Source organism: Vibrio sp. YT-15 (genome assembly GCF_033337445.1).
GTDB classification, from domain to species: Bacteria; Pseudomonadota; Gammaproteobacteria; order Enterobacterales; family Vibrionaceae; genus Vibrio; species Vibrio alginolyticus.
Map to the genome: position 1 here is coordinate 171,327 of NZ_JAWOQR010000002.1, position 57,671 is coordinate 228,997.

Sequence of the window (57,671 nt, forward strand, 5' to 3'; positions counted from 1 at the left end):
TCACGTCTACATGCTGGATGAGTTCCTGTACGGCGTGGATGCTCGCGGTAACTGGGGCTTTGGTTTCTGGCAGCAGGCGTTTGCCTCTAAAGCGGATTTAACGGATGCGAACTTCGATACCGCAATGGAAACCATGATGGGTTTTAAGTCAGACAAAGGCCGTCCACTGGGCATCATGCCGAACCTGTTGATTGTTGGTCCATCGAATCGCAGTGCGGCGAAGAAAGTCGTCGAAGCGGAAAATAAAGCACAAGGTGAAAGCAACACCAACTTCAAAGCGGTGGAAGTGCTTGTGGTGCCTTGGTTGCCGTAAGTCAGATTTAAGCTGGCTTAGTCACCTTTGCCAGCTTTCCTTTTGTCATTGAATTATGGAGAGCTTATGTCATGGCTGAAAAAACTCTTATCGCCTCTTCGATTATGGTCATTTGTCACGCGCATACAGGCTATCGCCGTGCAGGTATGGCGTTTTCTAAAGGGGAAAACACCCTCAAACCTGATTCCATTACCCAAACTCAGCTGGTTCAGCTTAAAGCCGATCCACGACTTAAAGTCACTTTGGCTGAAGATGCGCTTTCAAGTTCCCCGCTTAATGAGTCAACGGGTGGTAACCAATCCGACGGCGACCTGGGCGATAGCGCTCTTCCTGCCAATCTAGTCGAAGCCATCCAGCGACTCGACCCAAGCAATACCGAGCATTTCACCACAAGTGGTAAGCCGGCAACGGAAGCGCTTAGTGAACTGATGCAAACCAAAGTGTCTGCTGCAGAACGCGACGAAGCATGGGAAACCTTCCAGGCAAGTGAAGCAAACCTTGATGGTAAGTCTGACGACGAAGAGAAAGGTGAGTAACCGATGAAGTACTGTACTCGCGACGACATGATCACTCGCTTTAGTCTCGACGAGTTGATTGAACTAACGGACAAGGACGGTAGCACAGGTGCCATTGTCGATGCCGTTCTTGACCAAGCCATTACCGACGCGAGTGCCACTATTGATGGTTACATTGGAGGCCGCTATCAACTGCCATTGTCTAGCGTGCCTTCCATCTTGCTGCGCATGGCTTGCGATTTGGCTCGCTACTTCTTGTATGACGACCAGCTGGGCGATGAGCACCAAGTCACCAAACGCTATCGCGATGCGATTGAATACCTGAAACAAGTGGGTAATGGCAAGGTGCAATTGGGCATTAATTCCGATAGTGAACGCCCAGCGCCGACCAGTACCGCGCAGATGGTTTCATCAGGCAGTGTCTTCGCTCGCCAAAACAGCAAGGGCTTTATCTGATGGACAGCGATTTAATTCAACTCACCATTGAGCGGCTTAAAGACCAAAGTAACGGCAAGCCGCCTTGGATCGATGTGAAAGAAATTGATTCGCTCACTCAGCTTCATGAGAAGAAGTCTGCGCTGCTCAGAACGCCAGCCTTGTTTGTGTTTTTGGTCAGTGACAGCCCTAAGCCGGATGTACGTGGCAGTGGGTTGTACCTTCAAGACTGCGTAGCCACGGTTGGCGTGGTTATCGTCACCAAAAGCACCAACAGCAAACCGATTGACTGGCAGCCGCTGCGAAAAGAACTTCGCCAACGTCTGTTTGGTTGGACGCCGGATGATGAATATGAGCCTTTCTGGTTAGGACCCGGGCGACTCATGGGCATCTCGAATGGTCGAGCGGATTGGTTCGACCAATTTATTACTGAATACACAGAGGATCAGAATCGTTATGGCTCGTAAAGAACGAAAGAAAATTCTCGCCTTTGCTGTGGAATCCACTTATGGCGTTGATGCCATTGCAGCTGGTTCTCCTCAATATTTGCTTGGGCGTGAGTTCTCCATTACTCCGATGGCGGGTGAATCGCAGTCACTGGAATATGACAACGGCCAGCTCGGTAACTCACAACAGATTGTGACTGAGTTGTATGTCACGCTGGAATTCACTGTCGACTTATCGGCGAGCAGCGCTGTCGCTACCGCTGCGCCTTATGCGGATTTACTCTCAGCCTGTTTGCGTAAGACTGAGACCGATGCTGCGGAATGTCGCTATGTGATTGATGAAGACTCGACAGAATCCCTTACCTTTTATTTCTACCAGTCCGGTGCACTGCATAAAGTCACGGGTGCTCGTGGCTCGTTGTCCATCAGTGCCCAGGCGAAAAACTTCGGTGGTATCAAGTTTACCTTCAGCGGTTTGTTTAGCCCGGTTGAAAGTGCCGTATTACCAGCAGCGAACTTCGATGTGTGGCAGACCCCACTAAAGATTGGTGTGCAAAACTCCTCGTTCGCCATTGATGGTACGCCACTCAAGATGATTAGCCTCGAATATGACCAGGCTAACTCGGTGGTGTATCAGGAGTACGTTGGGCACGAAGAAATCATCATTACGGATTACGCACCAACGGGAACCATCGTCATTGAAGCGCCAGACCAGACAACGTGGGATGCGTTCGCCAAAGCAGAGTCAGGGGCAACGCACAGCATTACGTTTGCCAATGGTCCTATCGGTAATCAGGTCGAGTGGTCCAGTTCAAAAGTGCAGTTAGGCCGTCCAACGTATGGCGAGCAAGATGGCACTCAAACCTTATCGATTCCACTTATCCCAATCAGCAATGTGGATTTAATTACCACGCGTTAAACACCGTTTAAACGCATTTAACTGACTGTTTAAAGGAGCACTCCATGTTTAAAGTTCAAAAGGAACGCCTTGTTAAAAACTGGCCTGCCACGGTATCTGTAGCCGTCGATGATGGCAAAGTTGAGACTCACAACATTACTCTCGATTTACTCCTGCTCGATGTCGAACAAAGTGACAAAGTCCTGCGCTATTTCAAAGAGAACGTTAAGCAGGTCGTTAAAGGCTGGTCTGGTATTGGTGACGCAGACGGCGAGGTGATGACGTTCAGCGACGAGAATCTCGATATCTTGCTCGGCAATCCTGCTTTTATCAAAGCGGTTGTCGATGCTTACTTGCAGGCTAACTCAGGGCAGGCTGCAGAAAAAAACTCATAGAGGCGGTGCGCACGTTAATGCGCCGCCGTAATGCCACCAAACAAGATGAAGACAGCTGGGAAGAAGAGTTAACACTGTGGGGGGTTCAGGATATTCAGGACGCCCACGATGAAACCATTGAACTATGGGAAGAGCACTTAGAAGTGGTGCAGTGGTGGTTTTCTATTCCTGGTTTTCTCAAATTTAACGGTACCGCATGTCTGGGCATGGATGTGCTGGCCGTTAAAGCCGATATGGAGTTGTCTGACTCCACTTACTCGCCCGAGCAATATCAGAAGCTCAAAGTGATCGCCCGAACCTTGGCCGAGGAGCTGAACCAACGTGAACAATGATCTTAAATTCACTCTGCGTTTTGACGCTGAAAACAAGCAGTTTATCGGCCAGGTAAAACAAGCTGGTAATGCTGTTGATCAACTCGGTGGTGATGCGGGTAAAACACAAGGCAAACTCTCAGGGCTTAGCCGCGAATCCGACAAGCTCACTGGAGAGATGGGGAGCCTGAAAAATCAGGTGCTCGGTTTAGCCGGTGGATTCTCTGCTCTGTTTGCTGCTCAGCAAGCCAAAGACTCATTGGCGCAATACCAGGATATCCGCACTCAAATCACTGCTCTCGTTGGCGGCCAACAAGAATGGATTGAAACGGAGCAGTACCTAAACCAGGTTTCTGAAGACCACAATAAAACGCTCATCGCAATGGCGGGGAATTACGCCAGGTTAGCGAGCCTCCAAGAAGCTGGGTTGCTTACTCAGAATCAAGTCCGAGATATCTTTGAGGGCATGAGTAACGTACAAAGCCAGACTGGTGCTACAACAGACCAACTTGGCAACTCTATGTATGGCCTCTCGCAAGCCCTTGCATCACCGATTGTCCGAGCGGAAGAGTTAAACCAGGTGGTTGAAACCATGCCTGGCTTACTAAACAAACTGGATAAAGCTGCCGGATTGGCTGCGGGTGGATTCCGTCAGATGATCGTTGACGGGCAAGTGACTAGCCAGTTTTTTAAAGAGACTTTGATAACCGCGCTCCAGGACTACGACGGCGCAGCCGCCAGAACGGCAGATAACGTCAGTGCTAAGTCGGCAGAAATGGCCCGCGCTTACCAACAGGCCGTCGTCGCGTTTGAGCAACCTATCTCTGATTCCTTCACCGTATTCGCAGAAAGCAGCGCAGGCGCGTTAACGTTACTTGCCGAGAATGCTGACCTGGTAACCACGATTGTGGGTGTGTCCATGTCTGCTGCGATGGGCCGAGGTGCAGCTGCCGTCTATGTACTCACAACAGCAAAACTTCAAGCTATTGCGGCAACTCACAAACAAGAACAGGCCAACTATGCTGAGCTGAAATCGCTGGCAGCCAAACAGCAAATAGAAGTTCGTTACCTTGAAACGCTACGCCAATCGAATAACCAAAAATTTCGAGCTATTGGGGCAGAAGCACAATTAACCGCAGCTCGTCAGAGCCTGGTGACGACGACAGGTGCGCTTGCCGCTGCACAAAGTCGTCTGAATATCGCCAGTCGAGCTGGCTCTGCTTTATTAGGAATATTGGGTGGTCCTGCTGGTATTGCCATGATGGCGGCAGGGGCTATCGGTTATTTTGCGTTGTCCAATTCAGATGCTGCAGACGAAACAGTTCGTTTCTCCGAAAGTATTGAATCCTTGCTTGGTCAAATGGATAAGCTCGAAGCCAAGAGACTTAACCAAGGTATGGCCGAGCGCATGGCTAGGCTGACTGAAGTTCAACTGAAAATTGAGACGCTCAATAATCAGCGCGGTACGAACAAAATAGAACAACGCAACAAGCAGCTTGCGGTGTTAAGAAGCGAAGAAAGCCAGCTACGTAAAGAAATCATCAGCCTTGAAGAAGAACTCGACGAAATTCGAACTCGTCCACTCGATAAGCCTGACCCCGAAGATCTTCAAGACGAAAAGGTAACTGAATCCGCCAATAAGATGCTTGCCAACCTGCAAAAGCAAAATGCGCTTTATGGCCAAACGACCCACGCAGCAAAGCTTAAGTACGAGTTGGAACATGGCTCCCTAAAAGGCATCAACGAAGAGTTAGCTAAAAAGCTAATGCTTGAAGCGCAATCGCTTGACGCTAAAGAAGCGACTAAAAAGGACAAAAAAGACACTGCCGCAATTGATGCGTTTTACGCTCAAACCGACGAATTAGAGAATGCTTGGTTGCAAAGGCTAGCGATTGAAGCTGATTACGAAAATAGGGCGGTTATCCAGGAGCAATATGCCTATCAGGCTCGCTTGGAAGATATGGAAGCTCACTATCAAAAAGCGGTTACTCATGCACAAAACAACCAAGAAACACTATCTGAGCTGAAACAAGAGTATCGACTACAGCAGGAGATCGCGGAAGCCGACCACCAAACTCGTTTACGAGAAATAGAAAACGAGATTCAAGCGCAAAGAGAAGAAGATAACCAAGGCTTTTGGGATCGTTATCTTGAGTCAATGCAAAGCAATCTGATGAATGTCGACCAGTTGGCCGCAAACACGATAGATAGCTTTTCTTCCGGGATGGGAACAGCTTTCGAGCGAATGTTGTTTGACTCTGAGAATCTGGGTGATGCCATGACTAATTTAGCTGATGGCATGAGCCGAAGCTTTGTTAATGCCTTAGGCCGTATGGCATCTGAGTGGCTTGCTTATCAGTTAGTACAAAAGCTTGTCGGTATGGAAACGGCGACAGCGAGTGCTATGGCGGTGTCGACACAAGCGCAAGCTATGTCGCTGATGGCTGGCTTAAACGCCTACGCATCTACTGCTGCAATCCCCATTACTGGTCCACTAATGGCTCCTGGAGCTATGGGGTTAGCGCTAACCGCTACTGCTCCTATAGCTGCGTCGGTATCAGCACTAGCGTTTAGTGGAATTCTTGGCCAAGCCCACGATGGTATTAAAAGCGTACCAAGAGAAAACGAAGGTACGTGGTTACTGAAAGCAAACGAGATGGTACTCAACCCAACTCAGGCCGATAACTTCCGCTGGATGGTCGATATGATGCAGCAGATGAAAGCCATGATGGGAGCTGCCATGACTGCATCTGTAGGCGCACCTGCGGCGAACGACAATGCGGTATCAGTCAATGTCTCTGGTGTTGACCGTTCTGACAATAGCTCGACTAACAATGTTGGAAGTGATTTATACCTCACCCTCAATCTGGTTGAGGATGCTTCTCGTGCCGGTACTGTGGAGCAGTCCAGTGATGGTGACATGACCACCTTAGATATCAAGGTCGCGAAGCTACTGCAATCGTCATCCACGCAAACGTCGCAGGTCATGCAGACCCGATTCAGGATACAGCAATATGGCAGTTAAGTTCTCATACCCTGAAGGGTTACCGCGACCACTGCTCACTGATATGAGCTTGAACCAGTCCACGGGCGTATTGGTCACCGAGTTTAGCACGGGACGAAAACGCGCCAGAAAGCTACCGAACCGGCCATCAGAAATGAAAGCCACCTGGAAGTTGAAAACCAGCATGGCAAATTTATTTGAATCGGCTCTGGATAACTGGCTGCTCGGTCGCTGGTTTTTAATGGACATTAAAACGCCGTTTAGCGATGACCTCCAGCAATGCGAAGTGTTAATCACCCAAGACCCTAGAGATAAGCGTAAGCCAGTCAATGCCAAGTTCTGGGAGTACACAGCAACTGTGCAAATCAAGAAAGTGCCACAACTTGATGAAGGTACTCTGCTGGACACTATGCTGGCCCCGAACACTTTTGCTGAGCTGATTGCTCAACTAGAAACCACCATGATGGAGTTACCTTAATGTCCAGTTTTCCCGATTTATTAACCTCATTTGAAGAAGCGGTGGAAGCGCTAAAAGTTAAATTGAGTCAGGATCCAACGGCTCTTGCCAGTTATAACGGTGAAGTAATTCAGTCAATCGCTAAAGACATTGAAGATGAATGGGCTTTGATAAGCGCAATGGTGCAAGGGCGAGGTGCTTTTGCAACCAAAGCTGATCTTTTAGCTGCTGGAGCGCCTCCTGCCGACAAGCCATTAGCCGAAGTATGGAAAGATGGTGACAATAATGGTCTTTATGGATGGACAGGGTCAGCCTGGGAGCGTTCTGACTATGATTTATATCAGACTGTATCACGTTTGCGTGATAGCCAATCGAACATGTGGTACCAAGACCTTGGGCCTACGGATAACGAGTATGAAGCCAATCGTTCAGCAATTACTCGGGCGATCAAGGACGTAAAAGCAAATGATTTAATTAATCCTACCGAGGCTCATTATTTGTGGGTTATGGCGAGTAATGATGCTACCTATGAAGATCGTTTTTACATTCGAGACGAGTCAAACAATGTCTACCGTTTTGGTGCGGAAGTTCGCCCTCAAGGTTGGGAGGACGGGCCTGTTTGGATACGTCTAAATGCCTCGACCAGTTTTAACCAAATTATTGATGTTCTAATCGATTACCGAGAACTACCAGACGGCCTACTTTGGAATGGTGGTTCCCCCGCTTTTGGTTTTTCTAATGCGTGGTTGAACTACGGAATTGAAACGCAAGCTACTAACAATAAACTGGATCTGATGCGTGGTTGTCTTGAACCTAACCTCTCAGTTTATACGCCCACAGAAAGTTATGACAGAAAGTGGATGAAGCACTTTATTTGTCATGCTTTCTCATTGCCGCAAGTCAAGCACCGCTATCGTTTGGCTACGTTTGCCGTTGATGATGCTACGTATGGCAACAAGATGATCATTAAAAGTGGTAGTGATGAGTCGTATGAAACGATTTCTGGCCAAGACCCAATTCAGTTGGGGCAATACTATCAATATGAGTGCCATGGGCCTGGTGGTGTTATTCGTGTAGTGGTGGATACAGATGCCATTCGTGCAGTGTCCGGCCTTCCCACGATGTTAGTAAATACAAATGAGCATCGTCTTTATTTTTCAGCGAATGAAGGTTTAGCGGACCTTTCGCGTTCAGTGTGGTTGGCGAATAGCTTCCCTATGGTCAACACCGTCACATCTAACTTGAATAAGGCTGAGTATAGCGAAGTAGCCAAGAGCATTGTGTCAGTAAACATTGTGGCGGCTGAACCAGGCTTAACCGTGGATAAACTTCGAGTTCAGGTGTTTACCAAGAGCCCTTCAGATTTTGACGACAGCATTTGGATTTCTGATGATACCAATACCATTGGGACATGGCGTGGTGATGCTGAGACTAACGGTGGAACAGAAATAACCATCAAAGGCACTTGGAGTGGTGGCCCTGCTGTCATCAACATGACAGTAGATTGGACAAGCATTGGATCGAGCGGCACGTTGATTAATGGCTTGCCAGGTGGCGCTCCCCTTCACTTACGTACTAATAACGTCGGGGAATCGGCGGCAGAGCGAAAAGTCAAAGAACATGAAAAGGATTTTCACTTAGCTCAGTGGCTTGCAACGTCAGCAATAGACCATCCTAACTGGGACTCTTTTTCAGCGTTGCTCGCTAATTACATTAAGGGGTTTTATCTAACTGGGATAAAAGAAGGGGTGACTTACGGCATTGGTATCATCACGAAAAACACCACTACTTACGGCACTAAAGTGGACATATTCAATGATGAACGTCGAATTGTTGCCTCTGGTCGTGTTGATGCTCCCAACGAAAATGGTGAGACCGTTTTCGAGCTAAAGCCAGTGGGTAGCACTGTAAGCGGTAAGTTGTGGGTAGACATGAGTCAGATGGCCGATGGAACGGTTGAAAACACCAATACCCCACGACTGTTACTTAACCCTGCTTATGTGGAGATTAGGGCTGTCCCAGACATGATCCCAACCCTCGATGTTGAAACAAAGCCACTTATAGTCAGGAATGCCATTCGATTAGCTTGCATGGGCAGCTCAATTACTTGGGGTTCTGGTTATGTAGGACAAAGTTCGTATGTGGGAGTGGTTGAAGATTATCTGCGTAATGAGGTTGCCACCACCATCTTGGGCGAACAGTTGGGTTATGCGGTTCGTTTATCTGAGTCGATGCAGTACAAGGGCGCTATCGCATACCTTGAGGGCAAAGACACCGCGACCGAGTTTACTCTACTCGGTGATGAGGTAAGCCTTGCGCTATGTAAAGAACGAGGCAATGAACACGCTGCCATCGTTGAGCTTTGGGTTAATGACAAGCTATGTGAACGATTCTCTACCTATAACGAAGAACCTTTTTCGGAAGGCGTCGTTAAGTCGTGGAATGCTGATGGAACGACGCGCTCTTGGGATCTGGAAGTTCCCTTTACCTATAACCACCAAGTGAAGCGCAATGGCCAAGTGCTGAACGGAGGTATTTACAGTGGCGGTTATGGTGGAAGCTGGCCGGACGGTTGGGAATACATGATTGTACGCCGAACCAAAGAGTCTGGCGCAGAGCATGAAGTCACGCATTGGTTGACATTCAAAACCAACCAAACCACAGGCGCCGTGATTGAATGTACATTTGATCATGGCGAGACGATTAAGCCGATGTTCTCGACCGTGGGCAACCTTGGCAAGAACTTAGGCAGTGGCATCGAATCAACCTATGGTGATGGAAACATTGCTTATGACCCTGCGAACCCTGTCGGTCTTTCTTCAGGTCTTGATTTTCGTCATACGGATGATCGAGCCATTATCACGGCTAAGTTTCCTACCGTTCAGACGCTGAATGCTAAATTGGTGATCATAGGTTCAGACCCGAGAGTAATTAATCCGTCTTCTCCTCGTCTTTACTTGAACTTTGTGACCAACAAGATGCACCACATCATGAATGCGGGTATCGGTGGCTTTAAAGCAAGTAATTTCCTTTCATCTTACGAAAGCTTGAAAAGTCATTACAAAGTCAGTCAGTGGAAGCCGACTCATATTTCAATGGAGTCATGCACTAACGACGATTGGGGTACGAATGAGTATTTGTGCTGGACGGATGCCACGATGTCTCAGGCGCAACTTTTTGATGTCGATTCATTGATTTGGCTTCAGGATATTCAAAACAACCAAGACGGCACCTATTTGGTTTCCGATTCTCGAATTACTTACGAGGAAATAGGGCCATTTCATGTCGTGTTAAAGAGTGACACGACTCAAATTGGTGATATTCAGCCAGGTGATGTGGTGACGTTTGGCCAGTGGAAAGGGGACAATCGTTCTATGGCGGTTCGTCTGGTCAAAAGCTGGGATGCGGTTTCACGCCGTATTGAGTGGGGACCAGAACTAAGGGTGGATGATTTTGGCTGGGGTATGGATTCAATCTCTGAGATTGAGACTATCCAGGTCAGGTCACTTAAGCAATGGGGCGATAATGTTGAGTCGGTCATTACTAACCTAAGAGAAGCGAACCCGAACGCTCATTTGAGCATTGGAACGTGTGGCGTCCCGAATATGCGAACTCGCCGATTAGAAGGGTACACTGACTACGGCAAACATATTGCCAAGCAGCTCGGAGTGGATTTTATTGACTACTACTCGGTAACGCGTGAGTGGTCTGAAAATGCAGCTGCGGACCTACAGGTTTACATAACCGCCGGCGGTGGTGAAACAGGGGATGGATCATCCGAGTTCCCGTTGTATTTCGAAAATGGTAATGAAGTCAAAAACTACTGGACGATGCGTGGCTGGTCAGTTGTTGTCAATGGTGTTGAGCGTTACCTTGATGGTTGTTATGTCATTGGCGGCGCGCGTCGCGGCTGGACCGATCCTAACGGTGACTTGAGCATGAGTAACTACACATGGGTGTATGACCAGTATAAAGTCGTTTTTACCAAGCATGTGCCACCTGCAGGTGCGCAAATCCATGTAAAGAAAACTTCTGAAACGTGGTCTAGTGATGATTGCCACCCGTCTTCGATAGGTTATTCGTTGTTTAGTCAAGCCTTCACCGAGCACTTACGAAAGGTCATTTAATACCACCTAGCATTCGCCGCGCCATCGATGCCTGTTGGCGCGTAGCGAATTGCCAGTCAATTCTTAAAATGAGATTAATCCTATGTCTCAAGCCCTAAAACAATACCACGCCAGTGCTGGGCCGGATGACAAGCTGATCACCCTGCAGTTAACCTCAACCGCTTTTGTAACCCGTTATTTGGTTTCAGCGTTTGAGGATGTCACTGCCGCCCTCGAAGATGCCACCCCGGTGACTTTCGAGGCGTATGGGTTGTCAGTAAACTTGCCTAAGTCTGCCTCCGGCGCTGAAATGGAGCTGCAGTTTGGTCTCGATAACGTCACCGGTGAAGCGCGTCAGATGATAGAGGCGGCGCGCCAAGCTGGCGCGGATGTGTATATTACCTTGCGCGAGTACATGGCTTCAGATCTAATGTCGCCCGCTTCCAAACCGATAAAATTCAAAGTCACCAAAGCGGCGACCACGCGCACCAATTGCTCGGTTTCCGCTGGTATCGGCTATCTCAGCAACAGCGCTTGGCCACGTCCTCGATTTACCGTCGAGTACGCCCCTGGTCTAGCGACCATCTCGTAACGAATCAAAAGGTTTTCTATGAACGCAGAGGAAATTATTAGCGTGGCGAAGCGCGTCCCATATGTGCCTGGTGGCCGCGATCTTGATGGGTGGGATTGCTATGGCTCTGTGCGTTGGCTCTATCACCAATTCACGGGCGTGTTGATGCCTGAGTTTCCCGCACTCAGCCATAAAGATGAAGCGATCACTCAACGTGCGGCTTGGTGCGTGCATGACAGCGTGGAGGAATGCAAATTTCAACCTCTGGCGCTGGCGGCGCAATATAAAAACCGCCGGTGGGTCCATATTGGGTTGGTACTGCCAGACCGTCGCATAATTCACGCTTATGATAATAAAGCCACTATCCACCGCCGCAGCATGTTTGAAATGCTGGCGCCTGTTACCAAGTATTACCAATGGAAAGACCCAGATGGCCACACTGATTGTTTATCCTGACGCTGCCGATGTGACAGTTCGAGAAGAAAACCCTATTCATGAACCCACATTCAAAGCCTATCTCGACCGTCATGTCCCTGGCTGGGATGACGGGCCAACAGGGCATAAGTTAAAAACACCTCGCTTTGTGGCCACGATTAATGGCCAGGCATTTAACCCAAAAGAGTGGGCGAACCGAGTGTTACTTGATAGTGACACCATTGATGTTGTGATTCCACCTAAAGGACTTGATCCGGTCTCATGGGCGTATATCGCTGTCGCGGCGCTGACCGCGGCGTACTCTGTTTACACCATGAACAACATGAACCAGCTGGGCTCCAATTCCTCTACTGTACCAACCGGCAAAAACATCTATGACATTAACGTCCAGGTGAATAAGGCGGAATTAATGGGCGTCCGACCGGAGTGGTTTGGCCGTCATCAGTCCGTGCCGAGTTACCTTTGCAGCCCGTATAAGTATTACAACGAGAACAATGAGCAGGTTCTCGCTCTGATGCTGCACGTTGGTGAAGGTCACTACCAGATATCCTCAACCGGATTGACCATTGCTGGCACGCCCATCAGTCGCCTAAGTGACGACGCGAACTGGCAGCTATTTGGCCCTGGTGAGGATGTCACGACTCATGAGGCCCATAAGAACATTTACACCGCGGAAGAGGTCGGCGGGACGGACAGCTCCAGCGGTCTGGATTTTATCGGTCCTAGCGCCTCAGTAACCGTAAGCGTTGAAGATGATAAATCCATTATTCTGAGTGAAAAAACGGTGCTTGTTCAGGATCGCTTTTCAAGCACAAGCTATTATGGCGACGGCGACCGAGAGACCACCTACTACTGGAAGAACAAAAACTTAGAATGGGAAGCCGGTACCACGTTTACAATTACTGGCATTTCATCCACATCAGTCCTAATTGATGACATTGTCGAGATTGTTGACAGCGGTAACGATGGCACGACAGGGGAACCCCTGCCGGATAAGGTTATCGGAAAAGGCTTTAGCGTCCTTAGCGTCAATCAGGAGGTTCAGCTATCTGGCGCAGGCTCGAATGATTCAACTTATTTGGCCGTGCCTCTGTCAGACACGGAACTAACTTTCAAAGACCTGCAAGGTAATGACGTTACCGACTTAACGCCAGCGCCAAGTGTAACAATTAAGATCACGACAACCAGCACGGATGATGGTCTTTACGAAGTCGTTTCTACCGACGCTAACTATCAGATGACGGTGAAGCGCGTCGGGGATGAAGATTGGACCGGCTTTATTGGCGGAACGTATACGAGCGGTATCTCACTGGATGTAACCAGTGACACATTGCCCGATTATCAGCTTGGCCCTTATGTGGGGTGCCCTGAAGGATACACCACCGATTACATTGAAATTGACATGCTGCGTAGCTCTGGGTGGGGACGATACGACAAGAAAGGCAGGTTGCAAAACCACACCGTGGACTGGGAGGTCTGGGTGCGTGATGCCGATGTCGGTGAGCTCGATGACTGGCAGGTATTCCCGTTTACCTACACAGAAAAGAGTTTCGACCAGGTTGGCCAAACTCACCCGATCACGCTACCAAACGCGATACGCCCAGAGGTAATGCTGGTCAGAAAAACCAAATCGTATGATGACACCAAGTACCTGGATAAACTGCAGTGGATGCGTTTAAAGAGTAAACTTCCAACGGCGAGCAGCTACGAGACCAGCACCACGCTGGCCATCTCGATTCGTTCTGATTCCAATCTTTCCTCATCGGCCACCAACAAGTTCAAGGTATTGCAAACCCGAAAACTGCCGGTACCCGATGGGGCGGGCGGCTGGACCGAAGAGTTATACGCCACCCGAGACATTGCCCCTGCAGTGCGCTATATCGTGCATCAGTCTGGCGGGTCGGATGATGACATCGATATGGATGAGTTGCTGTGGATGCATGACAACGTGTGGTCACCAAACGAGGAATATTTCGACGGTGGCTTTGTTGATGACGGCACCATCTACTCGGCATTAAAAACGGTCCTGCAGTCTGGTATGGCTGAGTTTTGTTTCGACATTGGCAAGATCCTGCCTAAGCGCCTGTTTGAGAAAACTGGTGCTGGTCATGTCTACACGCCGGACGTCATGCAGGGTGACGGTTTAACTATCACCACCACACTGTATGATCCCGACCAGAACGAGGGCTTGATTGTGTATTACATGGACCCGACCGACTGGACAACAAGCAGCGTCAAGTGCTGGCTAGGCGATAAGAACGCGATCAGTAAATGGGGCGAATTGGAGCTGACCAAAGGCGTCACCTCAAGAACGCGCGCCTGGCGCATTGGCATGCGCATGCTGCGCCGCACTCAGGGTGAAAAAATCAATTACTCGTTCACTACGGAAATGGACGCGCTCAATAGTACCTACCTTGACTATGCGGAGTTGTGTGATGACCTGCCAAACTTTGGCCAGTTCGGTGAGGTAGTCGACTGGCAGGTGGTCCGCAACAGCAACGATGAACTAGTGGCTCAAATTACCGTAGAACGGGATTTAGAATGGACGGTGGGCGATACTCACTATATGACCGTTCGACGTCATGATGGCACTGGCAATGGGCCTTTTGTCGCGACGAAAGTTAGTAGCCGCGTGGTGATGCTCGATGGCCAGCTGGACTTTATCCCGAATCTGACTGGGCAAATTGAACCGCCGCTTTGGTTGTTTGGTGATGCAACTCGCTATTCAGAGCCTGCGGTGATTACCTCGATAACGCCCAACATAAACAACGAGAAAACTAAATGCAGCGTTAAGGCGACGAACTACGTGGCTGATATGTTTAAAGACGATAACAACCTCCCGCCAGCCCCTGGGGTGACATGGTGGGAGTAGTTATCTTCAAAAGAGGAAGCGCATTGACAACTAATCTTTAAACGGCGTTTAAAAGTGGGATAAACGTTTATCGGTAGAAGTATGGTTTAGGGAGAAACCGCTAGAAATGGAAATCTCAAAGCTTTTCATTTTGTGCGGTATCCTTTTTCAAACCGCGCGGCGGGCTACAACTCAAACTACTGTCAACAGTAAAAAAATACATTTTTAGAAAAAAATATTGAGTTAAGGGCTTTACTTTTCTGTATGGCTTGCCAGTAAAGGCTCGAGGTTAGTTATCCACTAAATTTGTGGATAAGTATGTTGATGAGATCTGGGTAAAGAAAATTGATATGCAACTAAGTTTTTATTTAATGAATCTTTAGTCAGAGTTATGCGTAAAATAAGCAAATAAAACAGAGATTTATCGATGTTAATCAAAAGGTATTCAAAGTGGATAAAAATCAATCTTTTGGGGATAAGAAAGTTTTAAGCTAATTTTTGGGGAAAAGTTGTGGAAACTATAATGTGAAGAATGTGTGTAGCTCTTCAACTAGGGCGAAGTACTATATCAGAGTCACTTTTGTATGGCTATAGCATTCTAGACAAACAAGAAAATTTATTAACAATGATGGTTAAATTCTCGATAGACGTAGATTTCATTAGCTAAGGTGTATATATATACAGCCAAAGCGCAGTAAAATTGAGGAAGGGTATGAGTAAAGTCTATGAATTGGTCTCCGATTATCAGCCGTCGGGCGATCAACCAGGAGCGATCAATCAGTTGCTTGAGGGGCTCGATGCTGGGCTAGCACATCAAACCTTGTTGGGGGTCACAGGCTCAGGTAAAACCTTCACACTAGCGAATGTGATTGCTCAAGCCCAACGACCTGCAATATTACTTGCGCCAAACAAAACGCTTGCTGCTCAGTTATATGGTGAGATGAAGTCATTCTTTCCTAATAATGCGGTTGAGTATTTTGTTTCTTACTATGATTACTACCAACCTGAAGCATATGTTCCCACAACAGATACTTTCATTGAAAAGGACGCTTCGGTTAACGCCCACATTGAGCAAATGCGACTGTCTGCCACTAAAGCTTTATTGGAACGGAAAGACGCTATTATCGTTGCTTCGGTTTCAGCTATCTATGGTTTGGGTGATCCGGAATCCTACTTACAAATGATGCTTCATTTGCGACGTGGAGATGTGATTGATCAGCGTGATATGCTTCGTCGCCTAGCGGAGCTCCAATACTCGCGCAATGACGTTGCATTTGAGCGTGGCCAATTCCGTGTTCGAGGTGAAGTGATTGACATCTTCCCAGCCGAATCAGACCAAGACGCTGTGCGCGTTGAGATGTTTGACGATGAGGTGGATTGCATCAGTGTGTTCGACCCATTGACAGGCGTGGTCAAACAACGAGACTTGCCGCGCTATACCATCTATCCCAAGACGCACTATGTCACGCCAAGAGATCGCATTCTTGAAGCGATTGAAAATATTAAAGTCGAACTAGAAGTGCGCAAAAAGCAGCTTCTAGATAACAACAAGCTACTGGAAGAGCAGCGAATTAGCCAGCGCACTCAATTCGATATCGAAATGATGAATGAGTTGGGCTTTTGCTCCGGTATCGAAAACTATTCTCGTTATCTCAGTGGACGCTCGGAAGGTGAGCCGCCACCAACCCTGTTTGACTACTTACCTCATGATGGCTTGTTGATCATCGATGAATCTCACGTGACAGTACCGCAGATAGGTGCCATGTATAAAGGTGACCGTTCGCGTAAAGAAACGCTGGTGGAGTTTGGTTTCCGGTTACCTTCAGCTTTGGATAATCGTCCACTGAAGTTTGAGGAGTTTGAAGCACTAGCGCCACAAACGATTTTCGTCTCTGCTACGCCCGGAAATTACGAACTAGAAAAATCGGCGGGTGATGTGGCGGATCAAGTCGTTCGTCCAACAGGCTTGCTTGACCCTGAGTTGGAAGTTCGCCCAGTAGCGACCCAAGTCGACGACCTATTGTCTGAGATCCGTATTCGCGCTGCTAAAGATGAACGAGTTCTGGTTACAACACTGACCAAACGAATGGCTGAAGATCTCACCGAATACCTTCACGAACATGATGTTAAGGTACGTTATTTACACTCAGACATTGATACTGTTGAGCGTGTGGAAATTATCCGTGACCTTCGTCTTGGGGAATTTGACGTGCTGGTGGGAATAAACTTATTGAGAGAGGGCCTGGATATGCCAGAGGTCTCGTTAGTTGCAATTTTGGATGCGGATAAAGAGGGCTTCTTGCGGTCTGAACGCTCACTCATTCAGACCATTGGTCGTGCTGCACGAAACATCGAAGGTAAGGCGATTTTATACGCTGACCGAATCACCAACTCAATGAAAAAGGCGATGGATGAAACTAACCGTCGTCGCGAGAAGCAGGAAGCGTACAACGAAGAAATGGGTATTTCGCCACAAGCGCTCAAACGAAATATCAAAGACATCATGGAACTTGGCGATATCACTAAGTCTAAACGCCAGCGTAACACTAAACAGGTACCATTATCGAAAGTGGCGGAGCCTTCGCAAACTTACGAGGCACTGTCCCCTCAGCAGCTAGAAAAAGAAATCAGTCGACTGGAGGCAGCGATGTATCAGCATGCGCAAGATTTAGAATTTGAGTTAGCGGCACAAAAGCGTGACGAGATTGAAAAACTACGAGCGCAGTTCATCGCAAATAGTTGAACAAACTTACCGATTTAACTATCCAAGCATTTTAGGTCGCTTGTAAAAAAAAGAAGCCAATAGGCAGTCGGGTCTATTGGCTTGTTTTGTGAACATATCGTTCACTAACAACGTCAGTTGGCTAGGTGACCCGAGGGGTCACTATCGTTACAGCATGGTTTGTGCCACTTTTTAAATAATTGATATTATTTTTGAATTTTTTCCTTTGCCCATAATTTAGCTAATGTTATTTGCAAAATGCAAAGCGTAATGCGATTATTGTTTAAAACACAACAAAATAATAGCTAGGTTATGCAACAAAAACCCGAAGGCCCAAAGTCTCGTTACCTTTTAATGGTCGAGGACACCGCATCTGTTGCGGCTCTGTACCGCTCATACCTGACACCGCTTGGCATAGATATCAATATTGTCGGCACAGGTAGGGATGCCATTGAGAGCCTAAATCATCGAATTCCAGATCTTATTTTACTCGATCTCCGTCTGCCAGATATGACGGGGATGGACGTTTTACATGCCGTTAAAAAGAGTCATCCCGACGTACCTATAATCTTTATGACGGCGCATGGTTCTATCGATACCGCTGTCGAGGCCATGCGTCATGGCTCACAAGACTTTTTAATCAAACCGTGTGAAGCAGACCGTTTACGTGTCACGGTTAACAATGCCATTCGTAAAGCGACCAAGCTAAAAAATGAAGCCGATAATCCAGGTAATCAGAGCTATCAGGGGTTTATCGGCAGTAGCCAAACCATGCAGCAGGTTTACCGTACGATAGATTCCGCGGCGAGCAGTAAAGCGAGTATTTTTATCACTGGTGAAAGTGGTACTGGTAAAGAGGTATGTGCCGAGGCAATCCACGCAGCAAGTAAACGTGGTGACAAGCCTTTTATTGCAATTAACTGTGCTGCAATTCCAAAAGATTTGATTGAGAGTGAACTGTTTGGTCACGTAAAAGGGGCCTTTACTGGTGCTGCGAATGATCGTCAAGGGGCGGCTGAGTTAGCGGATGGCGGCACACTTTTTCTAGATGAGCTTTGTGAGATGGACTTGGATTTACAAACCAAGTTGCTACGATTTATTCAAACGGGCACATTCCAAAAAGTGGGTTCCTCAAAAATGAAGAGCGTGGATGTGCGCTTTGTGTGTGCCACTAACCGTGATCCCTGGAAAGAGGTACAAGAAGGTCGATTCCGTGAAGATTTGTACTATCGTTTGTATGTCATTCCTTTGCATTTACCGCCTTTACGCGAACGAGGCGAAGATGTTATTGAAATTGCATACTCACTGTTAGGTTACATGTCACACGAAGAAGGAAAAAGCTTCATACGTTTTGCGCCTGATGTCATCGAGCGATTCAACAGCTATGAGTGGCCGGGTAACGTTCGTCAGTTACAAAACGTGCTACGCAATATCGTTGTTCTAAACAACGGTAAAGAGATTACGTTGGACATGTTACCGCCACCGTTGAATCAACCGCTTGACCGTCCGTCGTCTGTGGCTAAATTAATTGAGCCGAAAGCGATGACCGCATCTGAGATTATGCCATTATGGATGACGGAAAAAATGGCAATCGAGCAAGCGATTGAAGCATGTGATGGCAATATTCCTCGAGCGGCGGGATACCTTGATGTCAGTCCGTCGACGATTTACCGCAAGTTACAGGCATGGAACGGCAAGGAAGAGCGGCAAAAAGTATGAGTGTAAATGTATTAAATCAGCAAAAAATAGATGAACTGTCGATGGAAATTGGCAGTGACAACGTACCTGTACTGTTCGATATCTTCCTAGGAGAAATGGATACCTATATCGAGAACTTATCCCAACTGCAGGGGGCAGAGCGATTAGCTTACTCAAAAGAAATCAGCCACGCGTTGAAAAGTAGTGCTGCGAGCTTTGGGGCAGATCGCCTTTGTGAACTGGCGATGTCTATAGACAAAAAAGCGAAAGCCGGTGAGTTAACTGCGGAGTCTGAGGTGTTAGAGGTTATGTTCGATCTTTTGCACGAAACTCGAGATGCTTATCGCTCTTGGCGACAGTAACTATTTATTCCTATTAACCATTTTTTCTTAGTAAACATTTGTTCTTACTGGATGCCTGAACTAAAACCCTTCGATGACAGAAGGGTTTTTATTATCAATAAACACCTTGAAAGAGGGCGCTAGCCAGGTAACGTGCTCTTAAATAGAAAGTTGTAGCTGACTTTCAATCGCTAGTTTGAGCTTGTTTCTATCGTGACGCCAGTCTCGGTTAGAGGAGGCGAGTGACTCCGTCACTACATTCCATTGACTTAAGACGTCTTGCTCGGTTTTCTCTGCTAGGACCACGTCTATTTTTCTTCCTTGGCAGGCACGTTCACACCATTCTAATTTTTGAGCCATCGTCATTCGTCCTGCTGGGCCGTATTCTGGACTCAGGTTAGCAACAAAAATGACTTTTGCTTTTGTGTTTGCTGCAATCGCTTTGCCGAGTTCAGGCAGCAATAAAGGAGGCATGATACTGGTTAAAAAACTGCCAGGGCCAAGAATAATCGCGTCCGCTTCCGCCAAAGCTGTGATGGCTTCTTTGGTAGCAGGCACTTCTGGTGAAAGATCCAAACGTCGCAAGTCTGCTTTCATTTCGTCGACATTTGTTTCTCCCGTAACCCACTTCCCATCTACGGATAACGCGGAAAGATCCGAAGGGTGTTCGGACATAGGAAGGATGTTAACGTCGACTTTTAACATATTGCGAATCAGATTAATGGCATCTAAAGGTCTGACCGATAAGTTATCGAGTGCAGTAAGCATCAAATTACCAAGATTATGACCATCAAGTTCGCCAGTGCCTGTGAAGCGATATTCAAACATCATCGAACTGATTGAAGGCTCTGTAATGAGCTGATTAATACAGTTACGTGTGTCTCCCCAAGCGATTCCTCCTTGGCAGTGACGAATTCTTCCTGTTGAACCACCATTGTCAGTCGTGGCAACAATCCCAGTTGCATTGCTGCCAAAATCTCGTAATGCGGCCAGCATTCGACCTAAGCCATGACCACCGCCAACAGCGACCACTTTTTTATCTGTGTAGATATTCATTATGTTCTTCTAATAATCTAATAAAAAACGGCTACAATTTATCTTAAGGAGTGTCTTAAAGGTACTCACTTAGCGGTAAATTGTGTCTCTAGAGAGTTTTTTATCACTCAAGTCTGGATTCCATTACAAATATTAAGTATTTTACACCGCAAAGCTATCAGAGATTTCATATCTCTGGTTGCCATAACTCCGAGCTCACTATTGCTAAGTCCTTGGATAGGCGTTTTGAGCCAGTGGCATACTGTCACAAGGGCATGATTGGAAATGGCCATGCCTCCCGTGTTTGGAAAGGTGTTCCGTGGCGCAACAATTCGAAGACAAATTTCATCGTAAGTTTTATTACTTGCGTCTGTCTGTGACCGACGTATGTAATTTCAAATGTACCTATTGCCTTCCTGATGGCTATAAGCCTTCGGGCAATAAAAACTCGTCTTTTTTATCTCTCCCTGAAATCAAACGGGTCGTAAAAGCATTCGCTGATTGTGGCACGTCAAAAGTGCGCATCACTGGTGGTGAGCCTAGCTTACGCAAAGATTTTACCGACATTATCCATTCAGTAGCGGCGACGCCTGGCATTCAAAAAGTTGCAACGACAACCAATGGCTATCGCATGGCAAAACAAGTCGCAGATTGGCGTGAAGCGGGTTTAACCCACATTAATGTCAGTGTGGATAGCCTTGACCCGCGTATGTTTCATCAAATCACAGGTGAAAATAAGTTTACTGAAGTCATGAATGGTATCGAACGTGCGTTCGAGGTCGGTTATGAGCAAGTAAAAGTTAATGTGGTGTTGATGAAAGATCTGAACCATCACGAGCTGCCAGCGTTTCTTAACTGGATAAAAGATCGTCCAATCCAACTGCGTTTCATTGAGTTGATGCAAACGGGTGAGATGGATGAGCTATTTAATAAGCACCATGTATCCGGAGTGGCAATTCGTAACCAGCTAATTGCAAATGGTTGGTTGCTGAAAGTGCGCTCGCATAATGATGGTCCTGCGCAAGTATTTGTTCATCCTGATTACAAGGGTGAAATAGGTCTTATCATGCCTTATGAAAAAGACTTTTGTGAAAGCTGCAACCGACTGCGCGTTTCTGCGATGGGTAAGCTGCACCTATGTCTGTTTGGAGACCACGGTGTAGAATTGCGTGATCTTTTGGAACGTGATGAGCAAGATAGTGAGCTTATTGAACGTATCCAGGCGCAGTTACAAACCAAGTCGGTAAGCCATTTCTTGCATGATGGCAATACTGGTATGACGCCACACCTCGCGTCTATCGGCGGCTAACTTCATTCAATTTTTAGAGCGAGTTCACTGATAAGCTGGCTCTAACTTTTTCCGAATCGATACCAAGCGTATCAAAGCTAATTAAGAGAATAGGTGAACAAATGGGTCACGCTGAAAGCAAATTCCAACCTGCAAATATTGCCGTTCTAACGGTATCTGACACTCGTACTGAAGAAAACGATACCTCTGGTCGTTACCTAGCTGAGCATGCTCAAGAAGCGGGTCACAACGTAGTAGACAAGCAAATTGTTATTGATGACATGTACAAGATCCGCGCGATTGTTTCTCAATGGATTGCTGATGAAAGCGTACAAGCGATCATGATTACTGGCGGTACGGGATTCACCTCACGTGATAGCACGCCAGAAGCACTTAAGCCTCTATTTGATAAAGAAGTTGAAGGTTTTGGTGAGTTGTTCCGTATGGTGTCGTACGAAGAGATCGGTACGTCTACGATTCAGTCTCGTGCGATTGCTGGTTTTGCTAACCACACCGTGATCTTCGCAATGCCAGGTTCAACTGGTGCGTGTCGCACAGGCTGGACAAAAATTATTAAACAGCAGTTGGATGCAAGTCATCGCCCTTGTAACTTCATGCCACACCTATCTGTATAACCTTTCCTAAAAGCGAAGGAAAAACAATGACCCAATTTACACATATCAATGCTTCTGGCGAAGCAAACATGGTTGACGTGTCAGCAAAAACGGAGACGGTTCGTGAAGCTCGTGCTGAAGCATTTGTTCACATGGCCCCAGAAACACTTCAACTGATTGTCTCTGGCCAGCACCATAAAGGTGATGTATTTGCGACGGCTCGTATTGCTGGTATTCAAGCTGCGAAGAAAACCTGGGATTTGATTCCACTTTGTCATCCGCTACTACTCTCTAAAGTTGAAGTTCAACTGGAAGCTATCGAAGCAGAAAACAAAGTTCGCATCGAATCAGTATGTAAACTTGCGGGTAAAACTGGCGTGGAAATGGAAGCGCTCACGGCAGCTTCCGTTGCTGCTCTAACGATTTACGATATGTGTAAAGCAGTACAAAAAGACATGGTTATTGGTCAAGTTCGTCTATTAGAGAAAACGGGTGGTAAATCTGGTCACTTTAAGGTGGAATCATGATTAAAGTACTTTTCTTTGCTCAAACTCGCGAGCTGATTGGCATCGACAGTGTCGAGTTAGACGGGCCGTTTGAAACGGTTGAATCAATTCGTGCACATCTAGTGGAAGAAGGCACTGAGAAAGATGGCAAGTGGGATTTAGCGCTCGAGCCAGGAAAGCTACTTGCTGCAGTGAACCAATCCATCGTCCCTCTGGATACACAAGTAAAAGCAGGTGACGAAGTTGCGTTTTTCCCGCCGGTAACTGGGGGTTAAGATGGATTCTCGTGTTTCTGTACAAATTGAAGATTTTTCGGTTGAGCAAGAATATCAACGTCTATCTGAAGGGACGGCTGCCGGCGCTGTCGTTACATTCGTTGGTAAAGTTCGAGATATGAACCTTGGGGATAATGTCATTGGTTTACATCTAGAGCACTATCCGGGGATGACAGAGAAGAGCTTGAGCGATATTTGCGATCAAGCTGAGTCTCGCTGGCCACTATTAGGTGTACGCGTGATTCATCGTGTCGGAGACATGGATAGCGGTGATCAAATTGTATTTGTGGGCGTTTCCAGTGCGCACCGCGGCGCGGCATTTGATGCGTGCGAGTTCATCATGGATTATCTGAAAACCCAAGCACCATTTTGGAAAAAAGAGCGTACGACGAATGAAGATCGTTGGATTGAGTCGCGCGACACCGATCATCAAGCTGCACAGCGTTGGGAAAAATAGAACTAACCCGCATTCTAGTGAAAAAAGCTAAGTGCTAATGGCACTTAGCTTTTTTTGTATTTATCTTCATTGTATTGCTCACTTTGTTTCAATATTTCCTATCTTTTGTCTGGTGATATTCTTCACAATAAAAGTTTTTTGCCCAATATATAAACAATTATTTGTTAGACTTGATTTGTCATAAATGTTAAATGATGTGTAAATATCTAGCATAAGATGCTAGTAAATGGTTTAAACTCAGATTAATCGAAAGTTTCGCCTGTTAAATGTCGCTTCTGGTCTTTATTTGGCTGGTGAATGTTTTGGGGTTAGAGTTTACTGCTAGATATGTGTGGTTTAGTCAGCATTATTGGTTTTTTTGCTACATTTTTATGGCAAATTACTTCAATGATTGCTAATGTGTGCCGCAGTCTTTGTAAGGTTTTAGACTTTTGTGCTCAGAAAGTGCACTAAAAAAATCTAAAACTCTGACCGTTCCAGGCCCTTACAAAGAAGTCATGGATGCTAACGAAAAAATTTGGAGTTTTACGCATGTATAAGAATAAAATCACGCGCGCTTTATTTATTGGTGCTGGTCTTTCTCTCGCTCTAGCTGGTTGTGGTGAAAAGCCTGCGGAGAAACAAGCTGCTGAGCCTGCTCCGGCTCCAGCCCCTGAAGCTAAATCTGATTCTAAAGAGCCAAAACTTGCTGCTGTTCAAGAATTGGTGCGTGGTAACGGTACAGAAGTTGCGACAATAGACCCTCATAAATCTCAAGGTGTTCCAGAATCCCACGTGATTCGCGATCTTCTTGAAGGCCTTGTAAACCAAGATGCGGACGGTAACACTATCCCTGGTGTTGCAGAATCTTGGGAAACTGAAGACAACAAAACATACACTTTCCACTTACGTGAAGACGCAAAATGGTCAAACGGTGATCCTGTCACTGCAGGTGATTTCGTTTACAGCTTCCAACGTGCAGTCGATCCAGCAACCGCCTCTCCATATGCTTGGTACATGGAATACACCAAGATGAAGAACGCAAAAGACATTGTTGCGGGTAAAAAAGATAAGAGCGAGTTAGGTGTTAAAGCGGTTGACGACCACACGTTAGTGGTTGAGTTAGATACTGCAGTACCATACTTTGTAATGATGATGGGCCACACGACAGTGAAACCTGTTCATCAAGCAACTGTTGAAAAGTTCGGCGATCAATGGACGAAGCCAGAGAACTTTGTAGGTAACGGTGCTTATGTTGTTGACAACTGGGTTGTAAATGAGCGTTTGGTTCTAAAACGTAACGAACAGTACTGGGACAACGAAAACACGACGCTTGATCAAGTGACTTTCTTACCAATCGAGAACCAAGTAGCGGAAATGAACCGCTTCCTAGCGGGTGAAATCGACTTCACGAACGAGCTGCCTACAGAGCACTTCAAGCGTCTGAAGAAAGAGCACCCACAAGAAGTGTCTGTAACCGGTAACTTATGTACTTACTACTACATCTTCAATACGAAGAAAAAGCCGTTTGATGATGTTCGTGTGCGTAAAGCGATTTCTTATGCGATTGACCGTAACATTGTGACTGATGCGATTTTAGGTCAAGGTCAAAAGCCAGCTTACTTCCTAACACCTGAAATTACGGCAGGTTTCAACCCAGAAATCCCTGCATACGGCAAAATGACGCAAGAAGAGCGTAACGCAGAAGCTGCGCGTCTATTGGAAGAAGCAGGTTACGGCGCAGACAACCCTCTTGAATTTAACCTTCTATACAATACATCAGAGAACCACAAGAAACTTGCGGTTGCACTGGGTTCAATGTGGAAGAAGACGCTTGGTCTAGACGTTACGCTAGAAAACCAAGAGTGGAAAACTTATCTATCTACCAAAGATTCTGGCAACTTTGAGGTTGCTCGTGCAGGTTGGTGTGGCGACTACAACGAAGCTTCATCTTTCCTAACGCTGATGATGAGTAATAACACTACTGGTGGTATTCACTACGACAGCAAAGAGTACGATGCGATCATGAACAAAGCATTTGCTTCAACTTCTGACGAAGAGCGCCAAGCACTTTACCTAGAAGCAGAGAAGTTGATGGCAAAAGATATGCCAATCGCACCTATCTACCAGTACGTGAAATCACGTCTACTATCACCGAAAGTTGGTGGCTTCCCAGTAAATAACGCGGAAGACAAGATTTACTCTAAAGATCTCTACATCACAGAGTAATTCGTAACTCGATAGAACTATAAAAATGAGGCCCTACATGTGAGAAATTGCATGTAGCGCCTATCTTTAGTCCAAAAGAATTGGACGACTTCTTTAATTTAACTGTCACAGACTGAAAGAGTGAGTTTATGCTTAAATTCATCGCAAAAAGGATATTTGAGGCGATCCCAACAATGTTGGTTTTGATCACCGTATCTTTCTTTCTTATGCGCTTTGCACCGGGAAACCCTTTCTCGACAGAGCGTCCATTGCCACCCGAAGTAATGGCAAATATCGAAGCTAAATATGGCTTGGATAAACCTGTATTTGAACAATACACCACGTATTTGACCAATGTTATCCAAGGTGATTTCGGACCGTCATTTAAATACCTTGATTACTCAGTAAACGAGCTGATCGCGGTTGCCTTACCTGTTTCGGCTAAAGTGGGCTTCATCGCCTTTATCTTTACTTTGATAATGGGGGTTACCGTCGGTACCATTGCTGCGCTCAAGCAAAATACTTGGATTGATTACACCATTATGTCGACTGCGATGCTTGGTGTCGTAATGCCATCCTTTGTATTAGCGCCTGCGCTTATCTACATATTCTCGCTTCACTGGAATATCTTCCCTGCGGGCGGTTGGCAAGATGGTAGCTGGCAGTATTTAGTGCTTCCTGTTATTGGTATGTCGCTACTGTATGTTGCTACCTTTGCTCGTATCACGCGTGGTTCGATGATCGAAACCCTAAACAGTAACTTTATTCGTACGGCACGTGCTAAAGGTCTAAGTTACCGTTATATCATTATCAAACACGCTCTTAAGCCGGCACTTCTCCCTGTTGTTTCTTACATGGGTCCAGCTTTCGTAGGTATCATCACCGGTTCCGTTGTTATCGAAACCATTTTTGGTCTGCCTGGTATTGGTAAACTATTCGTTAACGCTGCGTTTAACCGTGACTACTCGCTAGTAATGGGGGTAACCATTCTGATTGGTTTCCTATTCATTCTATTCAACGCGATTGTAGATATTTTACTTGCAATGATTGACCCGAAAATTCGCTACTAACAGGGACGTTTGGTTATGTTAACGAAAAAAGAAAACCTAGAAGCGATTGAGAAATTCTCCGAAAACTTGGAGATTGAAGGTCGCAGTCTTTGGCAAGATGCTCGTATCCGTTTCATGCGCAACAAAGCGGCGATGGTGAGCTTATTCCTTCTTGTTCTAATGACGTTGGCGGTTATTATCCTGCCAATGATCGCACCGTACACATTTGATGATACTGACTGGTACGCGATGCACGTTGCACCGAATGCTGACCATTGGTTTGGTACTGACAGCTTAGGCCGTGATTTATACGTGCGTACGCTAATTGGAGGTCGTATTTCGTTGATGGTAGGTGTTATGGGTGCATTTGTAGCGGTACTGATTGGTACGCTCTACGGCGCAGCATCTGGTTTCATCGGCGGTAAAGTTGACCGCGTAATGATGCGTATTCTAGAAATTTTATACGCGGTACCGTTTATGTTCCTGGTGATTGTACTGGTAACATTCTTCGGTCGTAACATCATGCTGATCTTCGTTGCGATTGGTGCTATCGCATGGCTAGATATGGCGCGTATCGTACGTGGTCAGACTCTTAGTCTACGTAGCAAGGAGTTTATCGAAGCGGCACATGTGTGTGGTGTAAGCAACTGGAAAATCATTACTCGTCATATCGTACCGAACGTACTGGGTATTGTAGCGGTATACTCTACGCTGCTTATCCCAAGTATGATTCTAACGGAATCATTCCTATCATTCCTTGGTCTTGGTGTTCAGGAACCAATGACAAGTTGGGGCGCTCTTCTACAAGAAGGTGCACAGACAATGGAAGTAGCAATCTGGCAGCTGGCATTCCCAGCAGTGTTCATGGTTGTGACGCTATTCTGCTTCAACTACGTTGGTGACGGCCTGCGCGATGCGCTGGATCCAAAAGACAGATAATTAAAAGATAAGATTAAGGAAGCAATGATGAGCTTATTAGATGTCAAAGATCTGCGCGTCGAATTCACCACGCAAGATGGTATCGTAACCGCAGTAAACGATTTGAACTTCTCTCTCAACCAAGGCGAAACCTTAGGTATCGTTGGAGAGTCGGGATCAGGTAAATCTCAAACCGTATTCGCAATCATGGGCCTTTTGGCTAAGAACGGTATTATTTCTGGTAGCGCAAAGTTTGAAGGCAAAGAAATCCTAAACTTACCAGAAAAAGAACTGAATAAAGTGCGTGCGGAACAGATCGCAATGATCTTCCAAGACCCAATGACATCACTGAACCCTTACATGAAAGTGAGTGATCAGTTGATGGAAGTGCTTATGCTGCACAAAGGCATGGGCAAAGCGGAAGCATTTGAAGAATCAGTACGCATGCTGGAAGCGGTAAAAATCCCTGAAGCGCGTAAGCGTATCACGATGTACCCGCATGAGTTTTCAGGCGGTATGCGTCAGCGTGTAATGATCGCGATGGCGTTGTTATGTCGTCCTAAACTGCTTATTGCCGATGAGCCAACAACAGCACTTGATGTGACGGTACAAGCACAGATCATGGACTTGTTGAATGAGCTGAAATCTGAGTTCAACACAGCGATCATCATGATCACGCACGACCTTGGTGTGGTTGCAGGTTCGTGTGACAAGGTGCTGGTGATGTATGCAGGCCGTACCATGGAGTACGGCAACGTAAACGAAATTTTCTATAATCCAAGCCATCCTTATGCGGAGGGTCTGCTGAAGGCGATTCCTCGCCTCGATACTGAGGGTGAAATTCTGCCGACCATTCCTGGCAATCCACCAAACTTGCTTCGTCTACCGCCGGGCTGCCCTTATCAAGAGCGCTGTCACCGTGTGATGGATCGTTGTAAGCGCGAGGCGCCAATTCTGACACCATTTGGTGATGGTCGTCAGCGTGCATGTTTTTCTGAATGGGAGGCTTGGAACAAATGAACGCAGTAGACAAAAAACTAATTCTGGACATTTCTGAGCTGAAAGTTCACTTCAGCATTGCCTCAAAGTCGGCATGGCCGTGGTCAAAGCCTTCGAGCCTGAAAGCGGTAGATGGCGTGAACGTTCGACTATACGAAGGGGAAACGCTTGGTGTAGTAGGTGAATCAGGTTGTGGTAAATCGACGTTTGCTCGTGCCATCATTGGTCTGGTTGAAGCTACTGACGGCCAAGTAGTTTGGTTGGGTCAAGACCTTACTAAAATGAAAAGCGTTCAGCGCCGTGAGACGCGTAAAGAAATTCAGATGATTTTCCAAGACCCATTGGCATCGCTGAATCCGCGTATGACTGTTGGTGATATCATTGCTGAACCTCTTGAGACATTCTATCCAGAACTGTCTAAGCAGGAAGTGAAAGATCGCGTTAAAGAGATGATGGCGAAAGTTGGCCTATTACCTAACGTGATTAACCGTTACCCACACGAGTTCTCGGGTGGTCAGTGTCAGCGTATCGGGATAGCGCGTGCGCTTATCCTTAAGCCTAAGATGATCATTTGTGACGAGCCAGTATCGGCGCTTGATGTATCTATTCAAGCTCAGGTGGTTAACCTACTTAAAGAGATTCAAAAAGAGTTAGGGCTTTCTCTGGTATTCATTGCTCATGACTTGTCTGTCGTTAAACACATTTCAGATCGCGTTTTAGTTATGTATTTAGGTAATGCCGTGGAACTTGGCGAGGCCGAGGCTCTGTTTGCTGATCCTAAGCACCCATATACGCGTGCGCTGATGTCTGCGGTTCCGATCCCGGACCCGGATATTGAGCGCAATAAGAAAATCCAAATGCTAGAGGGTGATCTTCCTTCACCTATCAACCCACCGTCGGGTTGTGTATTCCGCACTCGTTGCCCACAAGCAACCGAAGAGTGTGCGAAGACAAAGCCAACCATTTTAGGTAATGACGTTCACGCGGTATCTTGTTTACACGTTAGTGTATAAATTCAGCCTGTGACGGGCTTAAGCGCGACACCTTCATCGGGTCGCGCTTTTTTTATGTGTCTGATTTATACATTCGAATTTCTTGAACATGATGTCCTAAGTTCGATGATTCTCTGTTTGATAGGAAACGCTAATATAGACACAAACAGAACGAGAGGAGAGCAATCATGGGTAAGTTGGTTGAAGGTGTTTGGCAAGATGTCTGGTATGACACAAAATCAAATGGTGGCAAATTTGTGCGCGAAGATGCCGGATTCCGTAACTGGGTTAAAAACGACCCTGATGCGGAGTTTACACCAGAGTCCGGTCGATACCATTTGTATGTCTCTCTTGCTTGTCCGTGGGCACATCGAACCCTCATTTTCCGCAAGCTGAAAGGTTTAGAACCACATATTGATGTCACGGTCGTTTGCCCTGATATGCTCAGCCAAGGTTGGCAAATGGGGCTTCCTGAGCCATTGTTTGGTCACACGCGCATGTATCAAATTTACACGCAGGCCAAACCCGATTACACGGGCCGCGTAACCGTGCCTGTACTTTGGGATAAAAAGACCAATACTATTGTGTCAAACGAGTCGTCAGAGATCATTCGCATGTTCAATTCGGAATTCAATGCGTTAACAGGGAATCACGACGACTACTATCCAGATCATCTAAAACACGTTATTGATGAGTGGAACGATTTTGTTTATCCAAATGTCAACAACGGAGTGTATCGTTGTGGCTTCGCGACTACACAAGAGGCGTATGAAGAAGCGTTTGATTCTTTGTTTAATGCCTTAGATAAAATCGATGCTCACTTAGCGACGCATCGTTACTTAGCAGGGAACACAATTACTGAGGCTGATTGGCGTTTGTTTACGACTCTTATTCGTTTTGATGCGGTGTATGTGGGGCATTTCAAGTGTAACAAGCAGCGCATCGCAGACTACGAAAATATACAAGGCTACTTAAAAGAGTTATATCAAGTCGAAGGCGTCGAAGAAACGACGGATTTCTATCACATTAAACGCCACTACTACTTCAGCCACACTGGGATTAATCCGACGCAAGTTGTACCAAAAGGGCCTGATTTAGACCTAAATACTCCTCATGGAAGAGAAAGGATTGGCTAGTTTGCTGCTTCCATTGCAAATGAAAAAGTACTTAACGGTTAGCAATGCCGTTAAGTACTTTTGTGTCATCTAAATACCGGGAGTAGGAAGTTTACTTTTTCATTCATCGCCACCTTACTTAGCGCGTACGATGTCCATCACTAGCTTTCCGTCCACTTTTACAGGACCGTCCTCTTTAGCGCCGAGCGTATACTCAAACACACCAGTCTTCATGCCACCTTTCTCTCCGTGGACCATTAACATCAGCATATCGCCTGATTCTACTGGTTCCATCAAAATTGCATTTACGTTTTCATTCTTTCCCATTTTTAACGGAGCGTAGCCGATAACAGGACCAGGCTTCATTGATTCGTCTGTTCGGTGGACAACCATCCACCCATTGTCATCAGCATGAGCCATTTCAGCGGTCACCGTTCCTCCGGACATATCTTGATCGACGCCTTTAATACTCGAGGCGGAAAAGCTGAATGAAGAAAAACTAATCAGAAACGCAGCTAAACCAAACTTTATCAGTGATGTATTGATGAAATCCTTCATATATATTCCTTAGCAGTCAATGAGTTTGTGCATTGCAGTAGCTTTTACGTATTTCCTAGCAAAAAAGTTTAGCTAAAACGTAAATAATGCCGATAAATTGAACAGGGGCCGTGCTGCCTTGGAGCCAATGTATTTTGGGGAATGGGTCAATCGGTGTAAGAACAAGCGCGAGCATTGTCGATTAGGTGTGGTGGGGCGATAGGGAGAAAAGCTTTGCGCACCAGTAATTATAGGTTGTGCAGTGATTGGTATAAAAAACAAATAAGTGTTCTGGCCAGCAATAGAAAAAGCCCTCGACGAATCGAGGGCTTTGTATCTATATCTAACTAGATGTCAGAAGCGATTATTTAGCTTCTTGGTCTGCTTGGATAGCTGTTAGAGCGATGGTGTACACGATGTCGTCTACTAGCGCGCCACGAGACAAGTCGTTTACAGGCTTACGCATACCTTGCAGCATTGGACCGATAGATACTAGGTCAGCTGAACGTTGTACCGCTTTGTAAGTCGTGTTACCCGTGTTTAGGTCTGGGAATACAAATACTGTCGCTTTACCTGCAACTGGAGAGTTTGGTGCTTTAGAAGCAGCAACGTTTTCCATAATAGCAGCGTCGTATTGTAGAGGACCATCAATGATAAGATCAGGACGTTTCTCTTGAGCCAGTTTTGTTGCTTCACGTACTTTATCAACGTCTGCACCCTTACCAGATTCACCAGTAGAGTAAGAGATCATTGCAACGCGTGGTTCGATACCGAATGCTGCTGCAGAGTCAGCAGATTGGATAGCGATTTCAGCAAGCTGTTCAGCAGTTGGATCTGGGTTGATTGCACAGTCACCGTAAACCAGTACTTGATCAGGCAGAAGCATGAAGAATACTGAAGATACGATAGACGCATTTGGTGCCGTCTTGATGATTTGGAACGGAGGAACGATAGTGTTCGCCGTAGTGTGAACAGCACCAGAAACTAGGCCGTCAACTTCGTCGTTCTCAAGCATCATTGTGCCAAGGAATACTGAATCTTGTAGCTTCTCACGAGCCACAACTTCAGTCATGCCTTTAGCACCGCGCAACTCAACTAGGCGAGCAACGTAGTTTTCACGAACAGCATCTGCATCAATGATGGTTACACCAGTACCTAGCTCAACGCCTTGTTGAGCCGCTACGCGACGGATTTCATCTGGGTTACCTAGAAGTACACAGTCTGCAATGCCGCGTTCAGCACAGATTGCCGCTGCTTTAACTGTGCGTGGTTCGTCACCTTCTGGAAGAACGATACGCTTACCTGCTTTACGAGCAAGTTCAGTTAGCTGGTAACGGAACGCTGGTGGGCTTAGACGACGAGACTTCTGAGTGCCTTCAGTCATAGACTCGATCCAGTTACCGTCGATGTGGCCAGCAACGTGTTCGTTGATGAACTCGATACGCTCTTTATCGTCTGCAGGTACTTCGATGCTGAAGCTCTGTAGGTTTAGAGACGTTTGCCAAGTGTTACCTTGTGCTTTGAAGATAGGTAGACCAGTGTCGAATGCTGGTTTACATAGGCCTTCGATTTCGCTAGGGATATCGTAACCGCCAGTTAGCAGTACTGCACCAATATCCACACCGTTCATTGCAGCAAGAGAAGCAGCAACGATAACATCAGGACGGTCTGCAGAAGTAACAAGTAGAGAGCCCGGTTTGAAGTGCTCAATCATGTTTGGCAGAGAACGTGCACAGAAAGTGATGCTCTTGATGCGACGAGTGTTGATGTCACCTTCGTTGATGATATCTGCTTTCAGGTGCTTAGCCATGTCGATTGCACGAGTCGCAATCAGATCAATGCTCCATGGCACACAACCTAGTACACGAATTGGAGAAGTGTTAAAAATTTCCATCACTTTCAATTCGTTTTGTTTCGCGCTGTCTGCATCGTCAAAGATTTCAGATAGGTCAGGGCGAGTACGGCCAGCTTCGTCAACAGGAGCGTTTAGCTTGTTGATGATAACACCAGAGATGTTTTTGTTTTTAGTGCCGCCGAAGTTAGAACATGCTACTTCGATACGCTCTTTCAGTTGCGCAGGGTTATCAGTACCTGGAGTCGCAACTAGCACGATTTCTGCACCAAGTGTTGCCGCGATTTCCGCGTTTACTTGGTTTGCAAATGGGTGCTTACGAGTAGGTACAAGACCTTCGATTAGCGTAACGTCTGCGTCTTTGTTGATTTGGTTGTAACGTTCAACAACGGTTTCTAGCAGCTCGTCCATGTTGTCGTTACCGATTAGGCTTTCAGCAACAGACATCGCCATTGGTTCACCGATCTTCATATCGCTGTTACGACCAACGATAGTTGAAGTCAGATCTGGCTGATCACCACCTGAACGTGGCTGACAGATTGGCTTATAGAAAGAAACTTTAACGCCTTTACGCTCCATAGCGCGAAGAACACCCATGCTAACGCTTGTTAGGCCAACGCCTGCGCTAGTAGGGATAAGCATAATAGTACGAGACATTCGTAGAGTACCTTTAGCTATTTGGGGGATAAAAGCTCAACTCTTATTCCATGAAGCTCGAAGAATAGGAGTTGAGCCCCTAAGAAATTCGTTTGAATGAAAATCTGGCTAGCCGAGTGGCTAGCCAGGAATTCAATTAAAGACCTGTCAGGCGAGCAGTGTCTTCAGCGATGACTAGCTCTTCGTTAGTAGAGATAACCATTGCAGGGATACGGCTGTTTTCAGTCGTGATAACGCCTTCGCCGCCGAAGCGAGCTTTAAGGTTAGCTTCGCTATCTACTTCGATACCGAAGATGCCAAGACGGTTTAGAACCATTTCACGGATAGGGCCAGAGTTCTCGCCGATACCGCCAGTGAAAGTGATTGCGTCTAGACGGCCTTCCATTGAAGCAGTGTAGCCAGCAACGTATTTAGCTAGACGGTGGCAGAACACGTCCATTGCGCGTGTTGCTTCTTCTTTTTGACCGTAGTTGTCTTCAACGAAACGACAGTCAGAAGTCACTTCAGTTAGACCTTGAAGACCAGACTCTTTAGTTAGCATCGTGTTGATTTGATCAACAGAGTAACCTAGAGCGTCGTGTAGGTGGAAGACGATAGCAGGGTCGATGTCGCCACAGCGAGTACCCATTACCAGACCTTCAAGTGGAGTAAGACCCATAGAAGTGTCTACAGATTGACCGTTCTTGATCGCACATACAGATGCGCCGTTACCTAGGTGACAGTTGATGATGTTTACTTCTTCAACTGGTTTGTTTAGTAGGCCTGCAACTTCACGAGTGATGAACAAGTGAGAAGTACCGTGCATGCCGTAACGACGGATACCGTGTTCTTTGTATAGGTTGTATGGAAGAGCGTATAGGTAAGACTCTTCAGGCATAGTTTGGTGGAACGCAGTGTCAAATACAGCAACGTTTTTCAGCTCTGGGAAGTTTTTCTTAGCCGCTTCGATACCGATGATGTGAGCAGGGTTATGAAGAGGTGCAAATGTTGCAGCGTCTTGAATACCTTTTAGAACTTCATCAGTAATTAGTGCAGATTGAGTGAACTGCTCGCCGCCGTGAACGATACGGTGACCGATTGCGCCTAGGTTAGCTTTAAGCTCTGGCTTAGAAGCAAGAATAGTTTCTACCATAAACGCTAGTGCTTCTTCGTGAGCTGCACCATTGCCTAGTTGAGCTTCGTGCTTGCCATCAAGTTTCCACTTGATGCGAGCTTCAGGAAGGTGAAGACACTCAGCAAGACCTGACAAGTGCTCGTCGCCGTTCTCGGCATCAACAACGGCAAATTTAAGAGAAGAACTACCGCAGTTTAAAACTAAAACTAGCTTAGACATGTATGACTACCTGTTATTCGTCTGATAAAAAATCAGTTAAAGAATGAAAAATTAATCACAAGAATAGCCGATACCCAGAAGGCTGCGTACTAATCCTGGTCAAAAATTGTTCTAATTCCATATAAAGAAATAGTGATGAACCCTTCCATCACTATGATGCGATCCGTGCAGATAGATATCTCGGAGTTGCTTAAATTGTAAATAACAGCAACAATGAGATTGAGGGTCTGCAAAGGATAGCGATAATAAGCAATGATAACAAAAAAAATTTGAAAGAATATTAACTTTCATCAATTTTTTGTACCTTCAGTTGAAATGTTCAACTATTTTTTAGTGAGAGAGCGGTATGAGTAATAAAGTCGGATTGATCCATAGCCTGAAAGATGGCCAGAATTACATGGAGATCTGGCCGGTTCGTAAAGAGCTAAGCGCCATATTTCCGGAACAGCGTATCATTAAGGCGACTCGCTTTGGCATTAAAGTCATGCCGGCCGTTGCTGCGATCAGCGTACTCACTCAAATGGCATTCAACAATTACCACGCGTTACCTCAATCCATTGTTGTCGCCTTGTTTGCGATTAGCTTGCCACTTCAAGGCATTTGGTGGCTTGGTGCTCGATCCAACACGAAATTGCCGCCTTCTTTGGCCTCTTGGTATCGGGAGTTGCATCAAAAAATTGTGGAAACAGGTTTTGCATTAGAGCCTGTCAAAGCTCGCCCTCGTTACAAAGAGCTTGCGATAATACTGAACCGAGCGTTTCGCCAGCTCGATAAATCGTCATTAGAGCGTTGGTTCTAATTTAAATTGTTTGAAATGGAGTGTGCACTGGCCGCTCCATTTTTGATCCTGCCTCTATTACCTACTTTGACGGTCGTTGATGAAGCGAGCGAAGCTTTGTTTACCAAAGATTCTTTCCGGATGAAGAAGTCCCCCCGATCACAAATGTTGCTTTAGTGTTAAATCTTTCTTTTCTTTACTAAGACTTAGTAGTAATAATAAAAACAAGATGCGCAAGAAGTGCACAGTTATACGAACACAACAATACCGCCTTCAAACATTTGAATTCACGAGTCGATACACATATTGAAAGCTCGTGAAACAAGGACGAAGTCACATCAAGGAGTTATGATGAAAACGAAACGTTTATTAGCCACCGCCGTTCTATCTGCTACTGCTATTTTCTCTTCTACCAATGTACTGGCCGCCACTGCAACTGTCGCAGTTTCACAGATTGTCGAACACCCGGCGTTAGACGCGACGCGCCAAGGATTACTTGATGGTTTGAAAGCGAAAGGCTACGAAGAAGGCAAAAATCTAGAATTTGATTATAAGACCGCACAGGGTAATCCAGCGATTGCGGTGCAAATTGCCCGTCAGTACGTCGGCGAAAATCCTGATGTGTTAGTTGGCATCGCGACACCTTCGGCACAAGCCTTGGTGTCGGCTACTCGCTCTATTCCTGTTGTCTTTACTGCGGTAACAGATCCGGTTGGTGCGAAATTGGTTAAGTCGATGGAACAACCAGGCAAAAACGTAACTGGCCTGTCTGATCTTTCACCCGTTGCTCAGCATGTCGATCTCATCCAAGAAATTCTTCCTCAGGTGAAAAGCATCGGGGTTGTATTTAATCCCGGTGAAGCTAATGCCGTGACTTTAGTTGAATTACTAAAAGAAAGCGCAAAAGCAAAAGGCATACAAGTGGTTGAAGCGACCGCACTAAAAAGTGCTGATGTTCAGTCTGCGACTCAAGCGATTGCAGCGAAATCAGACATTCTTTACGCCCCAACAGACAATACAGTTGCAAGTGCGATTGAAGGGATGATTGTGGCAGCGAATCAAGCGAAGAAACCTGTATTTGGTGGCGCGACGTCGTATGTGGAAAAGGGTGCAATTGCAGGCTTAGGTTTTGACTACTACCAGGTTGGTGTACAAACCGCGGATTACGTGGCGGCGATTCTTGATGGTCAAGAACCAGGCAAGCTGGATGTAAAAGTCGCGACGGGCTCTGACCTTGTAATTAATGAAAGCGCAGCATCTAAGCTCGGTATCAAGCTGCCAAGTTCTGTGGTTGAACGTGCGACAAGCATGCAATAAGTAACGCTTTTTGGGGTTAAGCCTGTCACGTTGGTTGGTAGACGCTTGCCCCAAAATTGATACTCGCCGGATTTCTCGTGTAGAGCATTCTGCTAGAGAAGAAGGGGAGTATACGTTAGAAGTCTTACGTTCAGGTTGGTATTAGCCAGCCTGAGCATGCAGAAAGGAGCAGTTATGTCTGCATTTGCTTTTTTTGGCGCACTCGAAATTGGCTTGATTTATGGCCTAGTCGCACTGGGTGTGTATCTTACGTTCCGTGTTCTCGATTTCCCCGATTTGAGTGTGGATGGCAGCTTTCCAATGGGAGCTGCGGTGGCTGCAACGGCGATTGTCGCAGGTATTAATCCTTGGCTTGCGACAATAATGGCGATGATAGCTGGTAGTATGACGGGGTGGGTAACCGCTTTTCTGGCTGTTCGGTGTGGTATTTTACACCTGTTAGCTTCCATTCTTACCATGATCGCGGCATTTTCAATCAATATTCGTATTATGGGTAAACCTAATATGGCGTTGCTTGGAGAGGATACGATTCTCACTCCGTTTGAAGCATTGGGCGATCCGATGTTCATTCGTCCTCTGGTTGTTGGGGTCTTAGTTCTTTTGTCCGCTTTCTTTGTCATTCGCCTGCTGAACAGCGACTTTGGTCTTGGTTTACGAGCCACGGGCGTTAATGCGCGTATGGTTTCTGCGCAAGGGGCGAGCACTGGTTTTTATACCTACTTTGGTTTGGCTTTATCTAACGGTTTTGTCGGATTCGCAGGCGCGTTGTTTGCACAAACGAACAGCTTTGCAGATGTGACCTCTGGCGTGGGCACCATTGTGGTTGGTTTGGCTGCTGTGATTTTGGGGCAGACCCTTATTCCCGGGCGCAAGATTTGGGTTGCGGTATTTGCGGTCATCATCGGTTCGGTACTTTATCGCCTTGCAGTGGCTTTCGCTTTGAGCTCTGGCATGTTTGGTTTACAAGCTTCAGACCTCAACCTGGTTACCGCAGTATTGGTGGCTGTGGCGCTTATTGCTCCAAAGCTAAAACAGAGCATGAGAGCGAAACAACGCGTTACTGATGCTAAACAAGCGGCATCAAAAAATGGTTCTGGGGAGGCATTATGATCGAACTAAATAATATTCAGGTCACGTTCAACCCTGGGACGATTTTGGAAAATCGTGCATTGAAAGGCGTCTCTTTAGAGGTTCCAGAGCATCAATTTCTTACCGTGATTGGTTCTAATGGCGCAGGAAAATCGACGTTGCTTGGTGCGGTGACAGGTGAGACGCCGATGATAGGTGGTCAGGTTATCATTGACGGCAAAGACGTCACCAAGCAGACGGTTGCCCAACGTGCGACGCAATGCGCCCGAGTGTTTCAAGATCCATTGGCCGGGACTTGTGGTGAACTGACGATAGAAGAGAACATGGCTCTAGCGCACATGCGTGGTAAAAAACGCAGCTGGGGGTTGGCGCTCTCTACTAAACGTCGCAAGCTGTTCCAAGAGCGAATTAGCATCCTCGGTCTTGGTTTAGAAGACCGCTTGGGCGATAGCATTGGGTTACTGTCTGGTGGACAACGACAAGCCGTTAGCCTTGTGATGGCGACGTTATCGGAGAGTAAGTTGTTATTGCTTGATGAACACACGGCTGCGCTTGATCCTCGTATGGCGGCGTTTGTTATCGACTTAACTAAACGTATTGTCGATGAGTTCGATTTAACAGTGATGATGGTGACGCATTCGATGAAAGACGCATTAGCATGTGGCGATAGGACCGTAATGCTTCACCAAGGTGAAATTGTGCTTGATGTGGCTGGAGAGCAGCGCACTAACATGCAAGTACCAGACTTGTTGGATATGTTCTCCAAAGTGCGTGGTGAAGAGCTGGCAGATGACAGTCTCTTGTTGAACTAAGCGGTATCCGACAAGTCACTACGCCTACTAAGTGTGATCCTCCTTGAGAAAATTGGCTGATATGTCAACTCGCAAGGAGGATTTCTTGTCTCTAATTCTTCAATAACATAGTGGCATATCCGATGACGAGGAGTGCCCATAATGAACCTGCCATTTATTTTTCATAGTCAAACTATTGATGGTTTAGCTTTTAATGACGAGCAAATTACAGTCAGACTGAAAACCGAGACATTGGATTTTGATTCCGTCTATGTGCGTATTGAGCCGGACAATGAAGAATATCTGGTCGACATGGCTCAAATTGGAACAGCTGGGGAATTGTTACTATGGGAGGCATCGTTTCGACCAAATCGAGATCGAGATGTCACACATTATGTGTTTAAGCTCCTCAAAGACGGACAACAATACTGGCTCGATGCACGAGGCGTACAAAAGCGTATTCCACCCAAAGAGTTCCACTTTAAGTTGAATGTAAACCATCAACCACCAAGCTGGGTCCAAGAGCAAGTTTTCTATCAAATCTTTCCTGACCGTTTTTCTGCTAGTAAAAGTGAGTCCGATATTCGCCACGCTTATGCTCAGTATGATTCTGCATCGATCGTCAAGGCGTGGGGAGACGCGGTAGGCTCTCACCAAAATACCGGGGCACGTGAATTCTTTGGCGGCGACCTCAAAGGTGTGGAGCAAAAGTTGAACTATCTTGAACAGCTCGGCGTTACTGCGCTTTATTTTAATCCGATCTTTTCTTCACCAAGTAATCATAAATACGACACCACTGATTACTTCACTGTTGACCCTATGTTCGGCACCAACGATCAGTTTGCTGAACTGTGTGAGAAAATCCGTGGTAAGAATATGAAGATTGTCTTAGACGCGGTGTTTAACCACACGTCAGTGCATCATCCTTGGTTTGATATCCATCAAAAAGGAGAAGGAGCGTATGGCAATCCGCAGTCAAAGTTCCGTGATTACTACTTTTTCGAAGGCGAAACCAATCACTACATCGGTTGGAAAGGCATTGGTAACTTACCGGTTCTGAACTTCGAAAATGAACAGGTGCGCGACTACATCTACCAAAGTGAAGATTCTGTCATCAAGTATTGGCTGAAGCCACCGTACTTGGTTGATGGCTGGCGGTTTGATGTAATTCATATGCTTGGCGAAGGGGACGGCGCGAAAAACAATGCTCATTATGTGGCAGCGTTTCGTAATGCGACTAAGTCAGTAAACCCGAATGCTTATGTGTTAGGTGAGCACTTTTTTGAAGCAACGCAGTGGTTGCAAGGTGATCAAGAGGATGGGGCGATGAACTACTACGGTTTTGCTCATCCAGTTCGAGCTTTTATCGCACGACAAGACATTATGTACGATCCAATCAACATTGATGGTTTGGAGTTTAAAGCATGGTTGGACGAAGCCAGAGCAAAAATCCCATTTTCTAATCAGCTATCGCAGCTAAATCAACTCGATAGTCACGATACTGCTCGGTTTATCACACTGGTTGATGGTGATAAGCGTAAAATGAACATCGCGCTAGCAATGCTTATGACTTACGTTGGCACGCCTTGTCTTTACTACGGGAGTGAAGTCGGTCTAGAAGGAGGTCTAGACCCGGATAATCGTCGCTGTTTTCCTTGGAATGAAATCGAAAGTTCACAATGGCTATCGCTTTACCAACAATGGATCAAGATACGTAAACAATGTAAGCCTTTACAGTCGGGCTGTATTCAATGGCTGCATTGCACTAACAACCAGTTGGCGTACGCACGTGTACTAGGTCGTGAAGCAGTCGTTGTTATGATTAATCTCAGTGGTAATGAATGTTCAATCGATTTACCTATGTGGCAACTGGGCTTGGAGGTTAGCCAAGTTGTATCGTTGTTAGATGACACAGAACAGGTTGATTATAAAGGTCATATCTCTGTCAATATGTCTGCACAGAGCTGCAAATTATGGCGACTAAAGTGACACCACACTCTATATTGATTAAACTCCTTTAATATATAAACGGTCTCAAACAGCGCGCACACATTTGTTTGGTCTCTTGTTATCTGGTGCTGCATTGCATGCGTCACCAGATAACGAGTATCAATTTAATAGCAGTCATAAGAGACTATTGACCTTTCATATGTATGGTACTCAATGGTAAACCAAAGGCGATTTAGCCTCTCATTTGTCATCTTTTTTCCTCTGGCGTTATTTGTAGTGGTTTTACTCGTGACAACGAAAAATTACTATGATGCGGTTAACCGCTATATCGATTCTGAGTATTCGCGTATCGAGCGTGCAATGTCTCGCGGTATTAAAGTACTCACGGCTTTAGATTACAGCTTCACCAACTATACCAATTACGCTAACCCACTGTTTGAAGAACATAATTCTTTAGTCAAAGAAGGGCTTTGTTATCTTTGGCCTATAGATGTGTTATTACTCGAAAGTGTTTATAGTGAGGGGTTACCTGCGGTTGACCTTGATTATATGATCGTAGGGGATGAAAGCTTATGTCAGCAAGGTTCAACGATTAACCAGTTAGCTGAACAAAAGGCGGGTTTTGCGCCGTCATTGTCATTTCTGCACGATATTGAATCGCACATTGTTGGAATCCATTACATTGACAAGCGCGGTTACGTTATCTCCTCACCCGATACCTACGCAAAAAATTTCACAAGAGAGCTTTTGTCAACGCTAAAAGCCCGACCTTTTTGGCAAAAAACCGCGCAAGATAAAGTGAACATTACCTTGGCTGGACCAGGGCCTGTGTTGGACTCGATGGAAGGTCAAGTCATTAGTATGACGGTACCCGTCTATGAGAAAGGAGAACATCAAGGTGTTTTGTCTATTGATTTTGACATCAATACGCTCATGGCTTCGTCGCTAGGTCTTGTTGGTCAGTTTCATTTGGTTTCCAATTTACAATCTATTCCTTCAAACAGTACACGAATCAAACCAGTCGAATTAGAGCGATTGAGTGCGAATCACAGCATGTACTACGAGTACAACCTTTGGGATGAAGCTAAGAACCTAGCGGTTTTTGAAAAATACAGCCTTATTGTCGCACTATTTATTTACGTGCTGAGTACCGTCGTCTTGTTCTATGTGAATATGCATAGCGAGCGACGCTACTTTAAAGAACTGGCAGCAAGAGACCCAATGACCAGCTTATTGAATCGTCGAGGTATGCAAACCGTGTGGCGTAATAAGATGACAAAAAAACAGGTTGCTTTAGCAGTGTTCGATATTGATAACTTCAAGAAGATCAACGACACCTATGGTCACGATGTCGGTGATTCTGCAATTCAGCTTGTTGCAAAATGTATACGTGAAAATATTCGCCATACCGATGTTGCCTCAAGGTTTGGTGGCGAAGAGTTCGTTTTAGCTATTTATGACGAAGATTCAGAGGGCATTAAACTCATTTTAGACAGAGTAAAAAAGGCCATAGATGAGCGCTCGACACGCGTAACGAAAGAAGGCTTTACGATCTCTGGCGGTGTGGTGTTTAGTAAAGAGAGCCGAGTGGAAAACTTTGATGAGTTGTTTAAAGCGGCGGATGAAAAGTTATATCAAGCCAAAAGTACCGGCAAAAATAAGATCTGTTACTAGGATTTAGGTACAAAAAAGGACGAGATATTCGTCCTTTTTTGTGTTCGGGAGTTATGCAACCTGAGAGTTTAAGTCATCGCGGTAGCGTTGAATATGCTCAACAATTGGTGCGGCTTTGTTGAACGTTCTGATTTCTCTAAATAGGTCTTTTGCTTCAGGATAAGCCTGACGTAAGTAAGAGAACCATTGTTTTACGCGGTTTGGGTAATACAAGCCTTTGTCGCCTTTCATCTCAAACTTGGAGTAGTAGATCAGTAGCTCAACCACCTCGGGCCATGACATTGGCTGGTGGTTGTGTTTTACCATGTTGCCCAAGTTAGGGATATTGAAAGCGCCGCGGCACACCATCAAAGAGTCAACGCCAGTCGTTTCAATGCAACGTTGACCGTCCTGGTAATTCCAAATTTCGCCATTCGCAATAAGCGGAATATCAAAACGTTCGCGAATTTGGTTGATGTAATCCCATTTTATCTCAGAAGCTTTGTAACCACCTTGTTTAGTACGTGCGTGTACTGTTAATTCATTTGCGCCAGCAGACTGAATGGCATCGACGATTTCAAAACAATCTTCAGGGTTCTCCCAGCCAAGACGAATTTTTGCGGTCACAGGAATGGTCTCAGGAACAGCTTCTCGACAAGCTTTAACCACACGGTGAATTAGCTCAGGATGCTGAAGTAGAGCAGCACCACCCTTACTTTTATTGACCATTTTGGCTGGGCAACCAAAGTTTATATCAATACCTCTGGCGCCAAGATTTGCCGCTTTAATTGCGTTCTCAGCCATCCAGTTTGGTTCTTGTCCCAACAATTGCACATGTACTGGCACACCAGATGCAGTCTGAGAACCTTGCAACAGCTCCGGGCATAAACGGTGAAATACATGATCGGGTAATAGCTGGTCGATTACGCGAACAAACTCCGTAACACACAGGTCATAGTCGTTTATCTCGGTCAGGATTTGGCGCATCAAATGATCTAAAACGCCTTCCATTGGGCCTAGTACAACTCGCATAGCTTGCCTAATACAGTTTGGTGGTAAAAAGGAGGGCGATTGTAGCGGTGTAAGTTAAGTTTGTCATTAAAAGAGTCGAAGCGCCCAATGCAGTCAAACACACAACGTTAGGTTACGTGCTTTTGAGCTCTGAGGTATAATGCCGCCAAATTTATGGGAAACCAGATGTCATGCAATACACATTGATTGAAAAAGGTGAAGTTCACGTCGATGAATCTTGCCTATTTATCGAAGGCGCAGTGTTAGCTGCGAATCTGACGACAAAACCACTCGCTCCTGAAAAGTGGTTAGAGCCGCTATTAGGTGAGGGATTCAAAGCGATTCAACCAGCTGTGGAAGAGCAAATTCACAAGCAGCATAACCGAATTCAACGAAACGAATATTCCGTGCTAGAGCTAACAGGCAAAGAACCTGAACAACTTGCTGATTTTGCCGAAGGCTTTATGTCTGTTTGGTCAATGATTGAAGAACAGTGGCAAGACGTTGAGCTCAATGATGGATTACAGCGTATGCTGCAAGCATTACTGACCACTTTGATGCTGGCTATCGATGAGCCAGCAACGCAGCAACAGATGCGCGACGCAGGTATTGAAACGCCACCGGCCCTGACAGATTTAGTCGACCAGCTTGATTTAATGGTCGGTGAAGTCGCGCTGGGCGCGGATGAGTTGATGGTAGGAAATAAAGCTCAAAGCCTAAACCCATTCAAAGGTATCGGGCGCAATGATCCCTGTCCTTGTGAGAGCGGAAAAAAATTCAAGCAGTGCTGTGGTCAATCACGCGGCTAAAGCGAATCGCCGCGCTATCCACTTAACAAAAAGCCGATCAGATGGTCGGCTTTTTGTTAATTTTTACGCGTCAGTAGGATTAACGAATTGGATTAACGCGTTTTGCAGGGAAGAATTGTGCAATTACAATTAATGCCAAAGCGATTAAATTGCCTGCAAAAATTACGACTAACCATTGTGGCATTGATAAATCAACGAGCTGCCACACAACCTTAGAGCAATCACCATATGCTTCAAACATCCAAGGAACCCACTGATTGAGCGGAGCCCAGCTAGGGAATGTGACGAATAAATCACAAGTCGCGAATGGTGATGGATTAAACTGGTAGTCAACGTGCTGCATTGCAAGTAACAAACCCTTGTAAGCACTTAATCCCCAGCCTATCAAACCTAGCCAGCGGAAAATTGGGTTCTTGGGTGCCAATATACCAACCATTGCAGCGACGCCCACTCCCATCATCGCGACTCTTTCATAAATACACATGACACATGGTGCAAGCATCATGACGTGCTGAAAATAGAGGGCACATGCTTCAAAGAAAACGACGAATAGCAGAAGCAGTAGCCACGATAAACGTCCCTTTGAAAACTGGTTAAGTGAATTTAAAATAGTCACGTTTTTGTTCCTGTCTGAAATAGAAAAAGCTCTGAATACTCAGAGCTTTTTATCGTGGATAAGTTTCCTAATCAACTCAAATTTTAGTGACCACCGGATACTACGGGAGTCAGATCACCACTATGAGGTAAAATCCAACCAGCTTCGTAGAAAGAAGCTGTTGCAGGCTCTAGGAAGAACATGATTCCCATCAGACCGACAATCGCAAGAACGACGGTGTAAGGCAGCGCCATGATAACCATTCGACCGTAAGACAGACGAATTAATGGAGCGAGAGCTGATGTGAGTAAGAATAGGAATGCCGCTTGACCGTTTGGCGTTGCAACAGAAGGCAGGTTAGTACCAGTATTGATTGCCACCGCCAGTAAGTCGAACTGATCACGAGTAATGAGACCCTCAATGAGTGCAGTTTTTACTTCATTGATGTAAACCGTACCAACGAACACGTTATCCGACACCATAGATAATAAGCCATTCGCCACATAGAACAGAGCTAGCTGAGTACCTTTATCTTCAACGGCAAGCACCGCATCGATGACTGGTTTAAACAGCTCTTGGTCAATGATTACAGCAACGATCGAGAAAAATACTGCAAGCAGTGCAGTGAAGGGCAGGGCTTCTTCAAACGCTTTCCCCATGGAGTGCTCTTCAATGACACCAGTAAATGCGGTCGCTAAAATGATCACAGAAAGGCCAATTAAGCCGACAGCCGCTAAGTGCAAAGCGAGTGCAACGATCAACCAAACCGCAATAAGACCTTGAACCCAGAGTTTTGCGACATCTTGATTTGTTCGCGTTTTACGCTCTTCACGGTCAAAATCGACGAGGATCTGACGAACGTTGTTAGGAAGCTTCGCGCCGTAGCCAAACACTTTAAGCTTTTCAACTAAAGCACAAGTGATGAGACCACAGAAAAATACAGGGAGTGTCACTGGAGACATACGGATTAGGAATTCACCAAACAACCAACCCGCTTGGTCTGCAATAATTAAGTTTTGAGGTTCACCAACCATCGTGGTTACGCCACCTAAGGCAGTACCTACACCAGCATGCATCAACAAAGAGCGCAAAAAGGCACGATAGTTTTCTAGGTCATCACGCGTTAGTTCAGTGATCGTGTCATCTTGTGTATGGTCATGGTCACCGATAGGGTTACCAGACGCCACTTTGTGATAGATAGAGTAAAAGCCGATCGCCACGCTGATAACAACGGCGATAACCGTCAAGGCATCCAAAAATGCAGACAAAAATGCAGCAGCAAAGCAGAACGCGAGTGATAGTAGGGTTTTAGAGCGAATGCCAAGTAAAATTTTGGTAAAAATGAACAGCAATAGCTGCTTCATGAAGTAGATGCCCGCAACCATAAATACCAGAAGTAGCAGTACTTCGATATTTGCTACTAATTCGTGCTTAACTTGCGCAGGGCTAGTCATGCCGATAGCAATGGCTTCAATAGCAAGTAAACCGCCAGGTTGTAATGGGTAGCATTTTAATGCCATTGCTAGCGTGAAAATAAATTCAGCGACCAACAACCATCCAGCTACAAATGGGTTTATTAGGAAGAATACAATCGGGTTAATTATTAAGAAGGCTATAATGGCAACTTTGTACCAATCAGGCGCTTTACCAAGGAAGTTCTTGATAAAAGCGTTTCCGAGCGATATCGGCATGATAATTCTCTTTATAACAAAATTATGAATAGACACTACAATAGTGCTTAAGTATCTGTTTGTTAGACTTATTAACTAGTCTTTAAAAACAATAACTTAGTAAAACAACAATCCTTTGTTTATTGTAGTCTTGCCAAGTTACTTCCCCTGAACTCAAGCACCGCTCACTTTCGACCGCAAACTCTACACTCAGGCATTTATTAGTCAATAACAAAACGTGATGCTACCGACTAAAATGACTTTTTAAATGTAATAACGCGATCAAAACGGCGTTACTATACCATGAAAGTCTTAAAAAAATCCTCTTGGATTTTAAATGACGGTCAGTGACGAGAAAAGGCAAATTAAGAAAGAATATTAACTGTGATATACAAAGTAATTTTTCATATTTTGAATATAAAAATGTGACACGGTTGTCTTTATTTCTCCGAGATTTGTGAGCTGTTTAATTAAATGAAAATTCATATTTTACTGCTTTCGCTCGCATGTTAGAGCCTCTTAAATTGACACAACATATAGAGTATTAACTCTATGTTATGGAGTCGTTTCCACTATTGATCGTAAATTTTCTCAAACCGCTAAGTAGTGGTATGATGAGTAGTATCGACCCTCAGAAATCAATATTGGATAAAAAGTAGAATGGTCATAAAGGCGAAAAGCCCTGCGGGATTCGCAGAAAAATATATTATCGAGAGCATTTGGAACGGCCGTTTTCCTCCAGGCTCAATTTTACCTGCTGAGCGCGAGCTGTCCGAACTGATTGGTGTTACTCGAACGACTTTAAGAGAGGTTCTTCAACGACTAGCCCGTGATGGATGGCTGACTATCCAGCACGGCAAACCTACGAAAGTTAACCAATTTATGGAGACCTCTGGTCTGCATATTTTGGATACTTTAATGACGCTAGACGTTGATAATGCGACAAACATTGTAGAAGATCTGCTTGCGGCACGTACCAACATCAGTCCTATCTTTATGCGCTATGCATTTAAAGCGAACAAAGAGAGCTCTGAGCGTACAATTAAGAACGTAATCGAATCTTGTGAAGCTTTAATGAATGCGGCTTCCTGGGACGAATTCATCGCTTCTTCGCCGTATGCTGAAAAAGTTCTGCAGAATGTGAAAGAAGATAACGAGAAAGATGAAGCGAAGCGTCAAGAAATCTTGATTGCTAAAACGTTCAACTTTTACGATTATATGCTTTTCCAGCGCCTAGCATTCCATTCAGGAAATCAAATTTACGGTTTGATCTTTAATGGTTTGAAGAAGCTCTACGATCGTGTCGGTAGCTACTACTTCTCAAATCCAGCTTCTCGTGAGCTAGCTCTGAAGTTTTACCATCAATTGCTCGAAACTTGTGAAAGTGGCCAGCGTGAGCAACTACCAGTAGTGATTCGTCATTATGGTATGGAAAGTGCGTTGATCTGGAACGAAATGAAAAAGCAATTACCAACGAACTTCACGGAAGACGACAGCTAAGCGCTGACAAGTTGAATAAACGAAAACCGCAGTGCCTTAGGCCTGCGGTTTTTTTGTTTTTATTTATAAGTCGGCGACGGACCTAGCACCAATAATAAGGCATGGAACGTTTATCCTGCTAGCGAGAGTCTGGGTAACGGTAGATATAATGACTCTACGACATCTGAAAGGACATGGTCGTAAGTATTGAAGATGGTCAATGACAAGTCAGATGTGACGCCATAAAGCTCTGCTTCTGTTAAGTCGACATGACTCCCTGTCACGTATTCATTTAGCGTCTGTATTGAGCGCGTGGAAGCAGGAGAGGTAATGCTAAGTGGAGCGATAACCGCTAGTTGGTTTAGCTTACGCATCATGACCGATGCATAATTTTTGAAACGCTCATTTCCGCCTTGCTCTCCTAAATCTTGAATGCTGATTCGTAACTGAGTCAGGGTCTCCAAGCTATCCATAATGTTTTGCCAGTTCATGTGATACTCATTATGCAAGTCATCTCTTTGCTCAACCGCTAGCCATGCGATGGTTACTTCATCCATCAAAAACAAGCAATGACGAATCAACTTACCATGCTCCATCTGGTTTCTTGCAACACTATGGTCATCCCATTGTTCAAGTAGTTTCCCTACTTTAATCTGTAATACGCGATACATGGGTTTGTTTTCAAACCGTGAGGTTTCGACTAAAAGATGAAGCTTGTTAGTCAGAGCATCATTAAGAGCGTCCAATTTTTGTTGATCGTTTTGTTGGAATTGAAGCGAGTAGTGAGTAGCAGCTCGGTGGTATCTCAGAAGGTGAACAACATCTCGCAACAATGTTAACAGCTGATATTTGCGCGCATGTTGCTGCTCTCGTTTAGAAGATAAGTGATATATTCCAGCTAAAATAGCGATGGACAATAGTGTGGAAATCAAAACAAACATAACCAACTCCTTGTTAGTGTTTGGACCTAACAAGGAAGATTGCAGTTTTGATGCCACTAATTAAATTCTATTAAAACAGTAATTTAGGATTGTGATGGGAGAGGTGCTGTACAAGTTTGGTGCACAAATTCCCCAAAAGTGTGAATTCAGTCAAAAAAAGTCCCCGCTGAACTGGCGAGGACTTTTTAAATTTGATTGTAAAGCTACAACTTACATTACGCGCATGCCAGGTTGAGCGCCTTCGTGTGGCTCAAGGATCCACAGGTCGCTACCACCAGGGCCTGCCGCAAGGATCATACCTTCAGACATACCAAACTTCATCTTACGAGGTTTTAGGTTTGCTACCATTACCGTTAGCTTGCCTTCTAGCTCTTCAGGTTTGTAAGCTGACTTGATGCCAGAGAATACCTGACGAGTTTCACCACCGATGTCCAATTGGAACTTAAGCAGTTTGTTGGCTTTTGGTACTTCTTCACAAGAGATGATACGAGCGATACGCATATCTACTGCAGCAAAAGCATCGAACTCAATCTCTTCAGCGATTGGTTCTTTGTCTAGCTCGGTTTGGCTAGCCTTGTTCTTTTCCGCTTCAGCTTTCTCTTTCGCCGCCATTTCTGCCGCCGCATCTTCTTTAGACGCTTCGATCATCGCTTCAACATTCTTCGGATCGATACGGTTGAACAGTGCTTTGAACTTAGTGATCTCGTGGCCTGTTAGTGGAGCAGCGATGTTTTCCCAAGTTAGCTCTTGGTTTAGGAACGCTTCAGTACGCGCAGCTAGCGATGGCATTACTGGTTTCAGGTAAGTCATCAGTACGCGGAACAGGTTGATACCGACAGAACAGATGTCTTGTAGTTCCTGATCTTTGCCTTCTTCTTTTGCTACAACCCACGGTGCTTTTTCATCAACGTATTGGTTAGCTTTGTCTGCCAATGCCGTGATTTCACGGATTGCACGACCAAACTCACGCGTTTCGTAAAGCTCAGCGATACGGTCAGCCGCAGCAACAAATTCGTTGTAAAGTTCAGGCTCTGCAAAGTTGTCAGACAGTTTGCCGTCAAAGCGTTTTGCTATGAAGCCAGCGTTACGCGAAGCTAGGTTAACAATCTTGTTTACTACGTCAGCGTTTACACGCTGAGTGAAGTCTTCAAGGTTAAGGTCTAGGTCGTCGATACGGCTGTTTAGTTTCGCAGCGTAGTAGTAACGTAGGCATTCCGGGTCTAGGTGCTCTAGGTACGTGCTCGCTTTAACGAAGGTACCTTTAGACTTCGACATCTTCGCGCCATTCACCGTTACGTAACCGTGGACGAATACGTTGTTAGGTTTGCGGAAGCCAGAACCTTCTAGCATTGCTGGCCAAAATAGGCTGTGGAAGTAAACGATGTCTTTACCGATGAAGTGGTACAGCTCTGCTGAGCTGTCTTTTTTCCAATACTCGTCGAAATCTAGGTCGTCGCGCTTGTCACATAGATTTTTGAAAGAGCCCATGTAGCCGATAGGCGCGTCTAGCCACACGTAGAAGAATTTGTTTTTCTCACCAGGGATCTCGAAGCCAAAGTATGGTGCGTCACGTGAGATATCCCATTGCTGCAAACCAGATTCGAACCATTCTTGCATTTTGTTCGCTGTTTCAGCTTGTAGCGAGCCAGAGCGAGTCCACTCTTTTAGCATGCTTTCAAACTGAGGTAGGTCGAAGAAGAAGTGCTCTGAATCTTTCATTACTGGCGTCGCACCAGAAACCGCAGATTTAGGATTGATCAGTTCTGTTGGGCTGTAAGTCTCACCACAGTTGTCACAGTTGTCACCGTACTGGTCTTCAGACTTACATTTTGGACAGGTACCTTTTACGAAACGGTCCGGTAAGAACATCTCTTTTTCTGGATCGAACAGCTGAGAGATAGTGCGGCTAGAGATAAAGCCATTTTTCTTCAACTCAAGATAAATGTGTGACGCTAGCTCACGGTTCTCATCTGAGTGTGTGCTGTGGTAGTTATCAAAGCTGATATCAAATCCAGCGAAGTCTTTTTGGTGCTCTTCGCTAACTGCGGCAATCATTTCTTCAGGAGTAATACCCATCTGTTGCGCTTTAAGCATGATTGGCGTGCCGTGAGCATCGTCAGCACAGATGAAGTTTACAGTGTTGCCGCGTAGGCGTTGGTAACGAACCCAAATGTCCGCTTGGATATGCTCAAGCATATGACCAAGGTGGATCGAACCGTTAGCGTACGGAAGGGCACAAGTTACCAGCATTTTCCTTGACGGAAAGTTTTTTGGATCGTTTGCCATACTTAATATTCGCTTTTCTTGATAGGTATAAATAAATTTTGATGGATAATACTACCCCATGAACTGACTAACTCCAAGGTGTCAAACTGCGGAATGCCTTAGTTTTTTTGGGGTTCTGGTTGAGCCTGGACGGTGGTAGCATGACATCTAAAAGGAGGGCTTATGCATCAGTTCACTTCAAAACAAGATTTTTGTCACTGGTTTAACCAATTCCAACATCCACAGTTGGTGGAAAACTGGGCAGATATTCATGGCGTAATTTCGATTACGACACAGGGTTCTATTGATATAACGTTGCCATTCGCAAGTAATGAGCTTCAAACCGTACTGCATGACTGGATCAAACAGCAGCAAGCCTCGGGTAAAGTGGCTGAATTCCCATTTAATATTCGCCTTGGAGTTAAAGCTTTAGAAACTCAAGTGGCTAACTCGGTTAAGGGTGTTAAGAACATCATTGCCGTCAGTTCTGCGAAAGGTGGCGTTGGTAAATCTACTACCGCAGTTAATTTAGCGTTGGCAATTGCTCAATCTGGGGCGAAAGTGGGATTGTTGGATGCAGATATCTATGGTCCGTCTGTACCTATGATGTTGGGGCAAGAAGATGCTAAACCAGAAGTTCGTGATGGCAAGTGGATGGAACCCATTTTTGCTCACGGCATCTATACTCATTCTATCGGTTATTTGGTGGATAAATCAGAAGCGGCGATATGGCGTGGTCCAATGGCTTCAAAAGCGTTGTCGCAGTTATTAACTGAAACAGATTGGCCAGATTTGGATTATTTGGTGATTGATATGCCGCCAGGTACGGGGGATATTCAATTGACTCTGTCACAACAAATTCCGGTAACAGGTAGCGTGCTAGTCACAACGCCGCAAGATTTAGCCCTTGCCGATGCAAGGAAGGGAGCGGCAATGTTTAACAAAGTCCATGTCCCGGTTATTGGTGTTGTGGAAAACATGAGTTATCACATTTGTAGTCAATGTGGCGCGAAAGAGCATATTTTTGGTATGGGCGGAGCTGAAAAAATGTCGCAAGAATTTGGCTTAGCATTGTTAGGACAAGTTCCGCTTCATATCTCTATGCGAGAAGATATTGACGCTGGCGTGCCAACAGTAGCAAGACGCCCAGAAAGTGAGCATGCAGGGTATTATAAGCAACTTGCCGATCGCGTATGTAGCACGATGTTTTGGCAAGGCAAAGCAAAACCAGATGCGATTAGCTTTACAATGGTGAACTAAGTTTACTATGCCTGTTGGTTGATAATTGCACATTTTAACGTTTGCTCGGAGGTTAATCCTCTGAGCAGGCAGAAACTTATGACTAAACCCTAATTCCAACTAGTAACTATGGGGTGAACTCCCTATAATCAGGCAGTTTATCTTTTTATGTGACTAGAAATCATCATCGGGTGCAAACTAATGTCTGATAATAATCAATGCGTCATCGTAGGTATTGCTGGCGCTTCTGCTTCTGGAAAAAGTCTGATCGCGAGCACTATTTATAATGAGCTTCGCGCGAAAGTAGGCGATCATCAAATCGGTGTCATCACGGAAGATTGCTACTACAACGACCAAAGCCACCTAAGCATGGAAGAGCGAGTAAAGACGAACTACGATCACCCGAGTGCGTTGGACCACGACCTACTGTGTGAGCACCTAGAAAAATTGGTACGTGGTGAAGCAGTAGAAGTGCCTGAGTACAGCTACACTGAGCACACAAGAACAATTAACACCACCACAATGACACCTAAAAAGGTGATCATTCTAGAAGGTATCCTTCTTCTTACAGACCCTCGTCTTCGTGATTTGATGCATGCGACAGTATTTATGGACACACCGTTAGATATTTGCTTGCTTCGCCGTGTTAAGCGTGATGTGGAAGAACGAGGCCGAACTATGGAGTCTGTTCTTAAGCAATACCAACAAACAGTACGTCCGATGTTCATGCAGTTTATCGAACCTTCTAAGCAATATGCGGACATTATTGTTCCTCGCGGTGGTAAAAACCGTATCGCAATTGATGTATTAAAAGCTCACATTGCAAGACTTTTGAAAGCTTAAGCCTATAGACGGCTATATCGCTTTATTTTTAAGAGAAGAAGTGGCACCTTAAGTGCCACTTCTTTTTTTGTTTTTAAATTAGTCAGTTGCAGGTTAAAACCAGACACTTTTCACGCTTTTGTGGAACTGTCAGCGGTAAATGGAGTCTGCGCTTATAATTGTAAAAACACTCGAGCAAGGAAAAACAAATGAAGAAACTGCTCTTAATTCTAGCAATACCGATTGTGGTCATTTTGGTCGCAATTTTAACGTTAACCATCTTCGTCAATCCGAATCAGTTTAAACCCCTTATTGTTGAGCAAGCGCAAAAGCAAACGGGATTAGAGTTGGTGATTGAAGGGGATATCAGTTGGCAATTTTTCCCATCGATTGGCTTTGAGTTGGGACATACAGAATTGCGAAACCCACAAGGCTTTAGTAAACCCAATTTATTCAAAGTTGATACCGTTGGTGTAGACATCTCTGTTATGCCACTTTTTAGTCAGCAGCTTGAAATTGGAAACGTCACGCTTGATGGTGCTGAGTTCTACATTGAAACCAAGAAAGATGGCAGCAAGAATATTGATGCATTGACGAAAGCCCAAACACAACAAGCAGAACAAGAGAGCAATGCTGCGCCTACGCAAAATGGTGAAACGCAAACTTCTGGTTCTGATTGGAGTATTAATCTTGCTGGCGTTACGGTTTCTAACGGTTCATTAGAAATGCAGGATAAGCAAGCCGGTAGTTACACCAAACTTTATGATATTTCATTAAACCTTTCCGAATTCGCTTTTGACAACTGGACAACGGCTGATTTTGGCGTGAAGGGCGAAATGAACGACCAAAAGTTCACCGCGAAAGGTCAGGCAGACTTTAAGCTAGAAAAAGGTTTGGCAAACTACGCGCTAAAGAACATCAACTTTGATGCAACATACTCTGACCCTGCCAATAAAATTGAATCGGCAACGATCGGTTTAGACACGTTTGAATTCGATAAAGTAAATAACCTGACTTATGCCATTAAGGGTGACGCTGGTGGTATGAAGTTAGATATGCAGGGTGCTGGTCAACTTAGCGTGGACAAGGCTATCAGCAAAGTACAGTTGGATAAGTTAACTCTTAAATCGACTTTTGAGGGTGATGCCTTACCTCAGTCCCAGATGAAAGTCGACATGGTGTCTGATCTGTCTTTCGACCTAACGAAAAACCATCTGAGTTTTGTTCTAGAGAAGTTAACAGCGAATGCTATCGCCCTAGATGGTAAGGCAGATGTGACACTCGGTGATATTCCTAAAGTACGCTTTGCTCTCCATAGCCCCAATATCGATCTTGATGAGTTCTTAGGGTTAGATAAGCAAGCTGCCGAAGGTAATAAGCCTGCTTCTGGTGGCGAGAGTGCTCCTGCCGGACCTGAGGTTGAGCCTGATTTGTCTGCGTTGAAAGCGTTAGATGTAAAGGGTGACATTACCATCGACAAATTCAAAGCGGCAAATGCGAAGATGGAAGCGGTAAAAACGAGCTTCACTGTAAATCGTGGCGTGTTTGAGCTTACATCATTTAGTTCGAAGTTGTACCAAGGCTCAATCTCAGCGACAGCGAAGTTAGATGCACGCCAATCACCAGCGACTTACAGCGTTAAAAAGTCAATCAAAGGCGTGAAAGTTCAACCGCTACTTATAGACGTTGCTGAAAACGACAAACTTGAAGGGACAGGTAACATTGATGTGAATGTTACAGGTAAGAGTCTCACGCCTACCGGTATCAAGAAGAATCTATCTGGTACGGTTGTTATCAATTTTGCTGACGGTGCGGTGAATGGCATCAACGTTGCTCAGTTGATTCGTGAAAACTATGCGAAATTTAAAGGGCAAAAAGTTGAAGGCACCAATGAAGCTAAGAAAACAGACTTCAGTGCGATGACGGCGACATTGAAACTCAACAAAGGTGTAGTATCAACGGATAATATGCAAGCTCAGTCTCCATTGTTACGTGTTCGTGGTAAAGGTACCGCAAACTACATCAATGAAACAGTCGACTTTACTATCAGCACGTCAGTTGTAGGCAGCCTAGAAGGCCAGGGCGGTAAAGATATAGATGAGCTGAAAGACATCACGATTCCAATCAATGTGTCTGGTAAGTGGGCAGAACCTAAATTCAAGCTCGTATTCGATGATGTTCTGAAGCAGAAAGCTCAAAAAGAAATCGATCGTGGCGTAGAGAAGCTAACGGACAAAATCAAAGACGAGAAAACCAAAGATGCGGTCGATGGTTTATTGAAGAATCTTTTCAACTAACCGTGCGTGAAAACCAAAAGGGTTGGCATTTTGCCAACCCTTTTTAAATTACTCTGCGAGTGTTACCAATCGACGCCTTTGAGGGCTTTTACGCCAGATTCAAATGCGTGCTTTACATTTTTCACTTCAGAAACGGTATCGGCCATTTCAATCAGGGTTCGATGTGCGCCACGCCCAGTAATAATAACCGACTGCATTTTAGGTCGGTTGCTCAGCGCTTCGACCACTTCGTCTAAGTCGATGTAGCCGTAGCTCACCATATAAGTTAGCTCGTCAAACAAGATGACATCGATAGAGTCGTCTTGCAGCATGCGTTTACATTCTTGCCATACGCCTTGCGCTGCTTCGGTATCAGCGGCTTTGTTTTGAGTTTCCCATGTAAAGCCGGTCGCCATTACTTGGAATTCAACGCCGAGTTTCTCAAGTAGGCTGCGCTCACCGTTGTCCCAAGTACCTTTAATAAACTGCGCGACAGCACAATTCAAACCATGACCCACTGCGCGTGCGATCGTACCGAATCCTGATGTCGATTTACCTTTACCATTTCCGGTAATGATCAGTAGCAGACCTTTTTCCTCTTGAGCAGCAGCGATTTTTGCGTCTACCTGTTCTTTGACTTTTTGTTGGCGAGCTTTATGGCGTGCTTCTTTATTTTCTTCGATAGACATAATACTTCCTCAATTCCTTTTCGTGCTGTGCCCAAGTTAATTTGGGTTCATTGATTTATCTCGCTATGATAGACCAACATATCGTGAAGAAAAACCACCGATAATTCAGGGAATAAAATGAAGAAAATACTTGTTGTTTGTATGGGAAACATTTGTCGGTCACCAACTGGAGAGGCAGTGTTAAGAGCGAAAGCTCAAAAGCTAGGCGTTGAAGTAGAGGTTGATTCGGCAGGTACAATTGGCTACCACGCAGGAAACCGACCGGATTCAAGAGCGATGGCAGCAGGAAAGCAGCGAGGTTATTCTTTTAAAGGAATGCAAGCGCGCCAAGTCACCATTGATGACTTTGAAAAGTTTGACCTTATATTAGCCGCAGATAAAGCAAATTTGGCCGATTTATTGGATATTTGTCCGTTGAAGTATCGACACAAAGTATCGTTATTTTTAAGTCATTCTGAGTCAGGTTACGACGAAGTCCCGGACCCATATTATGGTGGGGAAGATGGCTTTGAACTGGTGCTTGATTTAATCGAAGAGGCATCAGACGCAATTTTGAAGAAGCTATAATCGCCGTGCTTGAAGACAATAGAAAAAGGGATGAGCTCAGCTCATCCCTTTTTATTCGTGTTAACCCGCTAGTATGTCGGTTGCGACTTTGTAGCTTGGGTCTTCCTTCACGTTAATTTCAACCAAGCTGCCAGCTTTGTCCAAAAGTTTACGACAATCTGGGCTTAGGTGACGAAGGTGCAGCGTTTTACCTTGAGCATTGTAACGCTCAGCCAGTGTTTCAATGGCTTCAATTGCAGAGTGATCTGTCACGCGAGAGTCTGCAAAATCGACAATCACATCTTTTGGATCTTCAGGCGCGTTAAACAACTCCAGGAAGTTAGCCGCAGAGCCAAAGAAAATAGGGCCGTGAATCTTGTACTCTTTTGAACCTTCCTCGTTTAAGCACGTGTCGGCATAGATGTGCTTAGCGTGTTGC

50 protein-coding genes and 1 riboswitch (2 of these 51 cut by a window edge) are annotated in these 57,671 nt (G+C 45.5%); of the genes, 39 read left to right on the forward strand and 11 right to left on the reverse strand.

The genetic code is table 11. The features are described 5' to 3' along the window. The 16 genes from R7D93_RS04920 to luxU form a co-directional block, all read left to right on the forward strand. Positions 1 to 313, forward strand: partial view of a Mu-like prophage major head subunit gpT family protein gene (locus R7D93_RS04920; protein ID WP_140249224.1) — the final stretch only. The gene continues 581 nt to the left of window position 1, outside the view; the window shows 313 of its 894 coding nt (coding positions 582-894); its start codon lies off the left edge, out of view; it ends in the stop codon at positions 311 to 313. A gap of 71 nt (positions 314 to 384) precedes the next feature. Then, complete coding sequence (locus R7D93_RS04925) at positions 385 to 849, forward strand: HI1506-related protein (RefSeq protein ID WP_219577303.1); 465 nt, start codon at positions 385 to 387, stop codon at positions 847 to 849. Between the two features lie 3 nt (positions 850 to 852). Beyond that, entirely contained in the window at positions 853 to 1,284 is a 432-nt protein-coding gene (locus R7D93_RS04930) for a gp436 family protein (protein ID WP_140249225.1), read from the forward strand. Continuing rightward, entirely contained in the window at positions 1,284 to 1,730 is a 447-nt protein-coding gene (locus tag R7D93_RS04935) for a hypothetical protein (protein ID WP_065297113.1), read from the forward strand. The genes R7D93_RS04930 and R7D93_RS04935 overlap by 1 nt, the downstream gene beginning before the upstream one ends. Beyond that, the gene (locus R7D93_RS04940) at positions 1,720 to 2,628 is read left to right on the forward strand and encodes a hypothetical protein (RefSeq protein ID WP_140249226.1); all 909 of its coding nucleotides are present in this window, start codon (positions 1,720 to 1,722) and stop codon (positions 2,626 to 2,628) included. The genes R7D93_RS04935 and R7D93_RS04940 overlap by 11 nt, the downstream gene beginning before the upstream one ends. Before the next feature lie 44 nt (positions 2,629 to 2,672). Next, positions 2,673 to 3,002, forward strand: a complete 330-nt coding sequence (locus R7D93_RS04945; RefSeq protein WP_140249227.1) for a hypothetical protein — start codon at positions 2,673 to 2,675, stop codon at positions 3,000 to 3,002. Between the two features lie 17 nt (positions 3,003 to 3,019). Further along, positions 3,020 to 3,334: a DUF1799 domain-containing protein gene (locus tag R7D93_RS04950; protein WP_140249228.1), complete on the forward strand. Its 315-nt coding sequence runs from the start codon at positions 3,020 to 3,022 to the stop codon at positions 3,332 to 3,334. Continuing rightward, complete coding sequence (locus tag R7D93_RS04955; protein WP_225495428.1) at positions 3,324 to 6,338, forward strand: tape measure protein; 3,015 nt, start codon at positions 3,324 to 3,326, stop codon at positions 6,336 to 6,338. The genes R7D93_RS04950 and R7D93_RS04955 overlap by 11 nt, the downstream gene beginning before the upstream one ends. Next, on the forward strand, positions 6,328 to 6,795 hold the full coding sequence (locus R7D93_RS04960) for a hypothetical protein (protein WP_140249230.1): 468 nt from the start codon (positions 6,328 to 6,330) through the stop codon (positions 6,793 to 6,795). The genes R7D93_RS04955 and R7D93_RS04960 overlap by 11 nt, the downstream gene beginning before the upstream one ends. Beyond that, the gene (locus R7D93_RS04965; protein WP_140249231.1) at positions 6,795 to 10,901 is read left to right on the forward strand and encodes a hypothetical protein; all 4,107 of its coding nucleotides are present in this window, start codon (positions 6,795 to 6,797) and stop codon (positions 10,899 to 10,901) included. Before R7D93_RS04960 ends, R7D93_RS04965 begins: the two co-directional genes overlap by 1 nt. An 82-nt stretch (positions 10,902 to 10,983) precedes the next feature. Next, positions 10,984 to 11,472 carry a DUF1833 family protein gene (locus R7D93_RS04970; protein ID WP_140249232.1) on the forward strand — a complete coding sequence of 163 codons (489 nt, stop codon included), beginning with the start codon at positions 10,984 to 10,986 and terminating at the stop codon, positions 11,470 to 11,472. A 42-nt stretch (positions 11,473 to 11,514) separates the two neighbouring features. Next, positions 11,515 to 11,907 carry an NlpC/P60 family protein gene (locus R7D93_RS04975; protein ID WP_180803837.1) on the forward strand — a complete coding sequence of 131 codons (393 nt, stop codon included), beginning with the start codon at positions 11,515 to 11,517 and terminating at the stop codon, positions 11,905 to 11,907. After that, complete coding sequence (locus tag R7D93_RS04980; RefSeq protein WP_140249234.1) at positions 11,882 to 14,758, forward strand: host specificity factor TipJ family phage tail protein; 2,877 nt, start codon at positions 11,882 to 11,884, stop codon at positions 14,756 to 14,758. The genes R7D93_RS04975 and R7D93_RS04980 overlap by 26 nt, the downstream gene beginning before the upstream one ends. A 691-nt stretch (positions 14,759 to 15,449) precedes the next feature. Next, positions 15,450 to 17,480: an excinuclease ABC subunit UvrB gene (gene uvrB, locus R7D93_RS04985; protein WP_017636056.1), complete on the forward strand. Its 2,031-nt coding sequence runs from the start codon at positions 15,450 to 15,452 to the stop codon at positions 17,478 to 17,480. 291 nt (positions 17,481 to 17,771) lie between these two features. Next, entirely contained in the window at positions 17,772 to 19,178 is a 1,407-nt protein-coding gene (gene luxO, locus R7D93_RS04990) for a quorum-sensing sigma-54 dependent transcriptional regulator LuxO (protein ID WP_005380768.1), read from the forward strand. Then, the gene (gene luxU / locus R7D93_RS04995) at positions 19,175 to 19,519 is read left to right on the forward strand and encodes a quorum-sensing phosphorelay protein LuxU (protein ID WP_005380770.1); all 345 of its coding nucleotides are present in this window, start codon (positions 19,175 to 19,177) and stop codon (positions 19,517 to 19,519) included. Before luxO ends, luxU begins: the two co-directional genes overlap by 4 nt. Positions 19,520 to 19,657: 138 nt before the next feature. On the opposite strand, the gene R7D93_RS05000 is transcribed toward luxU, so the two are convergent. Further along, entirely contained in the window at positions 19,658 to 20,554 is an 897-nt protein-coding gene (locus tag R7D93_RS05000; RefSeq protein WP_225495426.1) for a YvcK family protein, read from the reverse strand. A gap of 175 nt (positions 20,555 to 20,729) precedes the next feature. Beyond that, positions 20,730 to 20,864, forward strand: a riboswitch (molybdenum cofactor riboswitch). Here R7D93_RS05000 and moaA point away from each other — a divergent pair. From moaA to R7D93_RS05055, 11 genes are all read left to right on the forward strand, one after another. Further along, entirely contained in the window at positions 20,853 to 21,842 is a 990-nt protein-coding gene (gene moaA / locus R7D93_RS05005) for a GTP 3',8-cyclase MoaA (protein ID WP_225495424.1), read from the forward strand. (Overlaps the previous riboswitch by 12 nt.) 101 nt (positions 21,843 to 21,943) lie before the next feature. Then, positions 21,944 to 22,456 carry a molybdenum cofactor biosynthesis protein B gene (gene moaB, locus R7D93_RS05010; RefSeq protein WP_005388935.1) on the forward strand — a complete coding sequence of 171 codons (513 nt, stop codon included), beginning with the start codon at positions 21,944 to 21,946 and terminating at the stop codon, positions 22,454 to 22,456. Between the two features lie 26 nt (positions 22,457 to 22,482). Continuing rightward, on the forward strand, positions 22,483 to 22,962 hold the full coding sequence (moaC, locus tag R7D93_RS05015) for a cyclic pyranopterin monophosphate synthase MoaC (protein WP_005380779.1): 480 nt from the start codon (positions 22,483 to 22,485) through the stop codon (positions 22,960 to 22,962). Further along, positions 22,959 to 23,216: a molybdopterin synthase sulfur carrier subunit gene (gene moaD / locus R7D93_RS05020; RefSeq protein WP_017636051.1), complete on the forward strand. Its 258-nt coding sequence runs from the start codon at positions 22,959 to 22,961 to the stop codon at positions 23,214 to 23,216. Before moaC ends, moaD begins: the two co-directional genes overlap by 4 nt. Before the next feature lies 1 nt (position 23,217). Further along, positions 23,218 to 23,673, forward strand: a complete 456-nt coding sequence (gene moaE / locus R7D93_RS05025) for a molybdopterin synthase catalytic subunit MoaE (RefSeq protein WP_005380781.1) — start codon at positions 23,218 to 23,220, stop codon at positions 23,671 to 23,673. 531 nt (positions 23,674 to 24,204) lie between these two features. Further along, complete coding sequence (locus R7D93_RS05030) at positions 24,205 to 25,881, forward strand: ABC transporter substrate-binding protein (protein WP_017633862.1); 1,677 nt, start codon at positions 24,205 to 24,207, stop codon at positions 25,879 to 25,881. Positions 25,882 to 26,009: 128 nt separating this feature from the next. After that, positions 26,010 to 26,930: an oligopeptide ABC transporter permease OppB gene (oppB, locus tag R7D93_RS05035; protein ID WP_005380786.1), complete on the forward strand. Its 921-nt coding sequence runs from the start codon at positions 26,010 to 26,012 to the stop codon at positions 26,928 to 26,930. Positions 26,931 to 26,945: 15 nt separating this feature from the next. Further along, positions 26,946 to 27,848, forward strand: a complete 903-nt coding sequence (gene oppC / locus R7D93_RS05040) for an oligopeptide ABC transporter permease OppC (RefSeq protein WP_017633861.1) — start codon at positions 26,946 to 26,948, stop codon at positions 27,846 to 27,848. Positions 27,849 to 27,875: 27 nt separating this feature from the next. Then, the gene (locus tag R7D93_RS05045) at positions 27,876 to 28,847 is read left to right on the forward strand and encodes an ABC transporter ATP-binding protein (RefSeq protein WP_005380792.1); all 972 of its coding nucleotides are present in this window, start codon (positions 27,876 to 27,878) and stop codon (positions 28,845 to 28,847) included. Then, complete coding sequence (gene oppF, locus R7D93_RS05050) at positions 28,826 to 29,839, forward strand: murein tripeptide/oligopeptide ABC transporter ATP binding protein OppF (protein ID WP_005387265.1); 1,014 nt, start codon at positions 28,826 to 28,828, stop codon at positions 29,837 to 29,839. The genes R7D93_RS05045 and oppF overlap by 22 nt, the downstream gene beginning before the upstream one ends. 167 nt (positions 29,840 to 30,006) lie before the next feature. Further along, a complete protein-coding gene (locus tag R7D93_RS05055; RefSeq protein ID WP_005387267.1) occupies positions 30,007 to 30,954 on the forward strand; it encodes a glutathione S-transferase family protein in 948 nt (315 codons plus the stop codon). Between the two features lie 114 nt (positions 30,955 to 31,068). Here the strand turns inward: R7D93_RS05055 and R7D93_RS05060 are convergent, their stop codons facing one another. The 3 genes from R7D93_RS05060 to R7D93_RS05070 form a co-directional block, all read right to left on the reverse strand. Further along, a complete protein-coding gene (locus R7D93_RS05060; protein ID WP_005387269.1) occupies positions 31,069 to 31,491 on the reverse strand; it encodes a hypothetical protein in 423 nt (140 codons plus the stop codon). A 343-nt stretch (positions 31,492 to 31,834) separates the two neighbouring features. Beyond that, positions 31,835 to 33,979, reverse strand: a complete 2,145-nt coding sequence (pta, locus tag R7D93_RS05065) for a phosphate acetyltransferase (protein WP_005380805.1) — start codon at positions 33,977 to 33,979, stop codon at positions 31,835 to 31,837. A gap of 136 nt (positions 33,980 to 34,115) precedes the next feature. After that, positions 34,116 to 35,312: an acetate kinase gene (locus tag R7D93_RS05070; RefSeq protein ID WP_005380807.1), complete on the reverse strand. Its 1,197-nt coding sequence runs from the start codon at positions 35,310 to 35,312 to the stop codon at positions 34,116 to 34,118. A gap of 346 nt (positions 35,313 to 35,658) precedes the next feature. On the opposite strand from R7D93_RS05070, the gene yfbV reads away from it, so the two are divergent. The 6 genes from yfbV (at position 35,659) to R7D93_RS05100 (ending at position 42,911) form a co-directional block, all read left to right on the forward strand. After that, complete coding sequence (gene yfbV / locus R7D93_RS05075) at positions 35,659 to 36,111, forward strand: terminus macrodomain insulation protein YfbV (protein WP_005380809.1); 453 nt, start codon at positions 35,659 to 35,661, stop codon at positions 36,109 to 36,111. Between the two features lie 330 nt (positions 36,112 to 36,441). Continuing rightward, complete coding sequence (locus R7D93_RS05080; protein WP_017633858.1) at positions 36,442 to 37,407, forward strand: ABC transporter substrate-binding protein; 966 nt, start codon at positions 36,442 to 36,444, stop codon at positions 37,405 to 37,407. A 174-nt stretch (positions 37,408 to 37,581) separates the two neighbouring features. Beyond that, entirely contained in the window at positions 37,582 to 38,517 is a 936-nt protein-coding gene (locus tag R7D93_RS05085; protein ID WP_054574798.1) for an ABC transporter permease, read from the forward strand. Continuing rightward, positions 38,514 to 39,308, forward strand: coding sequence for an ABC transporter ATP-binding protein (locus tag R7D93_RS05090; protein ID WP_213868080.1), 795 nt, complete (start codon positions 38,514 to 38,516; stop codon positions 39,306 to 39,308). The genes R7D93_RS05085 and R7D93_RS05090 overlap by 4 nt, the downstream gene beginning before the upstream one ends. 141 nt (positions 39,309 to 39,449) lie before the next feature. Next, complete coding sequence (gene malZ / locus R7D93_RS05095; protein WP_213868081.1) at positions 39,450 to 41,276, forward strand: maltodextrin glucosidase; 1,827 nt, start codon at positions 39,450 to 39,452, stop codon at positions 41,274 to 41,276. A gap of 174 nt (positions 41,277 to 41,450) precedes the next feature. Beyond that, the gene (locus R7D93_RS05100; protein ID WP_005380815.1) at positions 41,451 to 42,911 is read left to right on the forward strand and encodes a sensor domain-containing diguanylate cyclase; all 1,461 of its coding nucleotides are present in this window, start codon (positions 41,451 to 41,453) and stop codon (positions 42,909 to 42,911) included. A gap of 51 nt (positions 42,912 to 42,962) precedes the next feature. Here the strand turns inward: R7D93_RS05100 and dusC are convergent, their stop codons facing one another. Next, positions 42,963 to 43,922, reverse strand: a complete 960-nt coding sequence (gene dusC, locus R7D93_RS05105; protein WP_225495422.1) for a tRNA dihydrouridine(16) synthase DusC — start codon at positions 43,920 to 43,922, stop codon at positions 42,963 to 42,965. Between the two features lie 170 nt (positions 43,923 to 44,092). Here dusC and R7D93_RS05110 point away from each other — a divergent pair, with 170 nt between their 5' ends. Continuing rightward, complete coding sequence (locus R7D93_RS05110) at positions 44,093 to 44,710, forward strand: YecA family protein (protein ID WP_064354183.1); 618 nt, start codon at positions 44,093 to 44,095, stop codon at positions 44,708 to 44,710. Between the two features lie 79 nt (positions 44,711 to 44,789). On the opposite strand, the gene dsbB is transcribed toward R7D93_RS05110, so the two are convergent. Both dsbB and nhaB read right to left on the reverse strand, forming a co-directional pair. Beyond that, positions 44,790 to 45,326 (reverse strand): disulfide bond formation protein DsbB, encoded by a 537-nt coding sequence (gene dsbB, locus R7D93_RS05115; RefSeq protein ID WP_225495420.1) that lies wholly within the window; start codon positions 45,324 to 45,326, stop codon positions 44,790 to 44,792. An 83-nt stretch (positions 45,327 to 45,409) separates the two neighbouring features. Beyond that, positions 45,410 to 46,996, reverse strand: coding sequence for a Na(+)/H(+) antiporter NhaB (gene nhaB, locus R7D93_RS05120; protein WP_005380822.1), 1,587 nt, complete (start codon positions 46,994 to 46,996; stop codon positions 45,410 to 45,412). A 639-nt stretch (positions 46,997 to 47,635) separates the two neighbouring features. Here nhaB and fadR point away from each other — a divergent pair. Continuing rightward, the gene (gene fadR / locus R7D93_RS05125) at positions 47,636 to 48,475 is read left to right on the forward strand and encodes a fatty acid metabolism transcriptional regulator FadR (RefSeq protein WP_005380824.1); all 840 of its coding nucleotides are present in this window, start codon (positions 47,636 to 47,638) and stop codon (positions 48,473 to 48,475) included. Between the two features lie 110 nt (positions 48,476 to 48,585). Here the strand turns inward: fadR and R7D93_RS05130 are convergent, their stop codons facing one another. Together R7D93_RS05130 and metG are read right to left on the reverse strand one after the other, a co-directional pair. Further along, positions 48,586 to 49,395: a hypothetical protein gene (locus tag R7D93_RS05130; RefSeq protein ID WP_130545878.1), complete on the reverse strand. Its 810-nt coding sequence runs from the start codon at positions 49,393 to 49,395 to the stop codon at positions 48,586 to 48,588. A 210-nt stretch (positions 49,396 to 49,605) separates the two neighbouring features. Continuing rightward, the gene (gene metG / locus R7D93_RS05135) at positions 49,606 to 51,681 is read right to left on the reverse strand and encodes a methionine--tRNA ligase (RefSeq protein WP_170893533.1); all 2,076 of its coding nucleotides are present in this window, start codon (positions 51,679 to 51,681) and stop codon (positions 49,606 to 49,608) included. A gap of 162 nt (positions 51,682 to 51,843) precedes the next feature. On the opposite strand from metG, the gene apbC reads away from it, so the two are divergent. The 3 genes from apbC to R7D93_RS05150 all read left to right on the forward strand — a co-directional run bounded on the left by apbC (position 51,844) and on the right by R7D93_RS05150 (position 56,018). Then, a complete protein-coding gene (gene apbC, locus R7D93_RS05140) occupies positions 51,844 to 52,920 on the forward strand; it encodes an iron-sulfur cluster carrier protein ApbC (RefSeq protein WP_138939567.1) in 1,077 nt (358 codons plus the stop codon). A gap of 180 nt (positions 52,921 to 53,100) precedes the next feature. Beyond that, positions 53,101 to 53,742, forward strand: coding sequence for a uridine kinase (udk, locus tag R7D93_RS05145; protein ID WP_005380833.1), 642 nt, complete (start codon positions 53,101 to 53,103; stop codon positions 53,740 to 53,742). Positions 53,743 to 53,930: 188 nt separating this feature from the next. Continuing rightward, a complete protein-coding gene (locus tag R7D93_RS05150; RefSeq protein ID WP_225495418.1) occupies positions 53,931 to 56,018 on the forward strand; it encodes an AsmA family protein in 2,088 nt (695 codons plus the stop codon). Positions 56,019 to 56,080: 62 nt separating this feature from the next. On the opposite strand, the gene cobO is transcribed toward R7D93_RS05150, so the two are convergent. After that, a complete protein-coding gene (cobO, locus tag R7D93_RS05155) occupies positions 56,081 to 56,686 on the reverse strand; it encodes a cob(I)yrinic acid a,c-diamide adenosyltransferase (RefSeq protein WP_213908331.1) in 606 nt (201 codons plus the stop codon). A 117-nt stretch (positions 56,687 to 56,803) separates the two neighbouring features. Between cobO and R7D93_RS05160 the strand changes: the two genes are divergently transcribed. Next, positions 56,804 to 57,253, forward strand: coding sequence for a low molecular weight protein-tyrosine-phosphatase (locus R7D93_RS05160; protein ID WP_025767219.1), 450 nt, complete (start codon positions 56,804 to 56,806; stop codon positions 57,251 to 57,253). Positions 57,254 to 57,313: 60 nt separating this feature from the next. Here R7D93_RS05160 and R7D93_RS05165 read toward each other — a convergent pair whose 3' ends face one another. After that, a protein-coding gene (locus tag R7D93_RS05165; RefSeq protein WP_005380840.1) for a SulP family inorganic anion transporter crosses the window boundary here: on the reverse strand, positions 57,314 to 57,671 show its end. It continues 1,202 nt past the right edge of the window; 358 of the gene's 1,560 nt are visible here — the last part of the coding sequence; its start codon lies off the right edge, out of view; its stop codon occupies positions 57,314 to 57,316.

Coding starts and splice junctions, on each gene's coding strand:
- dusC (WP_225495422.1), bottom strand. CDS start 43,922: ATGCGAGTTGTACTAGGCCCAATGGAAGGCGTTTTAGATCATTTGATG.
- oppC (WP_017633861.1), top strand. CDS start 26,946: ATGTTAACGAAAAAAGAAAACCTAGAAGCGATTGAGAAATTCTCCGAA.
- fadR (WP_005380824.1), top strand. CDS start 47,636: ATGGTCATAAAGGCGAAAAGCCCTGCGGGATTCGCAGAAAAATATATT.
- R7D93_RS05100 (WP_005380815.1), top strand. CDS start 41,451: ATGGTAAACCAAAGGCGATTTAGCCTCTCATTTGTCATCTTTTTTCCT.
- R7D93_RS05080 (WP_017633858.1), top strand. CDS start 36,442: ATGAAAACGAAACGTTTATTAGCCACCGCCGTTCTATCTGCTACTGCT.
- oppB (WP_005380786.1), top strand. CDS start 26,010: ATGCTTAAATTCATCGCAAAAAGGATATTTGAGGCGATCCCAACAATG.
- udk (WP_005380833.1), top strand. CDS start 53,101: ATGTCTGATAATAATCAATGCGTCATCGTAGGTATTGCTGGCGCTTCT.
- R7D93_RS05085 (WP_054574798.1), top strand. CDS start 37,582: ATGTCTGCATTTGCTTTTTTTGGCGCACTCGAAATTGGCTTGATTTAT.
- moaD (WP_017636051.1), top strand. CDS start 22,959: ATGATTAAAGTACTTTTCTTTGCTCAAACTCGCGAGCTGATTGGCATC.
- apbC (WP_138939567.1), top strand. CDS start 51,844: ATGCATCAGTTCACTTCAAAACAAGATTTTTGTCACTGGTTTAACCAA.
- R7D93_RS04980 (WP_140249234.1), top strand. CDS start 11,882: ATGGCCACACTGATTGTTTATCCTGACGCTGCCGATGTGACAGTTCGA.
- oppF (WP_005387265.1), top strand. CDS start 28,826: ATGGGAGGCTTGGAACAAATGAACGCAGTAGACAAAAAACTAATTCTG.
- R7D93_RS05060 (WP_005387269.1), bottom strand. CDS start 31,491: ATGAAGGATTTCATCAATACATCACTGATAAAGTTTGGTTTAGCTGCG.
- R7D93_RS05070 (WP_005380807.1), bottom strand. CDS start 35,312: ATGTCTAAGCTAGTTTTAGTTTTAAACTGCGGTAGTTCTTCTCTTAAA.
- moaB (WP_005388935.1), top strand. CDS start 21,944: ATGGGTCACGCTGAAAGCAAATTCCAACCTGCAAATATTGCCGTTCTA.
- R7D93_RS05055 (WP_005387267.1), top strand. CDS start 30,007: ATGGGTAAGTTGGTTGAAGGTGTTTGGCAAGATGTCTGGTATGACACA.
- metG (WP_170893533.1), bottom strand. CDS start 51,681: ATGGCAAACGATCCAAAAAACTTTCCGTCAAGGAAAATGCTGGTAACT.
- cobO (WP_213908331.1), bottom strand. CDS start 56,686: ATGTCTATCGAAGAAAATAAAGAAGCACGCCATAAAGCTCGCCAACAA.
- R7D93_RS05030 (WP_017633862.1), top strand. CDS start 24,205: ATGTATAAGAATAAAATCACGCGCGCTTTATTTATTGGTGCTGGTCTT.
- R7D93_RS04930 (WP_140249225.1), top strand. CDS start 853: ATGAAGTACTGTACTCGCGACGACATGATCACTCGCTTTAGTCTCGAC.
- uvrB (WP_017636056.1), top strand. CDS start 15,450: ATGAGTAAAGTCTATGAATTGGTCTCCGATTATCAGCCGTCGGGCGAT.
- R7D93_RS04945 (WP_140249227.1), top strand. CDS start 2,673: ATGTTTAAAGTTCAAAAGGAACGCCTTGTTAAAAACTGGCCTGCCACG.
- yfbV (WP_005380809.1), top strand. CDS start 35,659: ATGAGTAATAAAGTCGGATTGATCCATAGCCTGAAAGATGGCCAGAAT.
- R7D93_RS05160 (WP_025767219.1), top strand. CDS start 56,804: ATGAAGAAAATACTTGTTGTTTGTATGGGAAACATTTGTCGGTCACCA.
- luxU (WP_005380770.1), top strand. CDS start 19,175: ATGAGTGTAAATGTATTAAATCAGCAAAAAATAGATGAACTGTCGATG.
- R7D93_RS05110 (WP_064354183.1), top strand. CDS start 44,093: ATGCAATACACATTGATTGAAAAAGGTGAAGTTCACGTCGATGAATCT.
- R7D93_RS05150 (WP_225495418.1), top strand. CDS start 53,931: ATGAAGAAACTGCTCTTAATTCTAGCAATACCGATTGTGGTCATTTTG.
- luxO (WP_005380768.1), top strand. CDS start 17,772: ATGCAACAAAAACCCGAAGGCCCAAAGTCTCGTTACCTTTTAATGGTC.
- R7D93_RS04935 (WP_065297113.1), top strand. CDS start 1,284: ATGGACAGCGATTTAATTCAACTCACCATTGAGCGGCTTAAAGACCAA.
- R7D93_RS04965 (WP_140249231.1), top strand. CDS start 6,795: ATGTCCAGTTTTCCCGATTTATTAACCTCATTTGAAGAAGCGGTGGAA.
- malZ (WP_213868081.1), top strand. CDS start 39,450: ATGAACCTGCCATTTATTTTTCATAGTCAAACTATTGATGGTTTAGCT.
- moaE (WP_005380781.1), top strand. CDS start 23,218: ATGGATTCTCGTGTTTCTGTACAAATTGAAGATTTTTCGGTTGAGCAA.
- R7D93_RS04925 (WP_219577303.1), top strand. CDS start 385: ATGGCTGAAAAAACTCTTATCGCCTCTTCGATTATGGTCATTTGTCAC.
- nhaB (WP_005380822.1), bottom strand. CDS start 46,996: ATGCCGATATCGCTCGGAAACGCTTTTATCAAGAACTTCCTTGGTAAA.
- R7D93_RS05000 (WP_225495426.1), bottom strand. CDS start 20,554: ATGAATATCTACACAGATAAAAAAGTGGTCGCTGTTGGCGGTGGTCAT.
- R7D93_RS04960 (WP_140249230.1), top strand. CDS start 6,328: ATGGCAGTTAAGTTCTCATACCCTGAAGGGTTACCGCGACCACTGCTC.
- R7D93_RS05130 (WP_130545878.1), bottom strand. CDS start 49,395: ATGTTTGTTTTGATTTCCACACTATTGTCCATCGCTATTTTAGCTGGA.
- pta (WP_005380805.1), bottom strand. CDS start 33,979: ATGTCTCGTACTATTATGCTTATCCCTACTAGCGCAGGCGTTGGCCTA.
- R7D93_RS04950 (WP_140249228.1), top strand. CDS start 3,020: ATGCGCCGCCGTAATGCCACCAAACAAGATGAAGACAGCTGGGAAGAA.
- R7D93_RS04940 (WP_140249226.1), top strand. CDS start 1,720: ATGGCTCGTAAAGAACGAAAGAAAATTCTCGCCTTTGCTGTGGAATCC.
- moaC (WP_005380779.1), top strand. CDS start 22,483: ATGACCCAATTTACACATATCAATGCTTCTGGCGAAGCAAACATGGTT.
- R7D93_RS04970 (WP_140249232.1), top strand. CDS start 10,984: ATGTCTCAAGCCCTAAAACAATACCACGCCAGTGCTGGGCCGGATGAC.
- R7D93_RS05045 (WP_005380792.1), top strand. CDS start 27,876: ATGAGCTTATTAGATGTCAAAGATCTGCGCGTCGAATTCACCACGCAA.
- R7D93_RS05090 (WP_213868080.1), top strand. CDS start 38,514: ATGATCGAACTAAATAATATTCAGGTCACGTTCAACCCTGGGACGATT.